This is a genomic window from Acidimicrobiales bacterium (assembly GCA_025455885.1).
Taxonomy (GTDB): domain Bacteria; phylum Actinomycetota; class Acidimicrobiia; order Acidimicrobiales; family Acidimicrobilacustridaceae; genus Rhabdothermincola_A.
In genome coordinates, this window is sequence record JALOLR010000015.1 from 56,774 (window position 1) to 113,665 (window position 56,892).

Below are 56,892 nucleotides of genomic sequence, written 5' to 3' on the forward strand. Positions count from 1 at the left end.
GACCACCGAGGTCATGCACGTGCCGGTGAAGGTGGCGGCGGCGACGACGACGTTCACGGTGGGGATCACCTCCGCGGTGGCGCTGCTCGTCTACGCCTCGCAGGGTCGGATCGTCGCCAGCGACGCGGCGCTCGTGGCGGGCGCGGCCCTTGTCGGGGGCTCGCTCGGCGCGCGGCTGCAGTCGGTCCTCTCGCCTCCTGCGGTGCGCATGGCGCTGTCGGTCCTCCTGGTCGTCGTGGGTGTCGTGCTGATCGTGCGCCGGTGAACGACGTGAGCGCCATGGTGCGCGTCCTTCGGGTTGCCCTGGTGCTGGCCTTCGTGTTCGCCCTGGGCGGGGCGTTCGTGCCCGGCCGCCTCGGTACCGCGAGCAGCGTGGCCTGCCTCACCGTGCTCATCGGCGTCCCGGTCGTGCGGGTGGGGTGGTTGACCGCCGTCTGGGTGCGGATGGGCGATCGGCGTTCGGCGACGCTCGGGGCCGTGCTGTTGGGCGTGCTCCTGGTCGGCGGTGTGGTGGCGCTGCTCTGAGTCAGGCGGCGGTGGCCGTCACCTGCATCGCGCCGTCGGCGTCGCGCAGGGTGAGGGTGGTGCCCGAGACCTCGAAGGTGGTCGATGCCACGAGCGCGGCGAGGTACTGCGCCTCGAGCTCGCTCACCGCCGGCTCGCACCCGATGAGGGTGGTGGCCAGGTCGTTCGCCACCGTGATGGTGTCGTCGGCGGTGGTGTAGGTGCCGCTGAAGGAGTTGCAGCCGCCGTTGCCGCTGATGGTGCCGTCGGCGCCGAAGGCAAGGGTGAGCTCGGGCGTCCCCGGGGTGCCGACGAGGGCCTCCTGCCCGTTGTTCACCCCGGTGACCACCCACGAGGTGCCGGCGAGGTCGTCGCTCTGCGCGGCGAAGGTGAACAGGGCGGCGCCGTCGGCGTCGCGCAGCTCGAGTTGCTCGCCGGTCACGGCGAAGGCGGTCACGAGGGGGAGGCCGGCGACCAGCGCGGCCTCCTGGGCCTCGGGGGCGGGGTCGGCGCAGGCCCGCAGCGTCATCGGCCCGGGCGTGATCGTCAGCTCGTCGCCCGAGGTCGTGTAGGAGCCACCCAACACGTTGCAGCCGGTGGTGGCGCTGAACGATCCGTCGTCGACGAACTTCATGGTCGCCGCGGCACCGGGCGCCGCCGGGGTGTCGCCGGACGGCCCGGCGTAGCTCTCGAGGACCCACCCTCCGACGAGGGTCACGGTGCCGCCGTCCGGGACGGTCGTGGTGGTGGCGCCGGAGCCCGAGTCGTCGTCGGTGCCACAGGCGGCGAGCAGGAGGGCGATGGCGAGGCCGAGCACGACCAGACCACGCCGGGGGGAGGAGGAGACGGCCATGGCGGAGAACTTAGGCGGCCGACGGTCACGGCAGCGAGCGGTCGTCCCGGCCGAGGTCACCGGCGAGTCGGATGACCTCGTCCTCGGCCGGGGGGCGCAGCGGGAGCCTGGTGACCTTGCGGACCGACAGCGCCGACATGGTGCCGCCGACGGCGACGCCGACGACCGGGAGGAGGGCCCGGGCGAAGCGTCGCCCCGTCCGCTTCAGGAGCGCGCCGCCCAGCCATCGGGCGGCGTCGCGGGCCACGTGGTTGCTGGCCCTCCGGCCCATGGCGTCGCCGTACCCGGCGGCCTCGGCGAGGTCGGTGATGACGAGCCCGGTGTCGGGGGACCGGCGGGCCTGGCGGTACTGCTGCACCCGGGCGGAGGCGGCGACGTAGGTCTCGAGCACCTCGCCGGCGATGGCGGCGACGATGGCCGTGGTGGTGGCGGCGCCCATCGTGCCGTAGGCAGCCACCTCCTGGGCGGCTGCGGCGGCCGCCCCGCCTGCCCCGCCGGCGGCGATGTGGCGCCAGTCGGCGTCACCGGCCAGCGGCTTCTGCACGGCGGCGACGATGACGACGCGCTGGGCTTGCAGGAACCGGTTCCCCACACGGTCCAGGACCCGGTCGACCCGGTCACGGCTGAACGCCGTGCGGCGCTTCAGGCCGGTCACCTCGTCGTAGACGTCGGCCACGATCCCGTCCCAGAGCTGCGCGAGCTCCTGGCGCACCTCCGGAGGAAGGGCGTCGTTGCGCAACCGCCGGGGGGCCGCCGACTCGAATCGCAGGCGGTCGGCGAGGGCGGGCGGGAGGTCCGACAGCTCGACGTGGCGGGCCGGGTGGTGGGTCGGCGTGGTGGCCAGGGCCCGTTCGGGCGGGTCGGGCGGCGGGGGGAGGTCGCTCACGGACGGGGCGCGCCGCTCAGGCGGAGGCGCGGTCCTTGGCCACCTCGTCGAGGGACTCGTACTCCTCACCGGTGTCGACCCAGTCCTCGAACTGGGTGACGCCCAGCGTGTCGAACCGGGCCCGGAGCCATCCGTCGTTGGCGTCGAGCAGGCCCAGCTTCTTGCAGTTCGGCACGATCTTGGAGAAGAGCAGCTGTTGGAACGGGTCCTCGTTCTTGAGCTTCGGGTCGTCCTGGCGGAACACCCGGATCGCGTCGGCCGCCGGCACGCCGAGGCGCTCCCACACCTCCTGGAGCAGGAAGCGGTCCCGCATCCGCACGGCCGCCTCGAAGGCGAACTCCTGGCGGTCCAGCAGCTCGGCGTCGCTCAGCTCCGCGTAGTACTCCTTCAGCGACAGCACCCCGAAGGCCACGTGGCGGGCCTCGTCGCTCATGACGTAGCGGAGCAGCTGCTTGAGCAGCGGGTCGCTGGTCATCTGCATCGCCAGTCCGAACGACGCCAGGGCCAGGCCCTCCACCATGATCTGCATGCCGAGGTAGGTCATGTCCCACCGGCTGTCGGCGATGATGTCGTCGAGGAGCATCTTCAGGTGGTGGTTGACCGGGTAGTGCCCGTCGAGCTTCGTGTCGAGGTACTTCGCGAAGACCTCGACGTGGCGGGCCTCGTCCATCACCTGGGTCGACGCGTAGTACTTGGCGTCGATCCACGGGACGGTCTCGACGATCTTGGCGGTGCAGACCAGCGCACCCTGCTCGCCGTGGAGGAACTGGCTGAGGCTCCACTGCTGGCGGTGGATCCCGAACTGGATCCAGTCGTCGTCGGTCCACCGGCTGAGTGCGGTGGTGCCGAGGTCGATGCCGAGGGCCTCGAGGCCGGCCACGCTGGGGGTGAGGGGGTTCTCGCGGGCCAGGCGTTCGGGGTCCACGTCGATCGTCCAGTCGAGATCGGTCTCGGCGTTCCACTGCGACGTCTTGGCCTTCTCGTAGAGCCTGGCCAGCGGTTCCCGGCTGCGCTCGTAGTCCCAGGTGAAGATGGTGTCGGCGTTGTCGGTGACGGTGTGGATGGCCGCATCGACGTCGGTGTTGCTGAGCGCCAGGATGGCGTCGAGGTCGTCGACCTCGTCCCTCCCGAGGATCTCGGCGTTCGATCGGCCCATGGCGGTGGCTCCCTCGGCTGGGCGACCCGCACTCAGGGGCCGCGTGTGACGGCCGTCATGCTAGGCCCGGGACGTCCTCGTCCCGGGATCGGTCGGCAGCGTGGTCGTGGCGCCGCCGACCGACCGTGGCCAACGTCACGAGCCAGATCACGAACACCAGCGAGACCACGAAGAAGCTCGGTGGCAGGTTGAACATGGTGGACAGCACCAGGCCCCCGACGACCCCGAACAGGGCGATGCCGGTGCCCAGCGCCGCGGCCATGGCCGGGCGTGCCGTGAAGCGCAGCGCGGTGGCGGCCGGGGTGACCACGAGCGCGAACAGCAGCAGCGTGCCGACGACCTGGACGGCCATGGTGATCACGAGGGCCAGCAGGATCAGGAAGGCCACGCCCAGGCTCCGCACGGGCACCCGGCGGGCCTCGGCGACCCGTTCGTTCACCGACGCGAACGTCAGGGGCCGGGCGATGACGGCCAGCACGACCACGATGCCGGTGGTGATGAGGCCGAACGTCACCAGCTCGTCGTCGGAGATGGCGAGGAGGTTGCCGAACAGGACGTTGGTGACGGTGTTGGCGCTCTTGGTGGCGAGGGAGTTGAACAGCACGCCGAGGCCCGTGGCGAAGGCGAGGATCGAGCCGGTCGACACCTCGCGGTCGGTCAGGCGCTTGCCGAGCAGGCCGATGGCCAGCGCCCCGCCGATGGTGAAGACGGCCAGGCCGAGGGTGACGGGGACGCCGATCAGGACGGCGCCGGTGGCGCCGGGGAAGCCGATGTGGGCCAGGGCGTGGGCGGCGAAGGCGTGCTGGCGCACGATCACGAAGTAGCCGAGGAGCCCGGCGGCGACGGCGACGATGCAACCGCCGATGAGGGCGTTGCGCATGAAGTCGGACTGCAGCACGTCCCACCAGTCGGGCTGGAAGGCGACCTCGGCCAGCACCGTCACGGCGCGCTGCGGGTGAAGAGGTCGCCGGTGGCGGTGCGGACCACCCGGACCTGTGTGCCGTACAGGTGGGTGAGCAGCTCCTCGTCGACGACGTCACCGACCGCCCCGTAGTGGGCGTGCCCGTCGAGGAGGTAGATGGCGCCGTCGAGGACCGACAGCAGCGGGTTGAGGTCGTGGGCGACGATGACGATGGTCACCCCGCGCTCGATCCGGAGACGGGACAGGACGTCGACGATCTCGCGCTGGTTGCGCAGGTCGAGGTTGGCGAGCGGCTCGTCGAGCAGCAGGATCTCGGGGTCGCCGACGAGCGCCTGGGCGATCGCCACCCGCTGGCGCTGGCCCCCGGACAGCTCGGACATGCGCCGGTCGGCGAACCCGCCGGCGCCGACGGCGTCGAGCGTGGCGGTGATGCGGGCGCGGTCGGTCGGGGAGAGCCGGCCGAGACCCCAGCGCCGACCGGCCAGGCCCAGAGCGACGAGGTCCCGGGCTCGCACGGCCTCGCCGATGGTGGCCGAGTCGTTCTGGGGCACGTAGCCGATGCGGTCCTCGCCTCGTCGGGGGGGACGGCCGAAGATCTCGATGTGCCCTCTCGCCACCGGGACGAGGCCGAGGAGGGCCTCGAGGAGCGTGGTCTTCCCCGAGCCGTTGGGACCGATGGCGGCGACGATCGATCGCGCCCTGATGGCCATCGTGCCGCGCGACCAGATCATCTTCCCGCCGCGCGCCACCGCCACGTCGTCGAGGACGATCGGGTCGGTGGGGCTCGCGGTGCCCGGGGATGCGGCGCCGCCGGGGCCGCGCCCGTCAGCCAAGCGCCGTCCGCAGCGCCTGGAGCTGGGTCACCTGCCACTCGACGAAGGAGTCGACGCCCGGGGGCACCGTCTCGGTGACGTCGACGACGGGGACCTGGGACTCGGTCGCGACGCTCCGGAGCTGCTCGGGCACGGACCCCTCGGTCTGGGTGTTGTAGATCAGCACCGCCATCGACCCGTCGCGCAGGGCCTGCTGGAACTCGGCCACGTCGCCCGGAGCGGGATCCGACTCGTTGGCGGCGGCGTTCCGGTAGCCCTGCGGGGTGGCGTTCACGAGGCCCAGGGCGTCGGCCATATAGTCGAAGACGGATTCGGTCGACCCGAACGAGGTCCCCGTGGCGGCGGTCCTGATGGCGTCGATCTCCGCGAAGTAGGGCTCGAGGGCGGCGTCCCAGTCGGTGGCCCGGTCGGCGAAGTACGCCGCCGCCGCCGGCTCGAGGGCGGAGAGCTCGGCGGTGACCGCCTGGGAGACCTGGGTGACGAAGTCGGGGCCGTACCAGATGTGGGGGTTGTCGCCTTCGTCGACGCCGACGACCTCGCCGGCGTCGACGAGGGCCGGCTGTGGCGACAGGGCCTCGACGGCATCCGAGGCCCAGTGGTCGTAGTCGGCGCCGTTCACGACCACCAGCCTGGCATCGGAGAACTCGGCCGTGTCGGCGGCGGTCGGCTCGTAGTCGTGCGGGTCGGCCGACGAGCCCTGGATGATGGTGGTGACCTCGGTGCAGGTGCCGCCGAGCTGCTCGACGATGTCGCCCCACTGGTCGACCGAGACGACGACCGGGATGGGGGCGACGGGGCACGGGGCCTCGGCGGCCGTGGTGGGCGGCGCAGTGGTCGGAGCCGGGGCGGCGGTGGTCGGTGCGGAGGCCTGGTCGGTGTCGCCGTCGCTCCCGCATGCTGCCAGGGTGAGCACGGCGACGACCGTCAGGGGGACGAGGGCGGTGGGGCGGCGCATGCCACGACCCTAGAACGGGAGTGATTCTCGATACAAGTTGGATTGGGAGTGATTCCCGGGATATGTCGTCGCTAGGGTCTGGTCATGCGCACCGACCTCCACGAGATCACCGCCCAGCGCCTGCGGCTGGAGGGACAGCGCTACACGAGGAACCGCCAGGCCATCGTCGACATCCTCGGCGATGCCGATCGCCCGTTGGCGCTCGCCGAGGTGCTCTCCCACGACGACGGGCTGGCACAGAGCTCGGTGTACCGCAACCTGGCCGTGCTCGAGCAGGCCGGCGTCGTGCGCCGGGTGGTGGCCACCGATGAGTTCGCCCGCTACGAACTGGCCGAGGACCTGACCGAGCACCACCACCACCTGCTCTGCTCGGGATGTGGCGCGGTCGAGGACTTCGTCCTGCCGGGTCGCGTGGAGCGGGCGGTCGAGACCGCCCTGGCGAGCGTGGCCGAGGAGGTCGGATTCGAGGGCGTCCACCACCGCCTCGATCTCGTCGGCCTGTGCGCCCGCTGCCGCACCGCCGACTGACACCGGCGCCGGCACCCACTTCGATCCGGCGCCCGCTGCTCCGGGCAGGGTGCTTCGCGAAGGAAGGGTTGACCTCTCCCCGGATCCATGCAAGCATTGCAATGTGACATCAAGTACGGCCCGCTTCGACACGACCGCAGAGCTGCTGCGGGCGTTGGCCAACCCCCTGCGGGTCGCCATCGTCACCGAGCTCGCGGCGGGGGAGCGCTGCGTCCACGAGCTCGTCGACGCGATCGGTGTCACCCAGCCCCTCGTCTCGCAACATCTCCGGGTCCTGCGCACCGCACACGTGATCGTGGGCACCCCGCGAGGTCGAGAGGTCGCCTACCGACTGACGGACGGCCACATCGCCCACATCGTGGCCGACGCCGTCGCCCACGCCGGTGAGCAAGGGCCGACACGCACACCGGCAACCCCGTCCACGACACGACCCCGAGAGGAAGCCCGATGACGGCCACCGACCACGCCACCCATGCCACCCACGACCACACCCACGGTCCCGACTGCGGTCACGTCGCCGTCCAGCACGGCGACCACGTCGACTACCTCCACGACGGCCACGCCCACCACGACCACGAGGGCCACTGGGACGAGTGCGACCCGGCGACACTGCACGTCCTGCACGCCGCGCACGACCACACCCACGGTCCCGACTGCGGCCACGAGGCGGTGCCGCACGGCGACCACGTCGACTACCTCCACGACGGCCACCGCCACGCCGCCCACGACGGCCACTACGACGAGCACTGAGACCCGCCACCCGAGTGGCCGACCGTCGGCCGTGGCCCCACCCGGCCGACGGAAACGCGCCCGCCAGCCCGAGGACTGTGACGCCGTGACCTATTGCATCGCCATGCGCCTCGACGAGGGCCTGTTGTTCTGCTCCGACACGCGCACCAACGCCGGCGTCGACAACGTCAGCACGTACCGCAAGCTCCACGTCTTCCAGCCCGACGCCGACCGGCTGTTCGTCCTGCAGTCCGCCGGCAACCTCGCCTCCACCCAGCAGGTGCTCGACCGGATCGAACAGGACCTCGCCGGCCCGGAGCCCCGGGGGCTGGCCACCGTCTCCCACCTCTTCGAGGCGGCGCTCTACGTCGGTCGGATCAGCGCCGAGGTGGCCGACCAGCACCGCGCCGCCCTCGACCGGGTGGGCGCCGACGGCACGTCGAGCTTCATCGTGGGTGGCCAGGTGGCCGGCGATCGCCCGGACATCCTGCTCGTGTACCCCGAGGGCAACTACATCCGGGCCTCCGACGACCGGCCCTTCCTCCAGATCGGCGAGACCAAGTACGGCAAGCTCCACCTCGACCTCGCCGTGCTCTCCCGCGCCGACATGGCCGGAGCCACGAAGATCGCTCTCTCCTCCATGCTCAGCACGGCGAGGGCCAACCTCTCGGTCGGCCCCCCCTACGACCTCGCCCAGTACCGCAACGGGTCCTTCACGCTCGAGCAGGGCCGGCTCTCCGCCGACTCCGAGGTGCTGCGAGAGATGCAGCGCACCTGGGTCGAGTACCTCGTGGCGGGGGTCGACCTGCTCCCCGAGGTGTCGTTGGCCGATCTCCCCGACTGACCCCACCGAGCGGGGTGCTCAGGGGGTCGGCGACGTCGGGAACCGCACCACGAACCGGGCGCCGCCCAGCACCGGGTCGTCGTCGACGGCGACGGAACCCCTGTGGCGGGCGGTGATGCCCGCCACGATCGCCAACCCCAGTCCGGCCCCGGCGTCGTCGGCGCTGCGGGCGTCGTCCAGGCGGGTGAACCGCTCGAAGATGCGGCGGCGGTCCGCCTCCGGGATCCCCGGCCCGTCGTCGGCGACCGCGAGCGTGACCACGCCGTCGCGCTCGGACAACGTGAAGCTCACCCGCCCGACCGCGTGCCGCGCCGCGTTGGATGCCAGGTTCTCGACGAGGCGGCGGAGCGCGTCGGCGTCCCCGGTCACCTGACCGGCCGACACCGCCGTGGTGTCGATCGCGAGGCCGGTGGTCCGGCGCAGGACGTCGGCCTGGGTCAACACGACGTCGTCGAGGTCGACGGGATGCGGGTCCCGGATCCCCTCCGCGTCCTGTGAGGCGAGCTCCAGCAGCTGCTCCACGAGGGCCTGCAGCCGCACGATCGCGGCGAGCGTCGCCGCGTCGTGGGCCTCGACGTCGTCGCCGGCGACCGACCGGGTCTCGACGAGTGCCCTGACCGCCGCCACGGGGCTGCGCAGCTCGTGGCTGGCGTCGGCCACGAGCTGGCGCTCCCGGTGGGAGGCGGCTTCGAGCCGGCCGAGCATGTCGTTCATCGTGACCGCCAATCGGGCGACCTCGTCGCCGGTGGCCGGCTCCGGGACCCGCTGCGCCAGGTTCCGGTCCGAGATCTCCGACACCGTCTCGCGCATCGCGTCGATGGGCCGGAACGCCCGACCGACCCCGACCCACACCACGACGGCGACACCGCCGGTGATCAGCGGGACGAGGACGAACAGCGCGCGACGGACGGCCTGGAGCGACTGGAGGAGCTCGGCCTCCGAACGGGCCACGACCAGCCACCGGCCCTGCTCGCCCACGGGCGTCGCCCTCACCCGCAGCTCGCCCAGGTCGGGGTCGTCGACGGATCGGCTCACCACGCCCTCGTCGGCGCGGCTCGGAACGGCCAGCACGGGTCGCTCGCCGGTCGGGTCGGCGCCCGAGCTGCTGCTCGACACCGTGCCGTCGGGCTCGACGACCTGCACCACGAGGTCCGGTCGCCGCTCCAGCTGGGGCGCGGCGCGGCGCAGGGTGAGGGCGACCAGGACGTCGGTCTCGGCGGCGAGGCGCCGGTCCAGCTCGCCGACCAGGTTCGCCCGGAGCACGCCGAGCAGGGCGACCGCCGTCACGGCGAGGACCGCCCCGACGGCGACGGTGGCGACGAGGGTGATGCGCCATCGGATCGGGAGCCGGGCGCGAGCGGCGGTCACGGCCGCATCCGGTACCCGATGCCCCGCACCGTCTCGATCGGGTCGTCGCGGCCCCCGCCCTGCAGCTTGCGCCGCAGCCGTCCCACGTAGACCTCGACGATGTTCGGGTCACCCGTGAAGTCCTCGCCCCACACGTTGTCGATGACCTGGGCCTTCGACACGGTGGTACCGCCGCGCGACATCAGGAAGGTCAGCACGTCCATCTCCCGCGCCGTGAGCTCGACCTCCGCCTCCCCGAACCAGCAGCGGTGGGTGGACGGGTCGACGCGCAGCGCCCCGAACGTGAACGGGGCGCCGCCCTCCGATCGGGGCCGGCGCAGCAGCGCCTTCACACGGGCCACCAACACGATCATCGAGAACGGCTTCGTCAGGTAGTCGTCGGCGCCGGTCTCGAGGCCCTCGGCGATGTCGTACTCGCCGGTCTTGGCGGTGAGCATCAGGATCGGGGTCCAGATCCCCTCGGCGCGCAGGGCGGCACAGACCCGGTAGCCGTTCATGCGCGGCACCATGATGTCGAGGACGACGAGGTCGTAGGAGCCCGAGAGCGCCGCCGACCAGCCGTCGAGGCCGTCCGCGGCGACGTCCACGGCCAGGCCCTCGGCCTCGAGCGCGCGACGGACGCCGAGAGCGACGCCGGCGTCGTCCTCGACGACCAGGACCCTCATCGGCGGTCCGCCCCGGAGAGCGGCGACGCCGGAGCCGGTTGCATGGCGTCGAGTATCCCCGCGCCGACCCGGTCGGTGTCGGACGCCCACCACCTCGTCGTCAGGCTGGCGTCAGGGTGGTGGGCGACGGTTCGGTCGTTCCCGACAGACCACGGAGGTCCCCCCATGTCCCTTTCCAAGCCCCTCGTCGCCCTGGGTCTCGCCGGAGCCGTCGTCCTCGGCAGCGCCGGCCTCGCTGTCGCCCAGGAGCCCTCGGGCGACGGTGGCGCCACGTTCACCGTCGAGGTGCGCTGCGCCGACGCCCAGGTTCGGCTCGACCAGATGGAGGCCCGCCTCGTCACGGTCGACGAGCGCCTCGCTGCCGCCACCGTCCGTCGCGACGAGCTCGCCGCCGACGGCCGCGAGCGCATCGCCGACGCCCTGACGGTGCGCATCGACGCCGTCAACGAGCGCCTGCCCGAGGCCCGGGCCCGGGTCGAGCGCCTCTCCGGCCTGCTCGCGGAGAAGTGCCCGGCGGCCTGATCGCCGGCGGGCCGCGCGGGACCCACGGTATCGAATTCATGTTCGATACCGTGGGTCCTCATGGCCCCTGACGCCACGATCCTGCACGCCGACCTCGACGCGTTCTACGCCTCGGTCGAGCAGCTCCTCGACCCGGCCCTCCGGGGCCGACCGGTGGCCGTCGGGGGTGGCGTCGTGCTGGCCGCCTCCTACGAGGCGAAGGCCTGGGGGGTGCAGGGTGGCATGCCCGGGTGGCGGGCCCGGCGGCTCTGTCCCGACCTCGTCGTCGTGGGGGGTCACTTCCCGGAGTACCGGCGCCTCGGTGACGCCGTCGTCGAGGTGCTGCGCAGCTACACGCCCGCCATCGAGCGCATCTCGATCGACGAGGCGTTCCTCGACGTGACCGGCTCGGTGCACCTCTTCGGCCCTCCGATCCGCATCGCCGAGGACATCCGACGGCGGGTGCGCACCGAGGTCGGCCTGCCCATCTCGGTGGGGGCGGCCACGACCAAGCACCTGGCGAAGGTGGCGTCCCAGGTGGCCAAGCCCGACGGGACGGTGGTGGTGCCGGCAGGGCGCGAACGGGCCTTCCTCGACCCGCTGCCCGTCGGGCTGCTGTGGGGCGTCGGCCCGGTCACCCGCGAGCGGCTGGCGTCGCGGGGCATCGCCACCGTCGGGGATCTCGCCCGTCACGAACCCGGCGCCCTCGCACACCTGCTCGGCACCGCCGCAGGAACCACGCTCCACGCGTTGGCCCACAACACCGACCCCCGGCGGGTGGAGGGCCGGCGTCGTGCCCGGTCGGTGGGTGCCCAGTCCGCCCTCGGTCGCCGCACCGCCACCGACGACCTGGTGCGCACCACGCTCGGCTTCCTCGCCGACCGGGTCGCCACGAGGCTGCGGGCCAAGGGCCTTGCGGGGCGCACGGTGACGGTTCGCGTCCGCTTCCCGGGACTGCGGTCGGTCACCCGCTCGCGCACCCTCGATCGGCCGATCGCCACGACCCGCACCGTCGCCGAGGTCGCCGGAGGGCTCGTGGCGTCGGCGCTCGGCGACGGCGCTCGCGAGATCACCCTCCTGGCCGTGTCGGTGTCGGGGCTCGCGCCCGAGACGGACCGCCAGCTCGAGCTCCCTCTCGGCCTCGCCAGCGAGCGGCTCCGTCCCGGTTCGGCGTCGGGGGTGGCCCGCTCGCCCGGTTCGGGCGGGAGGCGCTCGGCTACGCCCGCGTCGCGTTGCGATCGCGGGTCGGTGTGCCCGACGCCTTCAGGGAGCTGGCCGAGGCCGAGTGAGCCGGGAAGGTTTCGCGAGCTCGACGGGTTCGACCAGTCGCGTCCACCTCCTGGGAGATCCGGAATGCCCCAGCCCGAGCCCGTCCCGCAGTCCGCCGTCGATGCCTTCGACGATCTCGCCGCCGACCGGGTGGTCGTGTTCTGGCGGCGAGGGTGCGGCTTCTGCATGATGCTGCGGCGGGGCCTCCGCAAGACCGGCGTGACCACCGTCGAGGTCGACATCTGGGAGGACCCGGCCGCGGCGGCCTACGTCCGTCGCCATGCCCGGGGCAACGAGACCGTCCCGACCGTCGCGGTGGGCGGCGAGGTGATGGTCAACCCCTCGGCTCAGCAGGTCGTGGCCGCGGCCCGGGTCGCGGGCGTCGGCTGACGCCGCCGCACCACCCGCCCGGTCGACCGGGCACGCACCCGGCCCGGCGTGTGCCGCCGACGGTACGACGTAGGGTTCCGGGACGATCGCGAGGACCCGTCCGGCACCGCGCCGCGACCCACCCGACGGTGGACCAGGGTCCTCGCCCACCCCGGGGGAGACAACGATGGCAACGAAGGTCGGTCAGTACTGCATCTGGGTGAGCGACCTCGAGCGCTCGGTCCGCTTCTACGAGGACATCATCGGGCTCAAGGTGCAGTCCCGCACCGAGATCCCCGGGGTGAACGAGGCCGTCCTCGCCGCGGACGACGGCGGCGGCCGCCTCCAGCTCGCCCACGCCTGGGAGGAGCCGAAGCCCGTCGAGCACGGCAACGCGCTCTGGAAGATCTACATGATCGTGGACGACGCGATGGGCGTCCACGACGCGGCCGTCGCCGCCGGCTTCACCTCGACGATGGTCCCGGAGCGTCTCGAGCGCTGGCCGGTCATCGTCGGGTTCATCGAGGACCCCGACGGCTACAGCATCGAGCTCATGCAGTACGTGGACCCGGCATGAAGGTCTCCTGCGGCGTCGTGCCGTCGTTGGCCTGCGTCGAGCAGACCGTGCTGGCCGAGGAGCTCGGCTACGACCGGGCCTGGCTCTACGACTCCCCGGCGATCTACCTCGACATCTGGGCGTCGCTCGGCCGGATCGCCGAGCGGACCGAGCGGATCGGCCTCGGGACGGCGGTGCTCGTTCCGAGCCTCCGGTCGGTGATCGCCACCGCCTCGGCCATCGCCACGATCGAGGCCGCCGCGCCGGGTCGCCTGGCGTGCGCCTTCGGCACGGGGGCCACGGCCCGCTGGACGCTCGGCAAGGACGCTCTCACGTTGGCCGAGACCGGCGACTACCTCCGCCAGCTCCGCGGGCTGCTCGCCGGGGAGGTCGTGGAGGTCGACGGCGAGGCCGTCCAGATGTGCCAGCTCCCGGCGTTCGGCCCGCCTCGGCCCGTCGAGGTGCCGCTGCTCCTCAGCGCGCTCGGTCCCAAGGGCCAGGCGCTCACCCGCGAGCTGGCCGACGGCATCATGACCGTCGGGTTCGGGATGGGGGGCTTCGACTGGAGCGCCCAGCTGGTGGTCGGCACCGTGCTCGAGCCGGGTGAGGCCCTCACCTCCGAGCGGGTGAAGGCCTCGGCCGGACCCTGGTACGCCATCCTCGCCCACGGGGCGTGGGAGTCGGGTCCCGAGAACGTCGACGTCTTCCCGGGCGGCGCCGAGTGGAGGGCGGCGCTCGAGGCCCTGCGCCCCGAGGGCGAGCGCCACCTCGCCGTCCACGAGGGCCACGCCACCACCGTCACCGACCTCGACCGCATCCTGGTCGACGCCGCCGGCGAGGGTGTCGTGGGCCTCGGCTGGGTGGCCGAACCCGAGGCGATGCGAGCCAAGATCGCCGAGGCCGAGGCCGCCGGCACCACCGAGATCATCTTCGCCCCCAGCGGTCCCGACGTGGAGCGGGAACTGCGGTCGTTCGCGGAGGTGGCCGGGCTGTGAGCGACGTGGAGGCCAACAAGCTGGTCGTTCAACGGTTCTGGGACGCCCTCGCCGAACGCGACTGGGAGGGCATGAAGGCGCTGCTCACCGACGACGCGCACTACACCGACGTCGGCGTCCCCGGCCCCGGCGGCACCGGACCCGAGGGGGTCGTCGCCCGCGTCCGCATCGGGCTCGAGCCCCTCTCGGGCTACGAGCACCTGCCCGGCACCAACATGATCGCCGAGGGCGACCTGGTGATGACCGAGCACACCGAGCGCTGGATCTTCCACACCGGCGAGGTCATCGACCACTCCTTCGTGTCGGTCACCGAGCTGCGCGACGGCCGCATCGCCCGGTGGCACGACTACTCGAACATCCCCAACATCACCGACAACGCCCCGCAGTGGTGGCTGGAGCACATCATCAACGCCTCGACCTCGGGCTGAGGGCGCCGGGCGTCCGACCGGGCCACCCCGCTCGCCCGGCTCACACCCTGCCGGCCGCGATCGCGGCGAGCGCCGTGGTCACGGCGCCGGCCGGGGGCTCGGTCGCCGCCGAGGCGTAGGTCACCTGCACGTACCGGTCGCCGACCCTCATCCCCACGAGCGAGCCGTCAGGCGTCGCGAACGCCTCGTCCGCCCCTTCCACCTCGGCGTCGGAGGGCTCGGCGTCGCCGACCCGGATCGACTGGCGGTTCTCCTCGAACGAGCTCCCGTCGGTCCCGGTGAGGAACACCTGGACCAGCCCGCTCGGCGTGGCGGAGGTCCAACGGCACGCCGGTTCCGCCGGGTCCGCCGCCGGCTGCTGGGTCCACACGACGCCGGTGGCCTGCTCGAGGTCCGCGGTCGTCAGCACGGCGCACGGGTCGGAGCCCTGCTCCCCGGCGTCGTCGGAACCGGAGCACCCGGCGCCCACCAGCACCGTCACGGCCAACGTCGCCGCGATCACCCACCTCGTCACAGGTCGTCCTTCCCTTCGTGCGGCCTCGTTCGTGGGCCGGAACCTAGAGACCGGAGGTGACCGGGAGGGGAACGGAGGGTGACCAGTTCGATGATCGGGACCCTGCCGGTAGTGTCGACCCGGTGGGGGACGGTGAGCGATCGGGCGCGCAGCCCCGGCGGGCCGAATGGGTGCTGGCCGCCAACCGGGGCGAGATCCCGTTCGTGGCCGAGGCCGCCGAGCGGCCGCTGCGCCGGGACGACCTCCTGGACGACGCCCGCGCCGGCCTGGGGCTCGACCGGGGTGCGGGCGTGGGGGCCCTCGACGGCGACGACGCCTTCCTCGAGCCGCTCGACGTCGTGCTCGACGCCCTCGAGACCGAAGCCGCGCTGTCGCCGGTGGGCCGGTGGATGACCCGGCGGTTCCTGGTGCGCCTGCTCACGGTCCGGTTCCAGCTCGTCGCCTACGTCGCCGCCGACCCCGGGGTGCGCGACGAGGTGATCACCGCGCCCGTCGTCGTCACCGGTCCGCCTCGTTCGGGCACCACGGTCCTCTACGAGCTCCTGGCGCTCGACCCCGCCCTGCGGGCCCCCGAGGGGTGGGAGCTGCTGCGCCCGGTCCCGCCGCCCCGGGCCGATGCCTTCCCCGATCCGGGGCGCCTCGCCCTCGCCGACAGCGAGCTGCGGATGATGGGGTCGGTGGTGTCCGGCCTCGACGCCATCCACGTGTACGCCGGCAGGATGCCGAAGGAGTGCCTGTCGGCGATGTCGTTGGCGTTCCTCTCCGAGGAGTTCACCGCCCGCTACCGGGTGCCCAGCTACGTCGAGCACCTCTTCGCGGCCGACTGGCGACCCGCCTACGAGATGCACCGCCTCGTCCTCCAGGTGCTGCAGCGCCGGATGCCCGGCACCCGGTGGGTGCTCAAGTCCCCGGTGCACCTCCACGCTCTCGACGCCCTCCTCGCTGTGTACCCCGACGCCCGGGTGGCCGTCACCCATCGCGACCCGATGGCCGTGATCGGCTCGGTCACGAGCCTCGTGGCCAACCTGCGCTGGTCGTTCAGCGACCGTGTCGACCTCCCCGAGCTGGCCGCCTACCACGTCGACCTCTACGGCCGGTCCCTCGATCGCCTCGTCGACGCACGTCGCTCGGGGGTGCTGCCCGCCGACCGGTCGGTCCACGGTCGCTACGAGGACTTCGCCACGGACCCGCTCGCCACGGTCGTCGCGGTGCGCGCCGGGTTGGGCCTCGCCACCGGCCCCGACCTGGCGGAGGCCATGGCCGACCACCTGCGAGCCCGACCCCAGGGCGCCCACGGCGTGCACCGCTACGACCTCGACGGACTCGATCTCGACCTCGACGCCACCCGGGCCCGCTTCGCCCGCTACGAGGAGCACTTCGCGGTGGGGTCGGTCCATCCACGATGAGCACCCCCCCGCCCCGGCCGCCCTCGACGGCGGCGCTCGCCGCGGCCCTGGGTGACGCCCTTCCGCCGGCCGACGAGGTGCGCGCCGAGGAGCTCGACCTCGTGGCGCGGACGCGGGCGCTCGTCGAGGCCGTCGTCCTCACCGACGTCGCCCCTGAGGTGCGGGCCGAGGTGGCGGAGCGGATCGCCGAGGCGACGGCGATGCTGTCGACCCGCCGGCGCGCCGAGCCGTTGTACCTCGTGCGCCACGACGACGGTCGCCTCGAGAGCCTCCTACAGGCCGGGTCCGGCCGCCTGAACCCCCAGGCCCCACCGCTCGTCTGGATCGACCGCCCGACCGAACCGCCCGCCGGCGCCGAACCGGTCCCGGCCACCGTGCGGGCGCGCTGCACCTACACCGCCGCCCACGCCGGCTCCCCGGGGCGGGTCCACGGTGGTGTGCTGGCCCTCACCCTCGACGAGGTGCTGGGCAACGCGGTGACGGCCTCGGGCGCCTCGGGGCTCACCGTCGCGTTGTCGGTGCGCTTCCGCGGGCCGACGCCCGTCGACCGGCCGGTCGACATCGTCGCCCGCTTCGCCGGACGCGACGGCCGGAAGAGCCGGGCGACGGGTGAGGTGGTCGTCGACGGGGTGACCACCGTCGAGGCCGACGCCCTGTTCGTCGCCGTGGCCACCCCCACGCTCGACGGCGAGGCGGCGTCGTGACCGACGGCGTCGAGGGTCGGGTGGTGGTCGTCACCGGCGCGACCCGCGGCATCGGTCGGGGCCTCGCCCGTTACCTCGGGGCGCACGGGGCGCGCCTCGTCGTCACGGGCCGCCGCGCCGACCGTCTCGACCGGCTCTCCGCCGAGCTCGACGACCTCGGCGTCGAGCACCTGGCCGACGTCCTCGACGTGGCCGACCGTGAGGGCGCGGTGGCGCTCGCCGCTCGGGCCGTGGAGCGCTTCGGTCGGATCGACGGGCTGGTGGCCAACGCCCAGACGTTCCGCTCGGTGATGCCGCTCGAGGAGGTCGCCCCGTCCGACATCGACCTGCTCTACGACACCGGACCGAAGGGCACGCTGTGGTCGATGCAGGCGGTCTTCCCCCACATGCGCGACCGGGGGTGGGGCCGGATCGTGACGATGGGATCGAACGGCGGCCTGCTCGGTGCCGCGGGGTACGGACCCTATGCGTCGTCGAAGGAGGCGATCCGGGGGCTCACCCGGGTGGCGGCCCGGGAATGGGGACGCCACGGCATCGTCGTGAACTGCGTCTGCCCGGTCTCGGCCGGACATCGGGCGCCTCCCGCCGACGACCCGGAGCGGGCGGCCATCTGGGCGGCCACGTTCGCCTCCCAGCCGATCGCGCGTGACGGCGACGCCGAGCTCGACATCGCCCCGGTCGTGGCCTTCCTGCTCTCCGACGCCAGCCGCTACGTGACGGGCCAGACCGTGATGGCCGACGGCGGGGCCATCATGTTGCACTGATCGGCGTGTCGGACTGATCGGCGTGTCGGACCGACCGGCGTGTCGCACCGGCCGGTCACCGAGGTCAGATCGGCCGGCTCCCCGCCGCCCGGATGTTGCTGCGCACGCAGATGCCGCTGATGTTCGACGACTCGTCGGAGGCCAGCCACACCACGGTGGCCGCCACCTCCTCGGGGCGGCTCAGGCGTTGCAGGTTCAGGCCTCGGGTGTGCTCGGCCACCCCACCGGGCTGTTGCTCGAGGTGGGCCAGCAGCGGCGCCGTCGCTGTCGGTCCGGGGGTGACCGCGTTGGCCCGGATCCCGTGGGGGCCGTACTCCTGGGCCACCGTCTCCATGAGGTTGACGACGCCGGCCTTCGCGGCCGCGTAGCCGCCGAGGCCGTACTGCCCGCCGATCCCCGCCCCCGACGACATGCTGACGATCGAGCCTCGCCCGGCGCGCAGCATGTGGGGCAGCACCGCTCGGGTGGCGAAGAACACGGTGTCGAGTGTGAGGCGCTGTTGGAAGCGCCAGTCGTCGTCGGAGAGGTCGCCGATCAGCCCCCAGCGCGAGACCCCCACGTTGTTGGAGAGCACGTCGACCCGCCCGTGGCGGTCGACCGCGTCGGCCACCCAGCCGTCGACGAACCCCGGGTCGGCGGCGTCACCCGGCGCGGCGTCCACCGTCGCGCCACCCTCCCGGAGCTCGGCGACCACGGCGTCGAGATCGCCCGTCGCGACGTCGTTCAGCGACAGCACGGCCCCCTCGGCGGCCATCCGCCGGGCCACTGCTCGTCCGATGCCGTTGGCCGCCGCGCTGACGAGCGCCACTTTCGCGTCGAGGCGGCCGGTCACGTGCGGAACCGCCAGGCGAGGTGCCGGCGTCGTGCGGCGAGGACGGCGTCCCGCGTGGCGCGGTCGACGGTGGCCGTGCCCGTCGGCAGGACGGACTCGAGCTCGTCGCACGGCACCACCCGGGTGGCGGGGGTCGGCGCGGCGTCGGCCCAGAAGCAGCGGAAGTGCAGGAGGCCCACTCGGCGGCCACCGGCGTCGAGCCAGTTCGCCACCCCCGGATCGGTGTGGGCCACCACGATCCGCACCCGGTCGTCGGCGTCCACGACCAGCTGGGTGTGGTTGAGCGAGGTCTGGCGCTCGGTGATGTCGAGCAGCTCGAACCACGCCATCTCGTAGAGCTGGAACGCCCAGTAGCGGGCGTCGGGGCGGGGCACCTCGACGACCAGCGCGTCGTCGGGGCCGAGGTCCCAGAAGCAGAACCCGTAGCGCGCCGCGTCGAGGCCCTTGGCGAGCCCGAAGACCGGGGCGAAGGTGTTGTCCTCGGCGTCGGCACGGTGTTCCCGCAGGTACCGGTTCCAGTAGTCGAGGGACACCTCGACGCCGTGGACGCCCGCCGACAGCCGCTCGTCCACGACGGCGGTGCTGAGGCGACCCCCGGCGGGCAGCGCATCGTTGTCGAGGCACTCGATGACGAACGTCGCCGGCTCGCGCGCCCGCCAGTCGAAGTAGTACTCGCGGATCGACACGGTCACCGCGCCGTCGGGGAGCGGGACGGGCCCGGCCCCGCCGACCTCGATGTCGATCGGGTCGTCGGGCCCGAGCCCGAGCTCGGTGGCGGTGACCTCCACGAGGGTGCCCCAGGTGGCCTCGTGCATGAACCCGGCCCGCACGGCCAGCACGAACTCCTCGCAGCCGTGCATGTGCCCGGTGATCCGGTACCGGCGGCCCGGCTCGACTCGGGCATGGCGGTACACGTTGTCGGCGTTCGGACCGCCCCACTGGGTGACGAGGTCGTTCTGGCGCTGGAAGGCCGGTCGCCGGGGGTCGGCGTGGAAGACCGACCACCCGAGCCAGCACAGGGCCTGCTCGGCGACGTGGGCGAGCCCGTCGGCGCGGTCGGCGTCGCCGGGCGGGAACTCGTCGCCGGTGAGGCGCGCCGTCACCTTGCCCAGGCGCTCCCACGGCCCCGACCCCCCGTCGCCCTCCATGCGCGCCGACCCTAGCGTCGGGCACCGGACGCCCCGCGGTGACGAACTCGTGACCTTCGACCCTGGTGCTCGGAACGACGGCTCCGGGCAGTTAGCGTGTGGGGGTGCTCGGAGACGACCCCGCCGCCGTGCCCGCGTCGTCCGGGGCGTCGTCGCTCGGTCTCCCCCCGTCCATCGAGGCGTGCCTCTTCGACCTCGACGGCGTCCTGACCCGAACCGCCGACGTCCACGCCGCGGCGTGGAAGAAGATGTTCGACGCGTACCTGGTCGAGCGGGGCGCACGCGAGGGGCGGCAGTTCGAGCCCTTCACCCTCCCGTCGGACTACACCGCCCACGTCGACGGCAAGCTTCGCCAGGACGGCGTGCGCGACTTCCTCGCCTCGCGGGGCATCGAGCTGCCCGACGGGACGCCCAGCGATCCGCCCGACGCCGAGACGGTCAACGGCCTCGGCAACCGCAAGAACGTGCTGGTGCTCGACCTGATCCACAGCGACGGCGTGGCCACCTACGAGCGCTCGGTCGCCTTCGTCCGCGCCGCCGAGGAAGCCGGTCTGCGGCGAGCGGTCGTCTCGGCCAGCCGCAACTGCCAGGAGGTGCTGCGCGCCGCCGGCATCGAGGACCTCTTCGAGATCCGCATCGACGGCAACGTGGCCGCCGAGCGCCACCTGCCCGGCAAGCCCGCCCCCGACATGTTCCTCGCCGCGGCGGCTGACCTCGGCGTCGACCGCACCGCGTCGGTCGTGTTCGAGGACGCCGTCTCCGGTGTGGCCGCCGGGCGGGCGGGCGGTTTCGGGTTCGTGGTCGGGGTGGACCGGGTGGGCCACGCCGACGCGCTCCGCGCCAACGGCGCCGACATCGTGGTCGACGACCTGGGCGACCTCCTGGAGGACCGATGATCAACGGCGACTTCTTCGAGGTCGAGCCCTGGTCGCTCACCGAGCGGACGCTGCACCAGGACCACCTCCCCGAGACCGAGTCGCTCTTCGCGCTCTCCAACGGCCACATCGGCATGCGGGGCAACCTCGACGAGGGGGAGCCCAACGGGACACCGGGGTCCTACCTCAACGGCTTCTTCGAGTCGCGGCCCCTCCCCTATGCCGAGGCGGGCTACGGCTACCCCGAGGAGGGCCAGACCCTCATCGACGTGACCAACGGCAAGCTCATCCGCCTGCTGGTCGACGACGAGCCCCTCGACGTGCGCCACGGGTGGCTCGACCACCACTGCCGCAGCCTCAACTTCCGTGACGGGACGCTCGACCGCGACCTCGAGTGGCGTTCCCCGGCCGGGAAGGTCGTCCGCGTCCGCTCCACCCGGTTGGTGTCGTTCGTGCACCGGGCGGTGGCCGCCATCCGCTACGAGGTCACCGCCGTCGACGAGCCGTTGCGCATCGTCGCCCAGTCGACCCTCGTCGCCAACGAGCCCACCGACGGCGAGAACGGCGACCCGCGGGCCGCGGCCGCGCTCCGGGCCCCGCTGGTGGCGGAGTTCAACACCGCCCAGGGGCTGGAGGCGGCGCTCGGGCACCACACCCGCTCGAGCGGGCTGCGCGTGGCGGCGGGCATCGCCCACACCGTCGAGGGCCCCGATGGCACGGTCACCGACGCCGAGAGCGAGGCCGACCTGGCCAGGGTCACCGTCAGCACCGAGCTGGCCGCCGGCGAGACGCTCACCCTCGTGAAGTTCGTGGCCTACGGATGGTCGAGCCAACGGGCCATGCCGGCGCTGCGCGACCAGGTCGACGCAGCGCTCGAGTCCGCCAAGCGCAGCGGCTGGGACGGGCTCTGCGCCAGCCAGCGGCAGTACCTCGACGACTTCTGGGCCCGCGCCGACGTCGAGATCGAGGGTGACGACGAGCTGCAACAGGCCGTGCGCTTCGCCCTGTTCCATGTGCTGCAGGCCGCCGCTCGCGCCGAGCGTCGGGCCATCCCGGCCAAGGGCCTCTCCGGGCGGGGCTACGACGGCCACAGCTTCTGGGACATGGAGGCCTACGTGCTGCGGGTCCTCAGCTACACCGCCCCGCACATGGCCCGCGACGCGCTGCTGTGGCGCCACGCCACCATCCCCCAGGCCAAGGCCAGGGCCGAGGTCCTGCACCTCGAGGGGGCCACCTTCCCGTGGCGGACGATCCGGGGCGAGGAGTGCTCCGGCTACTGGCCGGCCGGCACGGCGGCCGCCCACCTGAACGCCGGCGTGGCCGACGCCGCCCGCCGCTACATCTACACCACCGGCGACGTCGCCTTCGAGGAGACCGAGGGCTTCGACCTGTTCGCCGAGACCGCCCGCTTCTGGCTGTCCCTCGGCCACACCGACGCCGAGGGCGGGTTCCGCATCGACGGGGTGACCGGCCCCGACGAGTACACGGCCCTGGTCGACAACAACGTGTTCACCAACCTCATGGCGGCCCGCAACCTGCGCTGTGCGGCCGACGTGGCCCGGCGCTACCCGCACCGCGCCCGTGACCACGGCATCGGCGACGACGAGATCGCGTCGTGGGTCCGGGCGGCCGACACGATGGTCATCCCGTTCGACGACGAGCTCGGGGTCACGCCGGCCTCGAAGGGGTTCACCCGGTACCGGCGCTGGGACTTCGAGAAGACGCCCCACGACCAGTACCCCCTGCTGATGCACTTCCCCTACTACCTCCTCTACTCGAGCCAGGTCGTCAAGCAGGCCGACCTGGTGTTCGCCCTCTACACCTGCGGCGACTCGTTCAGCTTCGAGCAGAAGCGACGGGACTTCGCGTACTACGAGGCCATCACGGTGCGCGACTCGTCGCTGTCGGCGTGCATCCAGGCGATCGTGGCCGCCGAGGTCGGGCAGATGGAGCTGGCCTACGACTACTTCCGCGAGACGGCGTTCGTCGACCTGCGCGACCTCGCCGGGAACACCAGCGACGGCCTGCACCTCGCCGCTCTCGCCGGGTGCTGGTTGGTGCCGGTGGCCGGTTTCGGAGGGATGCGCGACCACAGTGAGATGCTGCACTTCTCCCCGTACCTCCCCGATTCCATCACCCGGTTGTCGTTCCGCCTCGTCTACCGGGACCGCTGCCTCAAGGTGACCATGGCCGACGGCGAGGTGACCTACGAGGTGCTCTCCGGCGAGCCGATCACCATCGGCCACGACGGGGTGGAGATCACCGTCGCCGTCGACGCGCCCGTGACCTGTGACTGGGACGGCCAGCGCGAACCGCCGACGGTGGTGCCGCCCCCCGGTCGTGAACCGCTGCGACGAGGTGTGGGGGCCGACAGCGACGCCCCGGTGCACCGCCCGGCGTAGTCAGGCCCGGTCGGCGCGCTCCAGGAAGCGGGCGTGGCGCACGAGATGGCCCAGGGCCCGCACCGCCCGGTTCGCCGAGGCGTAGCAGAGCCGGCCGTGGGCCCGCACCGCGGCCGGACCGGCGTTGTCGGGGTCGGCCACCGCCAGCTCGGTGGCGGTGAGGACGGGGGTGCCGGTGCGGTCGGACACCTCGGCGGCGGCCGCCGCGAAGCGGGCGTCCTGCGTCTCGTGGTACGCCACGATCCGCTCCAGGCCGTGGTCGGGGTAGAAGCCGCCGCGCCGCATCAATTTGGCCTGGTTGGCCTGGATGCCGAGGCCCAGGTGGATGATCGAGTGGACGTCGGGGTGCGACGCCAGCAGCTCGAGCACCTCCGGGATGGTGTCGCGGGTCTCGCCGCCGGCCAGGTCGACCGGGTTGGCCCGGCTCCAGCGGGGAGGGAGGCGGGTGTCGATCTCGGCCCGCAGGTCGTCGGGGAGGGCCATCAGGTGCAGCGACCGGTCCCTGGCGATCGCGTCGGCGGCCACCACGCCCCATCCCCCGGCCGTGGTCATCACCACCACGTTGGGACCGGCCGGCAACGGTTGCGTGGCGAAGGTGGCGGCCGCTTCGAAGGCCTCCTCCGGCGCGGCGGCGCGGGTGACCCCGAACTGCCGGCAGGCGCCGTCGAACACCCGGTCGTTCGACGCCAGGGCGCCGGTGTGGCTGGCGGCCGCCTCGGCACCGTCCTCCGTCGCGCCGCCCTTCACCACCACGACCGGCATCCTCGGGGTGACGGTGGCCATCCGCTCGAAGAAGGCCCGGCCGTCCGGCAGGCTCTCGACGTAGGCCAGCCCGACGGTGGTGGCGGGGTCGTCGGCGTAGAAGCCGACGAAGTCGGCCACGCCCACCGCGGCGGCGTTGCCGGCCGAGACGGCCCGCGAGACGCCGACCCCTGACGCCGTCGCCCAGTTCATGAAGCTCGACACCAGGTTGCCGGACTGGCTGGCGATGCCGATCGAGCCGGGCGGGGGGTACGGGGCCACGATCTGGGCGCACAGCGACACCGGGGTGGACACCAGTCCCTGCCCGTTGGGACCGGCGACCAGCATCCCGAGCTCGGCGGCGACGGCGGTGAGCTCGTCCTGGGCGGCGCGGCCTTCCGGCCCGGCCTCGGCGTAGCCACCCGACGCCACGAACGCCGCCCGGACGCCCTTGGCGGCGCAGGCCCGGAGCAGTTCGACGTTGGCCGACGCCGGGGTGCACACCACCACCAGGTCGACGGTGCCCGGCTCGAGCTCGTCGGCGGAGCGCAGCAGCTCGACGCCGAGCACCTCGCCGCCCTGGGGGTTGATGGCCGTCACCGTGCCGGCGTAGCCGCTGGCCAGGATGTTGTGGAGGGCCACGAAGCCGAACTTGCCGGGATGGCTCGACGCCCCCGCCACCACCACGCCGCGGGGCTCGAACAGGGCCCGGTAGCCGTCGTCCGGGGCGGTCATGCGTCGACCTCCACCAGCGCGTCGACGGCGATCGGGACGCCGGCGCAGACCTTCAGGGGGTTCACGTCGATCGACGCGATGTCCGGCCGTTCGATGGCACAGGCCGACAGGGCCAGGAGGGCGTCGGCGAGCCGGTCGCGGTCGACCTCCGGCTCGCCGCGGAACGGGCCGAGCAGCGCCTGGGCCCGGAGGTCGTCGATGAGGTCCTCAGCGTCGGCGCGGCGCAGCGGTGCGAGCCGGAAGGCCACGTCCCCCAGGGCCTCGGCGGCGATCCCGCCGATCCCCAACATGACAGCGTGGCCGAGCTGGGGGTCGCGGACGACGCCGGCGATCAGCTCCCGGTGGCCCTCGAGGTGGCGGGCGACGAGGAGGCTCACCGGGCCGTCGTCGGGGGTGGCCTGCGACAACAGCGCGGCGGCGGCCTCGCGCACCTGCTCGGCGGCGCGGAGGTTCAGCCGGACCAGGCCCCGCTCGGTCTTGTGGGCGATCCGCTCCCCGTTGAGCTTGACCACCACGGGGAGGCCGAGCTCGATCGCGGCGTCCACCGCCGCGTCGGGGGTGGCGACGACCCGTTCGGCGGCCACCTCGAGCCCGTAGGAGGCCAGGAGCTCCTTGGAGTCGGACTCCGCCATCGTCGTCGTGCCCATCGTCGCCTCCGTCTCGCGTCCGGCGGTGACGCTAGGTGCTCGGGGCCCCGTCGGTGGTCAGCGGGGCGAGCCGTCGAGGTCGTGGACGGCGAGACCCCACTCGGCGATGTTGTCGAGGCTGACGGTCGTGCGCCCGGTGACGTCCGCGTCGCAGTCGCACAGCACGACGGTCCCCTCCACCATCTCCTCCATCGACTCGATCTGGTCCGGGCGCAGGGTCGATCCGACGAGGGCCGCTGCTCCCTCGCTGAGGACCGCGGCCCTGGGCTCGACCGTGTTGACCCGTATGCCCGTGCCGTACAGCTCGGCGGCGAGGCCGTTGCTGATCCGGTTGAGCGCAGCCTTCGACGCGCCGTACGCCGCCGTGCGCGGTCCCGCCGGGCCCACGTCGAACGGGGGGCCCTCCCAGTGCCGGGCGCTCCCGCTCGACAGGTTCACGATCCACCCCTCGCCGGCGTCGACCATCGCCGGCACGGCGGCCAGGGCGAGGTCGAGCGGAGCGTTCACGTTGACTTCGAACATGATGTTCCGGCGCTTCACCGAGAACCCGGTCAGCGGGGCCTGGATCGACGCGGCGGCGTTGTTGACGAGGATCTCGACCGGCCCGCCCAGCACCTCGGCCGCCTCGGGGATCACCCGCAGGCGGTCCTCGGGATCGGTGAGGTCGGCCACGACGATCCCCACGGTGGTGCCGTAGCGGGCCAGGCGATCGGCGGTCTCGGTGAGGCTGCCGGCGAGGGTCTCGTGGTGGTCGAGGGTGCGCGCGGTGAGGACCACGTCAGCGCCCTCGGCGGCCAACCGCTCGGCGATGGCCGCCCCGATGCCGCGGCTCGATCCGGTGACCACCGCCCGGCGACCCCGGAAGCGATCGGGCATCAGATCAGCCCCTTCTCGGCGAGGAACGCCTCGGTGGTCTCGCCGATGTAGTTGCAGTCGTCGTCGTCCAGCGAGTGGTTGTTGGGCAGGATGAGCCCCCACTCCATGACCCGGTCGGCGTTGGGCAGCCCGCCCAGGGGCACCCGGAACTCCCTGCCCCGCAGCATCGGCTGGCGGGTCACGTTGCCCGTCCACACCATGCGGGTGTCGATGCCGTTGCGCTCCATCCACTGTTGGTACTCCGACCGGTCGATGCCCGAGGCGGCGTCGATGATGATCGGGAACATGTGCCAGCCCGTCTCCACGCCGTCGGTGAGGCGGGGGAGGGTGAACAGCTCCGGCCAGCGGGCGAAGTGGGAGCTGGTGATGGCGAAGCTGCGTTGCCGGCGAGCCAGGTTGTCGGAGAGCTTGTCGAGCTGCACCAGGCCGAACGCAGCGGAGAGCTCCGACGGCTCGAAGTTCCAGCCGTTCTCGTCGAAGATGAACAGGTTGTCGTACTCCAGCCCGTCGTCGATGGCGCTGAAGAAGCGGTCGACCTTGCCCTTCTGGGAGCCGAAGAGCTGCAGTTCCGAGCGCCGGCCCCAGCGGCGGAACAGCAGGGCCTTGTCGGCCATGGCGTCGTCGTCGAAGCACACCATGCCCCCCGTGCCGGCGGCGGTGATGATGTGGGAGAGGGCGAAGCTGGTGAGCGAGATGTCGGCGCGGGCGCCCGTCGGCGTGCCCCGGAGGGTCTGGCCGAGGGCGTCGCAGGAGTCCTCGACCACGACGAGGTCGTGGCGGTCGGCGATGGTGCGGATGACGTCCCAGTCGGGGGCGTTGCCGATGAGGTTCGGGGCGAGGATGGCCTTCGTCCTAGGGGTCACCATCGCCTCGATGGCCTCGACGTCGATCTGGAAGGTGTCGGGGGTGACGTCGACGAAGGCGGGCACGACGCCGCGGCGCACCATCGGGGCGATGTCGGTGGAGAACGTGACGGCGCTGGTGACGATCTCGTCGCCGGGCTCGAGGTCGAGCACCTCCACGGCGAGGTAGAGGGCCGAGCTGCCCGAGTTGCACATGACACCGCGTCGCTTGGCGAACAGCTCGGCCACCCGCCGCTCCATGGCCTTGACGTTCTTGCCGATGCGCAGCGCGGTGGGCCCGCCGCGCAGGACCTCGACGACGGCCTCGATCTCGCGCTCGTCGTGCACGGACCCGGCGTACTCGATGCGGCGTTCGGACTGGATGCGGCTCACGGTTGCTCCTGGCTGGGGGTGGTTGCGGATCGGGGTGGTTGCGGGGCGTTGGCGGGGACGGAGTCGGTGGCGTCGTCGGGTCCGCCCTCAGGACCGCAGCGGCGCGAAGAAGGCCCGGACCTCCTCGACGAACAGGTCGGGGACCTCCATCGCCGCGAAGTGCCCGCCCCGGGGCTGCTCGGTCCAGCGCACCACGTTGTAGGACGACTCGACCCAGCTCCGGGGCATCCGGGTGATCTCGCCGGCGAAGTCGGTGATGCCCGTGGGCACCCCGACGAAGCCACTCGGCATGGCTTCCCGTCCGGCGAGGCGCATCTCCCGGTACAGCCTGGTCGACGACGTGGCGGTGGCGGTGGCCCAGTAGGCGGTCACGTTGGTGAGGAGCTGGTCCTTGGTGAAGGACCGTTCGACGTCGCCGTCGCAGTCGCTCCACGTCCGGAACTTCTCGACGATCCAGGCCGCCAGCCCGGCCGGAGAGTCCTCGAGCCCGTAGCCCAGGCTCTGGGGCTTCGTGCCCTGGATCTCCTGGTAGCCGGCCTCGTCACGGCGCCACCGGGCCATCGCCGCCAGGGTCTCCTGGTCGGCGTCGGAGAGCGGCGCGGGGTCGTCCTTCGGCGGGCGGGCCACGACGAAGTTGAGGTGGAGGCCGACCACCTGCTCCGGGGCGAGATCGGCCACGTTGGCGGTCACGATCGATCCCCAGTCGCCCCCCTGCGCGCCGTAGCGGTCGTGGCCGAGAGCGGCCATGATCTCGACGAAGGCGCCGGCGATGCGACGGGGGTGCCACCCGGCTTCGTGGGTCGGCCCGGAGAACGTGTAGCCGGGCAACGACGGTGCGACCACGTGGAAGGCGTCGGCCGCGTCGCCGCCGTGGGCGACCGGGTCGGTGAGGGGGCCGAGCACGTCGAGGAACTCCACGATCGAACCGGGCCACCCGTGCACGAGGAGCAGCGGGAGGGCGTCCGGTTCGGGGGACCGGGCGTGGACGAAGTGGATGTTCTGGTCGTCGATCGTGGTCGTGAACTGCTCGAAGGCGTTGATCCGCGCCTCCTGGGCCCGCCAGTCGAAGCCGTCGATCCAGTAGGTCACCAGTTCGCGCAGGTAGTCGAGGTCGGTGCCCGCATCCCAGCCCGAACCGGTGATGGTGTTCGGGAAGCGGGTGCGCCGGAGCCGGTCGCGGAGGTCGTGGAGGTCGGCGTCGGCGACGTCGACCCGGTAGGGCGTGAAGGTCGTCACGCCGGCGATGCTAGGGGTCGGGCGGCGTCGGCGATCCGGCGTGGCAAGGTGGCCCCCGGGGCGGGCCTGCCGGAGCACGCCGATCAGGAGGTGAGCAGATGGGGACGGTCATCGAGGTCTTCGCCGACGTGGGGTGCCCGTTCACCCATGTCGGGCTGCGCCGCTTCGTCGAGCACCGTGCCGCGACGGGCCACGACGACGTCCGGCTCCTCGTCAGGTCGTGGCCCCTCGAGGTCGTCAACGGAGAACCCCTCGACGCCCACTTCATCGCCGAGGAGGTGGACGACATCCGCCGCCAGGTGGCGCCGGCGCTGTTCGTCGGGTTCCGGGAGGAGAGCTTTCCGGCGACGTCGCTGCCGGCGATGGCCCTCGCCGCGGCTGCCTACCGGTCCGGTCTCGAGGCCGGCGAGCAGGTGAGCCTCCGGCTGCGCGACCTGCTCTTCGAGGAGGGTGTCGACATCGGCCGACCCGGAGGTGCTCGGCGAGGTCGGCGTGGAGGTGGGCCTGGGGCCCGACGACGTCGATCCGGACTCGGTGCGCGCCGACCACGCGGAGGGTGTGGAGCGCGGGGTGATCGGATCGCCGCACTTCTTCACCCCGGCCGGCGGGTTCTTCTGCCCTTCGCTCGACGTCAGCCGCGACGACCGCGGCCACCTGCGCATCCTCGCCGACCCCGAGGGCTTCGAGGCCTTCCTCGACGGCTGCTTCACCACCGACTGAGCGGCGGCCTCAGGACGAGCCGGTGGTGCGCTGCCGGTATCGCGCCATGAACTCCTGCACGTCGGGCGCGTGGTTGAGCAGGTTCTGGTTGCGGATCTCGAGGGCGAGGGCACTCGCCAGGCTGGGGGCCTCGGTGTTGTGCCAGAGCACCTCCTTGGTGGTGCGCAGGCCCGTGCTCGTGTACCCGGCCATCCGGCGGGCGTAGTCGAGGGCCAGCTCGTCGAGCTCGTCGTCGGCCACCACCCTCGACACGAGGCCCATCTGCAGCGCCTCCGCGGCGTCGATGTCACGTCCGGTGAGGATCAGGTCGAACGCCCGGGCGTTGCCGATGAGTCGCGGCAACAGGTACGTGATGCCGATGTCGGTGCCGGAGAGACCGGTGCGGATGAACGCCGAGCAGAACCGGGCGGAGCTCGACGCGACCCGGATGTCCGCCGCGCAGGCCAGAGCCAGGCCTCCGCCGAAGGCGGGCCCGTTGACGGCGGCCACGATCACCTGGGGCAGGTCGCGCATGTGCACCGTGAGGTTCGACATGAACGTCTGGGCGTCGACCCCGCTGTGGACGTGGCGGTGCTCGCCGGGCGCGGGAGGCGAGCCGAAGTCCTTGAGGTCGAGTCCTGCGCAGAAGCCCCGGCCGGCACCGGTGAGGATCACGACCTTGGCGTCCACGTCGGCCGCGACCGTGTCGAGGGCGTCGTGCAGGTCGGCGACGAGCGGGAAGTCGATGGCGTTCAACCGTTCCGGGCGGTTGAGGCGGATCATGGTGATGTGGGGCTCCACGGGGAGCACCTCGACGTCGGGCACAGCTCCGCTCCTCGGTGGTCTCGGCGGTGCCGGCTGGCACGCGGCGGTCAAACCCTCGCACGTCCGAGAGGCCCGCGGGCGTGGCAGGATCGACCCGACGTCGCCTCGCGGGCGGCGGGGAGGGGGACCACGATGATCGGGTCGATCGAGGGCGCGGTGGCGGTCGTGACGGGGGCGGCCAGCGGTATCGGCTTCGCCCTCGCCGAGCGCTTCGCCGCCGACGGGGCGTCGGTGGTGCTCGCCGATCTCGACGAGGCGCGGCTCCGGCGGATGACCGGCACGCTCGCGGACGGCGGTGCCGACGTGCACGCCGTGGTCACCGACGTGACCGACCCGGCCTCGGTCGACGCCCTGGCCGCGGCCACGCTCGAACGGTTCGGACGCGTCGAGATCGTCTGCAACAACGCCGGCGCGCTGGCCATGGGCCCCAGCTGGGAGCTGACCCTCGAGGACTGGCACCGCGTGATGGACGTGAACTTCTGGGGCGTGGTGCACGGCATCCGGGCCTTCGTCCCGGTGCTCGTCGAGGCGGGCCGACCGGCCCACATCGTGAACACGTCGTCGATGGCCGGCGTGGCGGCGCTGCCGTCGCTGGGCCCCTACGTGGCTTCGAAGCAAGCCGTGTTCGGGGTCTCCGAGGCCCTGTCCCACGAGCTCGCCGCGGTGGGGGCACCGGTGGGGGTGAGCGTGCTGTGCCCGGGGTACGTGCCCAGCCGTCTCGGGCTGCCCGCCGACGCCGAGGCGGCCGAGCCGGCACCGGGGCAGCCCGGCGCGTCGGACGTGGCGGCACGGGTGGCGGAGGCGATCCTCGACGGACGCTTCTACGTCTTCACCCACGAGGGCTCCACCCGCTACGTCGAGGAGCGGGCCGCGGCGATCGTCGACGGCCGCACGGCCTACGTCGTCGGCCTGCCCTCGACCTGAGGGCTTCGGTAGGGTCCCGGTCGGCGCCGAGCGCGCCAGGGGGTGGGCGATGACGGTCGTCGGGGTGGTCACCGGGGCGTCGAGCGGCATGGGCGCGGCGTGCGTCGAGGTGCTGCGCGAGCGGTGCGACGTGGTGCTGCGGGCCGACCGGGAGGCACCCCGGGCCGACACGGTCGGGTCCGGGGACGTGGTCGCCCGCGTCGACATCGCCGACCGCTCCGACGTGGAGGCCCTCGCGGAGCGGGCGGCTGGGCTGGGTGAGGTGCACCACCTGGTGCACGCCGCCGGCATCTCCCCGACGATGGCCGACGCCGGGCGGGTGTTCGACGTGGACCTCCACGGATCGGCGTTGCTCGTCGAGGCGTTCGGGCCGGTGATGGCCGAGGGCGGGTCGGCGGTGCTGTTCTCGTCGATGGCCGCGCACCTCGTGGCGCCGGCGGTCGACGACGCGTCCCGGGTCGTTCTGGCCGACCCGCTGGCCGACGATGCTCGTGAGCGCTTCCTGGCCCTGCTCGGCGAGGGCCAGGATCCCGGCTTCGCCTACGGCCTGGCGAAGTACGGCGTATTGGATCTCGTCCGCCGCCGCGCCGCCGACTGGGCGTCGCGGGGAGCGCGCCTCAACTCGGTGTCGCCGGGCTCGATCGACACCCCGATGGGCCGCGCCGAGCTCGAGGGGCAGCCGGCCATGCGGGCGATGCTCGAGCAGACACCGTTCCCCCGGTTGGGCAGGCCGGAGGAGGTCGCAGGGGTGGTGGCCTTCCTGCTCTCGCCGGTGGCGTCGTTCGTGACCGGCACCGACGTCCTCGTCGACGGGGGGCTCGTGGCCACCGTGCGCTCGGCCTGAGCGCGTCCCGGGTCCGCCCGTGGACGGTCCGGCGGGTGGTCGTGGTCACTGGTGGCGCATGACGGCCTCGAGCTCCGTGGCGAGGTCGAGCGGCGGGGGCGGACCGACGTCGATCCGTACGCCGGCCAGCGACGACGGTGCCGGGAACGGCGGCTCGTAGTCGTCGGTGACCGGGAAGGGTCGGCCGTAGCCGACGGTGAGGAACGCACCGTCGGGGGCGATGGCGGAGGGGAAGGCGATCGGCAGCACCGCCTCGGCGCTGGTCACCGGTCCGGCACCGTCGCCGGCGGTGAGGGTGAGGTCGAAACCTCCTACGGCGCGCGGGGTGGCGTCGACGGCCAGCAGTCGCGCTCCGGTGGGGATCGGTGACGAGATGCCGTGCTCGCGGCCGTCGAAGGCCAGCACCCAGCGGACCTCTCCGCCGGTGAGGTACCAGGCCCACCCCGCCAGCCGATCCCCCTGCTCGCACAGCACGCCGGCGTCGGCGGCGGAGAGGGCCTCGTCGAAGGTGGCCGTCATCCGGAACCCGCCCATGAGGAGCGGCCCGTTCGACTCGTGGACCTTGTCGCCGGGGACGAACCGGTGGGTGCCCCGGAAGTTCATCCACGGCAGGTGGAGCTGCCCGATCCGGTTGTCGCGGCTGTCGTCGAGGGGGAGCACCTGGTTGCGTTCGGCGGCGTCGTGCCACGCCGCGACGAGCTCGGCGAGCTTCTCGGGGTGCTCGGCGGCGAGGTCGTGGCGCTCGTTCGGGTCGACGGCGCTGTGGAACAGCTGCCACTCGTCCCCGGCGAAGTCGTCGCTGCCGGGGATGGCGTCGCGCTCCGCGGCGGTGAGCTGGTTCACGTGGTTCGTGACGGCCTTCCAACCGTCGACGTACATCGCTCGGCTGCCCCAGCACTCGTAGTACTGCGAGCGGCGGGGGTCGGGGGCCCGGGCGTCGTCGAGCACGCTGGTCACGGCCACGCCGTCGAGGCTCATCTGGGGCACGCCACGGAGCTCGGCGGGGGGCACGACGCCCACCAGGTCGAGCAGGGTCGTCGGCACGTCGACGGCGTGGACGTACTGGTGACGCACCCCGCCCGGGTCGCCGATGCGGCCGGGGAAGGACACGATCATCGGGTCGCGCACCCCGCCCTCGAACGTGTAGCGCTTCCACCGCCGGAACGGCGTGTTGCCGGCCAGCGCCCATCCCCACGGGTAGTGCCCGCTCGAACGGAACCCACCGAGGTCGTCGAGGTGCTCGAGCTCCCGGTCGAGATCGTCGGGGAGGTCCGAGATGTAGTGGCGCAGCTGGTTCCACGAGCCGTTCGGCCCGCCCTCGGCCGAGCAGCCGTTGTCGGACACGAGCACGACGACGGTGTTCTCGGCCAGGCCGGAGCGATCGAGGTGGTCGAGCACGCGGCCGATGTGGTGGTCGGTGTGGCTGAGGAAGCCGGCGAAGACCTCCATCATCCGGGCGTAGAGGCGTCGCCGCGCGGGGTCGATGTCGGCCCACGCCTCGATCCACTCGGGGCGGTCGGGGAGCTCGGTGTCCTCGGCGACGACGCCGAGCGCCTTCTGGCGGGCCAGGGTCTCGGAGCGCCAGACGTCCCAGCCGTCGTCGAAACGGCCGCGGTAGCGCTCGATCCACTCGGGGGGTGCCTGGTGGGGGGCGTGCGGCGAGCCGGTGGCGTACCAGAGGAGGAACGGGCGATCCGGGTCGTGCAGTCGGAGGTCGCGCAACCGCGCGATGGCCTCGTCGGCGAGATCGGCGTCGAGGTGGTAGCCCTCGTCGGGCGTGGCCGGTGGTTCGACGTGGTGGTGGTCACGGATCAGGTTGGGTGTCCACTGGTTGGTCTCGCCGTTGAGGAACCCGTAGTAGCGGTCGAACCCGAGGCCCGACGGCCACATGTCGTAGGGCCCGGTCGCCCGCCGGTCCCGTGGGACGAGGTGCCACTTGCCGATGGCGGTCGTGGCGTAGCCCTCGGCGCGCAGGACCTCGGCGATCGTGCCGGCGCCGTCGGGGAACACGCCCGTGTAGCCGGGGTAGTTGACCGGGAGGTCGGGGAGCATCCCCATCCCGACGCGGTGGTGGTTGCGCCCGGTGAGCAGGCACGCCCGGGTGGGGGAGCACACGGCGGTGGTGTGGAAGTTCGTGAAGCGCAGCCCCCGCGACGCGAGCCGGTCGATGTTGGGGGTGTCGATGTTCGAGCCGTAGCAGCCGAGCTGCGCGAACCCGAGGTCGTCGAGGACGATGACGACGACGTTCGGCGCGCCTCGCCGGTACGGGGCCGGCGCGGCCGGCGCCGAGCTGTCCTTCAGCGCCAGCTCGATGCGTCGCTCGGTCATCGTCCCCCCGTCCGTCGCGCCCTGTGGCGTGTCGTGCGCCGCCTTCGTCCCCGCAACGTACGCCAGCCGGATCGCCGCGGACGGCTCCCGACGGGTGGTCCGCGCACCGTGTGCGATGGGAGGTGTCGGACTGCGGTCCGTCGACCCCGAGGTCGAGCGGCCCGAGGTCGGACCCCGGCGGGGGCCCTGCGAGCCGGGCTACCTTTCTGACAGTGGTGTCACACCCGCCGGCCGACGGCGGGAGCTCGGGGGAAGGTGGATGACGGTGGGCTCCGATGGCGTGGACCGTGACCCGGAGGCCGTCCGGGCCCGGTACCTGGCCGAGCGGGACAAGCGGCTGGTGCCGGGACGGTCGGACATCCGCGACCTGGCCACCGACGCGACCTTCGCCGCCTTCCGCGACGACCCGTTCACCCCTCACGTCGACCGTGACCCGGTCACCGACGACGTCGACGTCGTCATCGTCGGCGGCGGGATCGCCGGGCTCGTGGCCGGGGCCCGACTCCGGGAGAAGGGCATCGGCAGGATCCGCATCATCGACCAGGCCGGTGGCGTGGGCGGCACCTGGTACTGGAACCGCTACCCGGGGGTGATGTGCGACGTCGAGTCGTACATCTACCTCCCGCTGCTCGAGGAGCTCGGCTACGTCCCGACCGAGCGCTACGCCTCAGGGGGCGAGATCCTCCGCCATCTCGAGGCGGTCGCCGAGCGCTACGACCTCGTGGCCGACGCCCTCTTCCACACCGGGGTGACCCGGGCGGAGTGGGACGAGTCGGCCGGCCGGTGGCGGGTCCGCACCGACCGCGGCGACGAGGTGACGTGCCGGTACTACGTGCTCGCTGTCGGCATCCTCAACCTGTTGAAGCTCCCGGCCATCGAGGGCATGGAGCGCTTCGCCGGGCCGTCGTTCCACACCGCCCGCTGGGACTACCGGGTCACCGGGGGCGGACCGGACGAGCCGCTCACGGAGCTGCGCGACCGGGTGGTCGGTCTCGTCGGCACGGGCGCCACCGGCATCCAGTGCGCCAAGGCGCTGGCCGCCGCTGCGAAGCACCTCTACGTGTTCCAGCGCACCCCGTCGGCCATCGGCGTCCGGGGCAATCGCCCGACCCCGCCCGACTTCGCCGACACCCTCGAGCCTGGCTGGCAACAGGCCCGGATGGACAACTTCCAGGCGATCATGCTCGGCCGCGCCGTCGACCGGGATCTCGTGGACGACGGTTGGACCCACCACTACGCCGCACCCCAGCGCCTCCCCCGGCCGCCCGAGGTGAGCGTCGAGGAGTTCGTCCGGCGCGCCGAGGAGCTGGACCTCGAGATCATGGAGGAGCACCGCCGCCGCGTGGAGGAGGTGATCGCCGACCCTGCCGTCGCCGAGGCCGTGAAGCCCTGGTACCGCTACATCTGCAAGCGGCCGTGCTTCCACGACGAGTACCTCGACGTGCTCAACGAGGCCAACGTGACCCTCGTCGACTGCCCCGGTGGCTTCGACCGCATCACCGAGGCCGGGCCCGTGGTCGACGGGCACCAGTTCGACGTCGACCTCCTCGTGTACGGCACCGGCTTCGAGGCCGAGGTCACCCCGGTGTTCCGCCGGGCCGGCCACGAGGTCGTCGGCCGTGGTGGGGTGACCCTCGCCCGGAAGTGGGGCGAGGGCGGGGCCAGCCTCTTCGGGATGATGAGCCGGGGCTTCCCGAACCTGTTCATCATGCCGGCCCCCGGCCAGCAGGCCGTGGTCACCGTCAACTACACCCAGCTCGCCGTGCTCGGCGCGGCGTTCGTGGCCGAGGTGGTGGCCACGCTCGACCGGCGCGAAGTGACCGCCTTCGACGTGAGCGCCGACGCCGAGGCCGACTGGGTCGCCGGCATCGTCGGCTCCTTCGTCGACGCCAGCGCCGTGATGTCGGCGTGCACGCCGTCGCGGATCAACAACGAGGGCCACCCCGAGGCCATGAACCCCCGCAACGGCAACTTCGGTCGCGGTCTCGGTGACTACTTCGCCTACCGCGAGCTCCTCGAGCGCTGGCTGGCCGACGGCGACCTCGCCGGCCTCGAGCTCGACACCGCGGCCGTGGCGCCGTGACGCCTGGCCGCCCGCTCGTGGCGACCGCCCGGCGGGACGGGGAGGACCACGGTGGCCGGTGACCGACCGCGGGTCGTGGTCGTCACCGGCGGGGGTGCCGGCATCGGCGCGGCGGTCGCCGAGGAGCTGGGTCGGCGGGGCGACCACGTCGTCACGCTCGACCCGTTGATGTCGCTCGACGGCACCGAGGCCCTCCCGCCGCCGGAGGAGACCACCGCCGGGCGCATCGTCGCCTCCGGCGGATCGGCCCGGGCGTCGTCGGCGTCGGTCACCGACGGGGCGGCGGTGGCCGAGCTCTTCGCCGGGCTGCTCGCGGAGTTCGGCCGGCTCGACGCGGTGGTCAACGTGGCCGGCATCAGCCGGCCCACGTCGTTCGCCGGTGGCGCGGACCAGGACTGGGCCGACGTGCTCTCCGTGCACCTCGGCGGCCACCTCAACGTGCTCTCGGCGGCGCTGCCGATCATGGCCGAGGCGGGGCACGGCCGCGTGCTGGGGGTGACGTCCGGGTCCGGGTGGCGGATGGCCGACACCGGCGCGTACGGCTGCGCCAAGCGGGCCGTGGCCTCGCTCACCTGGCAGCTCGGTCCGCAGGTCCCGCCGGGTGTCGTGGTGAACGCAATGTCACCGATCGCCATGACCCGGATGGTGACCGCCGCCCTCGGCCGACGCGCCCCGGCGCAGGGTTCGTCGGGGCCGGCCCCCTCGGGGGGGATCGCGATGGCGTCGATGCCCGACCCCGACCGGCTCGGGCCGACCGCCGCCTACCTCCTCGACGACGCCTCGGCCTGGACCCGGGGTCGGGTGGTCTTCGCCGGGGGCTCGGAGGTCGCGATCGTCGACGGGCCCCGGCTGGTCGAGGCGGTACGCACCGCCGACGTGGCCGACGTCGGTGCCGTGCTCGACGCCGTCACCCGCGACGCCCTCGGTCCGGCCGAAGCCGCCCAGGCCAGCACCGGTGGGAGCGCACCCCGGTTCGCCGGGCTCTTCGACGGGTCGGCGGCGCGTGAGGGGGCGTCCGGGCCGGGTCGCTCGTGCGTCGTCGTCGACGGCGACCGGGCGCTGGCCGGGTCGGTGACGGCGGCGCTGGCCGCCCGGGGGGTGACCGCGCACGTGGTCCGCGCCCCGGAGCCCGGGGCCGGGTTCGCCGGTGCGGCGGCGTCGCTGGCCTCCGTCGTCGAGGCCGCCGGTCCGATCGACGCGGTGGCCGTCCTCCCCGTCGTGTCCCGGCCGGCGGGCGCGACGGGGGAGGGGTGGGAGACCACGTTGGCCGAGCACGCCGGACTCGTCGGGGACATCCGTTCCGACGCCGGGTGGGCCCGCGCCGTGGCCGACCTCGCCGCGACGACCGGGCGGTCGGTGCGACTGGTCACCCTCGTCGACGCCTGCACCGCCGGGGGGCGCAGCCGGGCGCAGGCGGCGGCGCAGCTGTCCCGGGCCGCCTCGGGGGCCACCGCCGGGCGTGTCGCCGCCGTCGCGGTGGCTGTCGAGACCCCCGTCCCCGGCGCCGAGCCGACGCTTGCCGAGGTCATCGCCCACCTGGTCGGTGACCCCGACGCGGGGGCGTTGTCGGGTGCCGAGCTGGTGGTCGGCCCGGGCTGGTTCGGACTGCGCAGCCATCCCCGCCCCGGGGGCAGCGTCACCTTCGGGGGTCCCGCCGTCCCGGAGTGGCTCGACGGGGCCCTGCGCGAGATCGCCGGTGCGGCCCCGGCCGGGACGGGAGCGTGATGCGATGAGCCCGACGACCCGGCCGCCGCGCATCGTCGACGCGCACGTCCACCTGTGGGACCCGGCGCGCGCCGACTGGTACCCCTACCTCTCCGGGGGGCTCGAGCTCGGCATGGGCGACACCTCCGGCATGGCCCGCCGCTTCGACGTGACCACCTACCTGGCCGAGTCCGCGGGATGGAACGTCGAGAAGATCGTCAACGTCGCCGCCGCGACCGGCGTGCAGTCCGTCGACGAGACCCTCGAGCTCGACGCCCGGGCCGAGGTCGATGGCCACCCCGACGCCCTCATCGGCGGCGTCGTCGCCACCGCGACGGTGGCCGAGGCGGTGGCGCTGATCGACCGGCAGATGGCGGCGCCCCGCTTCCGGGGCGTGCGTCCCATGGGGCAGGCCGCCGACCCGGTGCCCGACGCCGGGGTCCTCGAGGCGTTGCGCGACCGGGGCCTGGTGTTCGAGCTGATGGCCCACCCCGACCAGCTCCGGGCGGCCGCCGACGCCCTGGCCGTGGTCGACGACCTCGTCGTGGTCGTCGAGCACGCCGGCTGGCCCCGGTCCGACGCTGCCGACGAACGCGCCCTCTGGGCGACGGGCATGGCGGCGCTGGCCGACCTGGGGGAGCGCGTGGTGTGCAAGCTCTCCGGGCTGGCGATGCCCCTCGGCTCGATGCGCGCCGAGGTCCTCCGACCGTGGATCGAGCCCACCGTCGAGCTGTTCGGTCCCGGCCGCTGCCTGTTCGCCGGCAACTTCCCCGTGGACGGCCTCCACGGCACCTTCGACGAGCTCTACACCGCCTTCGCCGAGATCACCTCGGGGCTCGACGAGGGGTCACGCGACCAGCTCTTCGCCGGGACCGCCGAGCGGGTCTACCGGATCTGACCCGGAACGGCCTCGCGACCGGGACCGGCCCGACCGGCACCGGCCCGACCCGGCCCCACGGCCCGCCTTGCCAGCGGCGCCCGACGAATCTAACATGAGCGTCACTCACACGACGACGGTCGCCGACCCCGACGAAGGATGTGCCAGGTGTCCCGAAAGCTCGACTTCCCGGTCTTCGATGCCGACAACCACATGTACGAGACGACCGAGGCGTTCACGCGGTATCTCCCGCCCGAGTACGACGGCCTCATCAAGTACGTGCAGGTCAACGGGCGCACCAAGATCGCCGTCAAGAACAAGATCAGCGACTACATCCCGAACCCGACCTTCAACAAGGTGGCGCCCCCCGGGGCCCAGGAGCTCGAGTTCCGCCTGAAGAACCCCTCGTCCAAGACCAAGGCCGGCGACATCGAACCGGCGCCGCCGCCCAAGTACATCGTGGCGCCCGACGCCTACTTCTCGCCCGAGCCGCGGGTGCAGCTGATGGACGAGTTGAGCATCGACCGGGCGCTGATGTGGCCGACCCTGGCCAGCCTCCTCGAGGAGCGGATGGCCGACGACGCCGAGGCCACCCACGTCGTGGTGCACGCCCTCAACCGGTGGATGGCCGAGGAGTGGACCTTCAACTTCGACGACCGCATCTTCGCCACGCCGGTCATCGCCATGAACATCGTCGACGAGGCCATCCGCGAGCTCGAGTGGGTGCTCGAGCACGGTGCCAAGGTCGTGCTCATCCGTCCCGCGCCCGTGCCCGACCGCAACGGTCGTCGGCGTTCGTTCGCCCTCCCCGAGTACGACCCGTTCTGGGAGCGGGTCCAGAAGGCCGGGATCCTCGTCGGCATGCACGCCTCCGACGACGGTCAGCAGCGGTACCAGAACGAGTGGACCGGAGCCTCCGGCGACGAGTTCCTCCCCTTCGCCAACCAGGCCACCCCGTTCGACCTGATCCTTCGGGCCGACTACCGCGGCATCAGCGACGTGGTCACCTCGATCATCGGCCACGGTCTGGCCATCCGCTTCCCCGACATCCGCTTCATGCCGGTCGAGAACGGCAGCTCGTGGGTGCGCCCGCTGGTGAAGCGCATGGAGAAGGTCTACGAGCGCTCGCCCAAGGCCTTCGAGGAGGATCCGATCGAGACCCTCAAGCGGGCGATCGCCATCCACCCGTTCCACGAGGAGGACCCGAAGGGCCTCATCGAGCTGGTGGGGGTCGACAACGTGGTCTTCGGGTCCGACTACCCGCACCCCGAAGGCCTCTTCGACCCCGTCACCTGGGTCGACGAGCTCGACGGGCTGCCCCAGGACGACCAGGCCAAGATCATGGGTGGGAACCTCGCCCGGCTCATGAAGGTGGCCGCCTGAGCCACGTCTGACGCCGCGGCGTCGTCGGCCCGGCCCTTCGGGGTCGGGCCATACTCCCCCCATCTCGATCCGTACGGGGGGCTGGGCCGATGGCCAACGACAAGGTCTACATCCACGAGTTCATCGACATCATCGGCCACAACCGGGCCAACTACATGCACCACATGACCGCCAACTGGTCGCCGATCGGCCAGGCGGAGCGCAACCAGCTCTGCTACGGCGTCTGGGGCACGGTCGGATCGACGGGACGTTGGCCGGAGGTCGTGAACCTGTGGGAGGAGGACGGCTTCGACGGCCTGGCTGCCTCCTTCCGGCACGAGTTCGGGCACCCCACGCTGCAGGACCCGGCCCTGGCCGACTGGTGGGCGCGGGCCGCCTCGTTCCGCCGCGGTGGCGTGGACCGCATCCTGGTCCCGGCGCCCTGGACCGCCACGATCGACGAGCTCTGCGCGGCGAGCGTCCGCGGCGAGCTGTACGCCCACGAGGTCGTGAAGGTCCCGCAGGGCACCGCCTCGGAGCTGCTCGAGCGGGTGCGCCACGACGCCGCGCCCGTCCACGAACCGTTCGGGTGGCAGCTCGTCGGCGCCTGGACGACGGCCATGTGCAACGACGCCGAGGCGATCCTGTTGTGGGCCGTGCCCTCCTGGGAGGCCTGGGCCGAGTACGAGGCCGCCCAGCACGACGACCCTGCGCTGGTCGCATGGCGGGCCACGGCGATCGGGCTCTCCTCGTCGTGGCGCCGGACCCTCCTCGTCGATGCACCCCTCTCGCCGCTGCGCACCGGACGCCAGCCACGCGAGAGCGACCGGGACAGCTACCGCCTGCCCGACTGAGCACCGGGTACCGGACGAACGTCCCTGGTCCGTGCGGGCGGATGGGCTCAGGCGAGCGCGGCGCCGATCGCCGTCGCCACGACGACGAGCAGCCCGCCGATCGTCTGGCCGATCCCGACGACCGTCACCGGCATCTCCCTCCCGTCGGTGGCCCACTGGACGACGACGAGGACGAGGACGGCTGCGGCGCCGACCAGGAACCCGCGATCGAGGGCGACCGCGGCCAGCGCCGCCAGCGCGGCCACGCCGTCGGCGAGGACCAGGGTGGAGCGCGCCGCCGAACGGTGGTGCAGTCGGGCGATGCGGGCGCGGACGTGGGGGATCGAGGAGATGCTCCGGGCGGCGAGGACGAGCCAGACCCCGAGCGCGACCGCTGCGGAGCCGTCGCCGGCGAGGACGATCACGGCGGCGGCGGCGCTGACCCCGACCGCCCCGGCGAGCTCGGGGACGAGACGGCGGCCACGCGACCGCATGTCGAACCACAGCTCCAGGACGACGAGCGGCGCGGCAACGGCGAGCGGCCACCAGATCCGGGGACCGGCGAGCACGGTCGCCGCGGCGACCACGGCGACGAGGACGGCGCCCTCGACGGCCACGACGCGGCGGGCCACCCGGGTGCGGTCACGGTGACGGTGACGGTGCCGGTCGACGAGCACGACCTTCAGCGGCGTGCGCACGACGAAGGCCAGCACCGTGGCGACACCCACCATCACGCCCGCCACGCTGGGCGCCACCAGGAGCCCGAGCAGGACCGGCTCGCCGGACAACCCCCACCCCCCGTGCTCGGTGGGGACGGCCACGGCGCGCAGCACGGAGCGCGTGGCGGGCGCCTCGCCGTCGTGCACAGCCGGTCCGCGCGCCGCGGTGGTCACCGTGGGCTCCGCCGCCGAACCATCGCCGGGGAGGCGACGGACGAGCCCACGGTCGAGAGCGCGGTGGCGGCCAGCTCGTCGAGCAGCTGTGTGCGGGCCCGGGACCAGGGCACGTGCAGGGCGCACTGGCCTCCGCCGGCGCACGGACGGTCCTCCAGGACGCAGCGGGTGACCTCGGTCTCCCCTTCGACTGCCTCGATGACGTCGAGCACCGAGACGTCGTCGAGGCTGACGGCGAGGCGGTAGCCGCCGGTGGGTCCCGGCTCGGACCGGACCCAGCCGGCGTCGACCAGCGGGGTCATGGCCTGGGCGAGGAAGCCTGCGGAGGCGTCGAGCTCGGCGGCGAGCTGGGCGCCCTTGCGTCGTTCGCCGGCGCCGGCCAGGGCCAGCAGCGCCCGGGTCGCCAGGTCGGCCCGTCGAGTGATCTCCAGTCGCACAGCCAGAGACTATTGGATCGGCGCCCCGTCGCCCACCGCACGGCCCACCGCACGGCCCACCGCATGGCCGGGCCGTCACCCGGTCGCAGTGGAGGCCGTACAGTCCGACGTGTTCGTGGGGGACCTCGCGCCGATCCGGGCGCGGCCCTGACCCGTCCGCCAGGAGACGAACCGACGATGAAGCAGATCATGTTGCACGGCGCCGACGACTGGCGCCTCGACGACGTCCCCGAACCCGTCCCCGGCCCCCGCGACGCGCTGGTGCGCATCGCCGCATGCGGCATCTGCGGCACCGACGTGTCCTACATCCACATGGGGATGACCCCCGGCCACCCGATCCCGCTGGGGCACGAGATGGCCGGGGTGGTCGAGTGGGTGGGCGACGACGTCGTGGACGTGGCGGTCGGCGACCGCGTCGTCGTGTGCCCGTCGGACGCCGGTGACGGCCCGATGGGGACCGGCGGCCCCCAGGGGGGCCTCACCCCGCTGCTGCACGTGCCGGACGCCGCGAGCGGGCGCCGCCTCTTCGCGGTGCCCGACGACATGGCGCTCACGACCGCAGCCCTCGCCGAGCCGCTCGCTGTGGGCATGCAGGCCGTCAACCAGTCCGAGGCCCGGCCCGGGGAGAAGGTCGTCGTGTTCGGCTGCGGGCCCATCGGCCTCATGGCGTTGGCCACGCTCGCCGACCGGGGGGTCGACGACGTCGTGGCCGTCGACCTCAGCCCGGCCCGCCTCGAGCTGGCCCGCACGGTCGGTGCCGCCCACGTGCTCGATCCGGGCGTGGTCGACGTGTGGGAGGAGCTGAAGCGCATCCACGGCACGACCCCGTTCATGTTCGGGCCCACGCCGGCCACCGACGTGTACATCGAGGCGTCGGGGGCCGACCGGGTGATCGGCGACGTGCTCCAGCACGGGCGGGTCGACGGTCGACTGGTGGTCGTGGCGCTGCACTACCGCCCCGTGCCCACCAACTACGTGAACGTCCTGATGAAGCAGTTCACCATCCGAGGGTCGATGGAGTACCCGGAGCGCTTCGAGGACGCCATCGAACTGCTCGAACGGCGGGACCTGTCCGGCCTCGTCACCCACACGCTCGGTCTCGAGGAGTTCGGCGCCGGCCTCGCCGTCCTGGAGGGGTCGAAGGACTGCGGCAAAGTGATGATCACCATGGGGGACCACCGATGACCAACGCGGTGCGCTTCGACTTCACCGGGGCCTCCGTGCTGGTCACGGGCGGGACGAGCGGGATCGGCCACGCCGTGGCCGCCGCGTTCGCCGACGCCGGGGCCACGGTCACCGTCACCGGCACGCGGCCCTCGGCCGACGACTACGACACCGACCTCTCCGCCTTCACCTTCCGTCGCCTGGAGATGCGCGATGCCGCGGCCGTCGACGAGCTGGCGTCGTCGTTCGACGTGCTCGACGTGCTCGTCAACAATGCCGGGGCCAACTTCCCCGACGGCCTCGACGAGTGGTCGCCGGAGGGCTTCTCGGCGTCGCTGGCCATGAACGTCGAGGGCGCCCAGCGGCTCACCGTGCGATCCCGGGAGGCGCTGGCCCGCAGCACCATGGGCGGGGGAGCGTCCGTGGTGAACCTGGTGTCGATGATGTCGTACCGGGCGACGACCATCGTGCCCGGCTACTCGTCGTCGAAGGCAGCGCTGCTGGCCCTGACCCGGAACCTGGCCCTGCACTGGGTCGACGACGGCATCCGGGTGAACGCCGTCGCCCCCGGCCTCATCGACACGCCCATGACCGCCCCGATGAAGCCGTTCCCGGAGATGCTCGACGGGGAGCTGGCCAAGCAGGCCATGCGCCGCATGGGCACACCGGAGGAGGTCGCCGCCGTCGTGTTGTTCCTGTGCACGGAGCCGTCGGCGTTCACCACCGGCACGGCCTTCGCCGTCGACGGCGGCTACCTGGCGTTGTGAGGAGGACGCCGTGACCGAGATCCGCATCGACGACCTGGCCGAACCGGTGCTCAACGACGTCCAACGGATGGGCCTCGAGTACGGCGAGACCGTGCGCACCGAGCTCAGCGTCGACGCCGTGTGCGAGGCGGCCGTCGCCGCCACCGGCCTCGACGACTTCGGCCCCGACGACTTCCGCGAGCGCCTCGACGTGCAGCTCTCGGAGATGGACGCCGACCCCGAGCGCACCGGCCTGGGTCGTCTGCTCATGTTCGGCGACTGCGCCCGTTATGCGGCGAATCGTCTTCGTATCCACGACCTGCTTCGACGCCAACCCGAGATCCTCGATGTCGAGATCGTCAAGCCGGTGATCGTGGTCGGGCTGCCCCGCTCGGGCACCACCAACCTGGTGAACCTCCTGGCCTCGGACTCGCGCTTCCGGTCGATGCCGCTGTGGGAGAGCTACGAGCCCGTGCCCGACCCCCGCGAGTCGGTCGGCCCCGACGGGGTCGATCCGCGCTGGACCCGCTGCCAGCAGGCCTGGGAGGCCATGCAGGCCGGGGCGCCGTTCATCGCCGCCATGCACCCCATGGAGCCGGACCACGTGCACGAGGAGAACGAGCTCATGGCCCCGGACTTCTCGAACTACAACATCGAATGGGTGGCTCGGACGCCACGCTGGCGCGACCACTACCTGGCCCACGACCAGACGCCGCACTACGCCTACATGAAGACGGTGCTGCAGATCCTCCAGTGGTACCGGCCCCGGGAGCGCTGGGTGCTGAAGTCGCCCCAGCATCTGGAGAACATCGGTCCACTCATGGCGACGTTCCCCGATGCCACCATCGTGGTCACCCACCGCGACCCGGTGGCGGTGGTGCAGTCGACCATCACCATGCTGACGTACGGCGCCCGCACCGCCTACCGGTCGACCAACCCGGAGTGGTACCGCGACTACTGGACCGATCGCATCGGTCGGCTCCTCGACTCGTCGCTCCGGGATCGGCATCTGTTTCCTGAGCAGCGAACGGTGGACGTGTTCTTCCACGAGTACATGGCCGACGAGATGGGCACCCTCCAGCGGATCTACGACGCGGCCGGCATCGAGCTCACCGACACCGCCCGCGGTGAGATCGGGGCCTACCAGGCCGCCCACCCCCGCGAGAAGGGGGGTCGTGTCGTCTACGACCTGCGCGGCGACTTCTCCACCACCCCCGAGGAGGTGCGCTCCCACTTCGGGGCCTACCTCGACGCCTTCCCGAACGTACGGATCGAGGTCCTGTGAACATCTCCGAACAGGTCGATCACCTGATCGACACCCGCCCGGGCCGCGAGCTGCTGACCCCGGTCTACGACGACCCCGCCCATCCGATCGTCGACGGACTCGTCTACCGGTCGGGGGGCAACACCGCGGCCTACATGGTGTTGACCGACACGGGACGGGTGATCGTGAACACGGGCATGGGCTACGAGGCGCCCCATCACAAGCGGGTGTTCGACGCCGTGCGTCCCGGTCCGACCCACCACATCATCACCACCCAGGCCCACGTCGACCACGTGGGCGGCGTCGACCTGTTCAAGGAGCCGGGCACCACCTACGTCGCCCAGGCCAACAACCCGGCCTGTCAGCGCGACGACAAGCGCATCCAGGGGCTGCGCATGCGCACCGCCGGCATCTGGTTCGACATGCTCGGCACGGAGGCGCGGCGCATCCACGAGGAGAACCCCGGGGTGTCGATGACCCAGGCCGAGCCGGAGCCCGACATCCTCTTCGACGACCGTCTGGTGTTGAACGTCGACGGCCTGCGCATCGAGCTCTACGCCGCGGTGGGCGAGACCGTCGACTGCTGCATCGTGTGGTTGCCCGAGCACCGGATCGCGCTGGTCTCCAACCTGTTCGGCCCGCTGTTCCCGCACTTCCCGAACGTCAACACCATCCGCGGCGACCGCTACCGGTTCGTGGAGCCCCAGGCGGCCACCAACCGACTGGTGCGCGAGTTGCGCCCCGAGATGCTGGTCACCGGTCGCTACGAGCCGATCGTCGGCGCCGACCTCATCGAGGCGTCCCTCGAACGGCTGGACAAGGCCGTCGACTACGTGCACACCAGGGCGCTGGAGGGGTTCAACGCCGGGGTGGACGTGTGGACGCTCATGAGGGAGATCGAGCTGCCCCCGGAGCTGCGGGTGGGCCAGGGCTACGGCAAGGTGTCGTGGGCGGTGCGCACCTTCTGGGAGGAGTACGTCGGCTGGTTCAAGCTGGCGTCGACCACCGAGCTGTACCCCGATCCCGCTCCCGCGGCGTTCGCCGAGCTGGTCGATGCGCTGGGAACCGGGACCGTGCTCGACCGGGCCGAGGCCGCGTTGGCGCGCGGCGACGCCGTCGTCGCCATCCGCCTCGGTGAGGCGGTCGAGGCCGTCGCTCCCCACGACCTCCGGTTGGCGACGCTGATGGCGACAGCGCACCGCGACCTGTTGGACCGAGGTGGCGCCGTCAGCTTCTGGGAGGAAGGCTGGCTGCGGACCCAGGCCGAACGCTGGGAGTCCAGCTGACCGGGGTGGGCGCCGACCCGCGTGACCCGCGGTGACCTCCGGCCCTTCCGGGAGCGTGGCGGGCGTGTGATGAGTGAGGGTGCCGAGAAGGGGAGACCCACATGAGACCGACGATGTTCGACCGGGCGATGCTCGCCGCGACGCTGGTGCTGTGCGCCGTCGGGGTCGCCGGCGCGGTGGATGAGGGCGAATCCGACCTGGCCGCGGTGTTCGGCGCCGTCGCGGCCATCGGGGCGGTGCTGTTGATCCGCACCTTCGTGGGTCGGGTGCCGGTGGCGTTGCGGGCCGACCTCGTGCGGTGGATGGCGGCGCGGGCGGTGGTGGCCGGTGAGCGCACCGAGGACGTCGCCGACCGTGCGGTGGCGGCGTACCGGGACGGCCTGACCGGCGAGGACCATGACCGCGAACCCACCCGGGCCTGACGCCGCCGACGCCGCAGGCACCGGCCGCGACACCGCGGCGGTGGTCCTCGACGGCCGCGTCGACCCGGACCTGCTGGGCGGGAAGGGCGCCGCGCTCGACCGTCTGGTCGGTTGGGGCTTCCCGGTGCCCACCACGGGCGCGGTCACGATCGCGACGTATCGCCGCTTCGTCGCCCACACCGCGCTCGCAGCGTTGATGGACTCCCTCCGCGCCGGCGCCGACGTGTCGGCGGAGCAGATCGACTCGACGTTCGAGGCCGTGCCGTTCGACCCGCGGGACGCCGCCGCCATCGTCGCCATGGCCCGACGCGTCGGCGACGGGGCCCCGCTCGCCGTTCGGTCCTCGGCGACGGTCGAGGACCTCGAGCGGTCCTCGTTCGCGGGGCAGTACCACTCGGTGCTCGACGTCGAGGCCGGCGACGCCGACGAGGTCCTCGACGCGGTGAAGGCGGTCTTCGCGTCGCTCTGGCACCCCGCCCCGCGGGCCTACCGGCGGAGCTTCGGGATCGGTGACGAGGCCGCGGCCATGGCTGCGGTGGTGATGAGGATGGTCCCCGCGGTGCGGGCGGGGGTGGTGTTCACCGTCGACCCCGGCGACTACCCCTCGAAGGCGAGGGTCGAGGCGGTCCAGGGGCTGGCCGAGTCGCTGGTGTCCGGGCGCCGCACCCCGGCGGCCGCGGTCCTGCCCCGGTCCGGGCCCCGTGAGGGCGTCGCACCCGAGGTGGAGGAGGCCCTCGACCTCGCGCTGGCGGTGGAGGCTCGCGCCGGCTGCGCCCAGGACGTGGAGTGGGCCTGGGACGGCGAGCGGGTCTGGCTCGTGCAGGCCCGCCCCATCACCGTCACCGGATCCGCCGACGGTGACGGCTTCGACGACCCGCCCGACCTGATCGAACGGTTGGACCTGACCACCGCCGGCATCGGGGAGATGCTCCCGGGCGTCCTGTCGCCGCTGCTGTGGACCGTCGACTCCCACCTGGTCGAGGAGTCCCTCCGGCGCCTGCTCGACGACCTCGGTCTGCTCCCTCCCGACCTGGCCGACGGCGGTGCCCTCCTTCGGCGGGTGCGGGGGAGGGCGGCCATGGACTTCGCCCGACTCCAGGGCATGGCCGGCACCCTTTCGGGCTCGGTGGCCGGCGACCTCGAGGCGCAGTACTTCGGTGCGCGGGCCTCGTCCGTACCGGTCGCCGCGGGCCCGGCACGTCCCCGTCGGCGGCTGCGGTCGCTCCTCCACGACCTGCGGGTCCTGCAGGCCCGCTCCCGGTACGCCGCCGAGGCGGTGACGATCGTCGAGGCCATCGGCGCCGTCCTCGCCGGGCGACCCGATCTCGGAGACTTCGACGGCCGCGGCCTGCTGGCCTACCACCTCCGGCTCCTCGACCTGGCGGGACGGGGCATGACCGCGGAGCTCGGGGTGGCCACCGACGCCACCGCCACCCACCGCCGGCTGGAGACGATGCTCGGACGGTACTTCGACGGGTCCGAGGCGCAGCGGGCCACCGATCGGATGGTGGCGTGGGGCGGGGTCGGCGCCCCCGTCGACGACGAGGCCAGCGCGGCGGTCTTCGCCGGGCCCACCTGGGCCGAGCTCGGCCGCCGGCCCCCGGGCCCCCGGGCCCCCGGGCCTCCCGGAGCGCAGGAGCTCCCGCTCACCGACGTGCGGGCGGTGGTGGAGGGATCGGAGCGCTGGAACGACGGGGCCGCCCTGTCGCGTTTCCGCCTCCGGGCCATGCGTCGCCTGGCGGCCGACGCCGCCGACCGGCTGGCCCGCCGGGAGCAGGCCAAGGCCGCGCTCCTCGCCCTCGGCGGCGAGGTGCGCCGGGTCCACCTCGAGATCGGTCGTCGGCTCGTCGGATCGGGCGCACTCGACGATCCCGGCGAGGTCGACCTCCTGACGGTTCCGGAGTTGCGCCGGGCCCTGCTCGCGGGGACCGCCGTGCCTCCCGACGTCGTGCGCCGGCGGAGCCGTTGGCGGACCCGCTACGAACAGGAGGGCCCGCTGCCGGCCCGGTTCACGGGGCGGCCCACCCGGGAGGCCGACGTCGCACCCGTCGGCCGGCAGGTCGAGGGGTGGGCGGCCAGCGCAGGACGGTTCCGCGGCCGCGTCCAGGTGGTCACCTCACCCGACGAGGAGCTGGCACCGGACGCGGTCCTGGTGGCCGAGGCGACGGACCCGTCCTGGTCGCCGCTGTTCGTGCGGGCCGGGGCCCTCGTGCTCGACCGGGGCGGTCCGCTCTCCCACGCCGCCATCCTGGCCCGCGAGCTGGGGCTCCCCGCCGTGTTGAACGTGCCGGGGGCCACCTCGCTGCTGGCCGGGCACGAGGTCACCGTCGACGGGGACCTCGGGATCGTGGTCGTGCACGACGTGGAGGCGACGTCGTGACCACTGCGCCGACCCGTCGCGCCGACCGGCGCCTCGAGATGGCCGGCGTGCTCGGCCTCGATCGGCTGCAGCTGTTCGTCCCCGCCCTCATGACCGTCGGCCTGGTGGTCTGGATCCTGGGCGAGGCCAACGAGATCGCCCGCTCGCGGGCCAAGGCGACGAGGGTGCGGCGAGCCCGGATCGCGGCCGCCTCCATCGTCGACGAGACGCTGGGCCGACCCCCCAGCGGCACCCTGGGGCTCCGGCCCCGGCCGGTGTACGTGATGATCGCCGCGACCTCGATCGCCGCCGCGTTGTACGTCCTGATCGGGTCGATCGGGAACTTCACCAGGTCCGGCGGGTACGTCGAGGGCGAGGCGTGGCTGTTGGCCCTGGCCGCAGTGGCGTCGCTGCTCGGCGTCGGGTTCGGGGTCACTGCGCTCGTCGTCGCCGTCACCTGGCCGCAACCGCCCCCCTGGGCCCGGGGTGTCCTGCTCCGCTCCCCGCTCGGCTCCACCTCGCTGCCCGAGGACCGCTCGGCCCGACCGCACTGGACCACGACGGCGTTCGTGGTCTGGAGCGCGGCGGTGATGGCGGCCACCACCGCCTTCGTGGCCTGGTCGCCCGAGAACGCGGAGCGGTTCAACGAACGGGTGGCCGGGTGGGTGGACTCGCTGGGGGTGCTCGACTCGGTGGCCTTCCTGGTGCCGGCGGGGGAGGACTGGATCGCCCTCGGCCTGGCCGCGGTGACGGTCCTGCTCGCCTACCGGTGTCGGGTCGTGGTCGTGAACTACGTGGCGTCGATCCTCGTCGGGGCCCTGGTGGTGGTGGCCCTGCGCCCGCTCGTGGCCCAGGCCCACCAGGCCCGCGCGTCGGCGTTCGGGTCGGTGGACACCTACCCCAGCCTCCCGATGTTCCTGGTCGTCGTGTTCGCCGGGCTGGCGCCCCTGGCCCTGGCGGTGCTCTTCGAGCGCACCTGGATCATCCTGCCGCTCCGCGTCGGCCTCGGCACCCTGGCCGTCGCCGCCGGGCTCCACCGGATCGACGACGGCACCCTCGCCACCGACATCGTCGGCGGGGCGCTCCTGGGGCTGGTCGCGGTCGGGGCGACCCAGTGGTTGGTGAGCCGGGAGACCTCCCACACCCACTGCAACGGGTGTCCGTGGTCGGCCGCGCCCTACCACGGCCCGATCCTGGGCGCGATCCCCATCCATCCCGACGCCCACGACGCGCTCAGCTTCGCGGCCCGGGTCACCGCGTTCGCGGCGACGATCGGGCTGGGGCTGATGGCCCTGCGGATCGAGCTGCCCGCGGACACCTCCGACTACGGGCTCGGGGTCCCGGTGCAACAGAACGTGCAGTACGCCCTCACCGCGCTGATGTCGGTGGGGGCGCTGCTGGCCTGGCGGTGGGAGGGGGTGGGCGCGCTGCTCATCGCGGTGGCGGCGGCGGGGGCCGGGATCTTCGCCGCCCTCCAGTACGTCCCCGGGGTCGCCCTGGCCCTCACCCTGGCGCTGATGGTCCCGGCGGTGCTGCTGTGGCTGAGCTGGCAGCACCGGCGGAGCCCCCGGGAGATCGTGGGCCTCGCGGTGCTGGCGACGGTGCTGATCGGTGGGTCGTGGGCGGGGGCCAACACCGTGCACGAGCACTTCTTCGGCCCCACCCACGAGGAGAGCGTGGCGCCGGACATCCCGGTCGACCGCGTCGAGTGGGTGTGGTCCGGGGCGCTGTCCCCCACCGGCGTCACCGTCACGGCCCGCATCGTGGAGGGCGCCACCTCGGCGCGCCTGGAGGTGGACCCGGGCGGAGGGCCGGTGGTCGCCAGCGAGTCGGTGACGCCCGACGAGTACCGCATGGTGAGCCTGCGCGTCGACGGCCTGCGCCCGGGGGCCGAGCACCGTTACCGGGTGGTCGTGGACGGCGAACCCGACCGGGGGCGGGGGTTCGGGGAGTTCTCGACCCCGGTGGACGGCGCTCTCTCGTTCACGGTGACGGCGTCGGCGTGCGCCCGGACCGGCTCCAACGTGGCGGTCTTCGACACCATCCGGGCCATCGACCCGCTGTTCCACCTGGCCCTCGGTGACCTGCACTACGGCAACATCGACAGCACCGACCCGGAGGAGTTCGTCGACGCCTACGGAGTGGCTCTGTCCACCCCGGCCCAGTCGGCCCTGGCCCGCCAGGCGCCGGTGGCCTACGTCTGGGACGACCACGACTACGGCCCGAACGATGCCGACGCCTCCTTCGTCGGTCGGGCCGCGTCACGTGAGGCCTACCGGGTCTCGGTGCCCCATTACCCGGTCACCGACGGCGACACCCCCATCAACCAGGCGTTCACGATCGGCAGGGTCCGCTTCGTCATGACCGATCAGCGCTCGGAGCGCACGGCCGACACGATGCTGGGCGCAGCCCAGAAGGCCTGGCTGCTCGACGAGCTCCGGACGGCGAGCAGGACCCACGCGGTGGTGGTGTGGGTGAACTCGGTGCCGTGGATCGGCCCGGCGAAGCCGGGATCGGACAACTGGACCGGTCAGCCGGCCGAGCGGACCGAGATCGCCGAGGCCATCGCCGTGGAGGGGATCGACAACCTGGTGATGCTGAGCGGGGACGCCCACATGTTGGCCGTCGACGACGGCTCCAACAGCGACTACTCGACCACCGGCGGTGCCGGGTTCCCGGTGTTCCACACCGCCGCCCTCGACCGGCCCGGGAACGTCAAGGGCGGGCCCTACAGCGAGGGGGCCTTCCCGGGCTTCGGCCAGTTCGGGGTGCTGGAGTTCGTCGACGACGGGGGGCCGGCGGTCACCGTGCGGCTCTCGGGCCGCAACTGGCTCGACGAGACGTTGGTGGCCTACGAGAGGACCTTCGCGACGCCGGTCTCCTGACGGGCTGCGAGCCCCCGGCCCGGTGCGCCGGTGGGCGGTGGAAGCCGCTGCCTCGGCCGGATGTCCGGCGCCCGCACCGGGTGCGGGAGGTCAGGCCCGGTGCTGGTAGCCGCGGACGGTGCGACGGCTGGACCAACGGTCCCGCAACGCCAGGCCGGCGGCGATCAGCACACCGCCGACGACCACGCCCATCCACCCGTGGCCGGTCTCGAGGTCCCAGTTCGCCCGGTCGTCTCCGGCGATGAGGATGCCCACGCCGACGCACACGAGCAGAACGCCGACCACGAGCTTCGATGCCCGGTCGGCGGCGGCTCCGGCGGCGAGGGCGATCAGCCCGAAGATCGTCGTGGCGATGGCGATGGTGGGTGTGAACGCCATCCCGGCCACGTCGACGGCTGCGGAGTCGATGCCGTCGGCCCAGTCGATCCGTATGAGGGCCACGAGTCCGACGACGGTCGCCACGCCACCCGCGATCGCGGCGGTCAGCCGCGCCGCGGTGTCGGTGGCGTCGGCGGTGTGGGTGGTGTCGTGCTCTTCGACGTCGGCGGAGCTCTCCGTCGTGCGGTCCGCTCGACTGATGCGGTCGGTCTGGGTTGCCCTGTTGATCTCGGCCATGACGTCCTCCTGGTTCGCGGAGCCGGGCCCTCACGTACCCCCGTGACGGGGCGATCAGTACGGCGGGGTGAGCGCCCGAGGGGGCGGGCTCGACCATCGGTCGGGCTAGCGTGCCGCCGAACCGAACGAGGAGTCCCACGATGTGGCCAGCTCTCCCGACCGAGGCGTGGATCCCGACCCGCGACACGCTCCAGCTCTACCTGCAGGTGATCGGCAAGGTGCGCCTGGCCAACGAGCCGCTGGCGAACCACTGGTGGAACGTCCCGCTGTACCTGACCGCCCGCGGGATGACCACGTCGCCGATGCCGCACCCGACCGGGCCGACGTTCCAGATCGACCTCGACCTCGTCGCCCACGAGCTCGAGATCACGACCACCGAAGGTGATCGGGCCGGGCTGGCGCTCGAGGACCGCACCGTGGCCGACTTCCACGAGCGGTTGATGGCGCTGCTCGGCGATGTCGGTGTGGCCACCGACATCTGGCCGGTGCCCGTGGAGATCCCCGGGGCGATCCCCTTCCCCGACGATCGTGAGCACGCGCGCTACGACCCGGCGGCGGTGCACCGGTTCTGGCTCGCCCTCGTCGAGATGGAGCGGGTGTTCAAGGTGTTCCGCAGTCGGTTCGTGGGCAAGGCGAGCCCGATCCACTTCTTCTGGGGGGCGCTCGACCTCGCCTACACACGCTTCTCGGGGCGGACCGCACCTCCGCACCCGGGCGGGGCGCCGAACTGCGGACCGCACGTCATGCTCGAGGCGTACTCCCACGAGGTGTCGAGCTGCGGCTACTGGCCCGGCGGCCCCGCCGAGGAGGGCGTGTTCTACGCGTACGCCTACCCGGAGCCGCCCGGCTACCGGAAGCGAACGATCGGGCCGTCGGAGGCTAGGTGGGACGACGAGCTCGTCGAGTTCGTGCTGCCCTACGAGGTCGTGCGCACCGCCGCGGATCCCGATGCCGTGCTGCTCGAGTTCCTGCAGTCCACCTACGAGGCGGCGGCGACGACCGCCGGGTGGGACCGCGCCGCGTTGGAGCGCTGACGCGACCCCCTGCGCCTGCGAGCGCTCGGCGGGACTCGAACCCCGACCGTTCTCGGCAGCCTGACCGATGTCGACCCATGCGTTCACCCCAGGGGCCAACTGCAGGACCGCATCGACCGCGATTTCGCAGCCGGGGAGTACCCAACGTCTAGCGGTCGACGTCGATCCAGATGCGCCAGTCGGCAGGAAACCCGGAGAGCTCGCAGACATCCTGCTGCTTCTCTGCGAGACAGCGCTGAAGGTCCTCGATCGTCACGCTGCCCGGTTGGGCCTCCCACTGTGGAAGCTTCACATCGTTCACCACCCCGATGGCACAGGCCACCAAGGCGACGGAAGCAGCGGTCCTTGCAGCAGCCAGAGGCGAGGTGGCCGCAGCTCTGAAAAGTATCAACAGCAGCACGAGGGTCACCCCTGCGAAGTAGCGCTCCTGGTACGGGAAACCCATCTGCGACGCCTCGATCTCAACCCAGCTCACCGAGAAGAAGGCTGCGCCGGCCAGCACCGAGGCGCCGAGCAGCCACCACGGTGAGGGGCCCCGCCAATCGGTCGCTGCGACGACAACGCTCGTTGCGAGGAACAGGATCCCGACGACGATGAAGTAGGGCCTGGCGTCCGAGCTCCAGTGGCTCACAACGGTCTCCTGCCCGAGCACTGTTGCTGCGCCGACGAGCCGGTTGACGATGTAGGGAGCCGTGGTCACCAGGTCGCTCAGCTGACGGGGCCCGTTGTCGCGGCCGGAAGCGACAAGCACCCAGACGGCTATCGCCGAGCTGACAACCACGATGCCGAGACGCACGAACGCAACGCGCTCCCGGAACCGGAAGCACCCCCAGAGCGCAGTGGGGATGACGAAGAGCGCCCCGAACCCCGACAGACCCATCACGAGGAGGAAGGCGAACTCTGCGACGTTGGACCATCGTCGAGTGGTCGGTCTCGATGCGACGATGACGAGAGCCGGAACGATCCACCACCAGTGCAGGTACGCCAGCGTCCCCTGGATCGAGGCGGTGCTCGGAGCCACGACGAGGACGAGGACGAGAGCGGCTCGCCAACGCCAAGGCCCGAGCAGAGGACCGCATCGCTCACCGAGCAAGAACATGAGTGGCAGGACGGCGAGGAGGCATGCCGCCAGGTAGTAACTCCTCGGCTGCAACGGGAGCGGAAGGACCGATGTCAGGAGTGACACAGCCCGCTGTCCCACGTAGATGCCGCCGTTGAAGATCTCGAAGGGCCGAAACCCCTCGTTGATCTGTTCACCGAAGAAGATCGGGCCGTCCTCGAGTACGAAGACGGGGCGCAACAGGAGGGAGACCCGCCTGGCGAGGAGGACCGCCACGGCCACGACGAAGACCGCGGGGTTGCGCCAGCGGCGCAGGGTCTCGGGATCGAACCGGTAGGGCTTGGGTGCGTCGGTCAGGGCTTGGCTTGTCGCCGTGCTGATCCCATCGGCCCGGGAAGGTGTAGGTGAAGCACCCGACTTGGGGGTGGGTGCTGCCTGCCGCGGCGCGGCTGGCCGACGGGGGCCGGGATGGCCGCTCGGTGGTGGGGGCAAGCTCATGGACCCGTCTCTCGCTGCCTCGAGGCGCAAGTATTGCCGCCGTCGGTGGGGACATGAGTCCTCGACGGCGACGGGCCCCTCAGCCAGAGGCGAGGGCCGGTGCAGCCAAGCTGCAACCCGGCCCCGAGAACCGTCATATCCCGAGATCTCGGGGGAGGCACCCCGCGGAGGCGACGCGGTCGGGGGCACTCGTGCTCGTCGCCGATGGAGCTCGGATGGAATCCCCAGAACGCCGAGAGGGTGACACCTCGAGGCATCACCCTCTCCACCAGCACTTGTCCGGCGCGCTCGGAGGGACTCGAACCCCCAACCTTCTGATCCGTGGGCAGATGCGCTACGTCCACCGCCGTCCGCCTGCGCCCACAACCGTATGGCGAATCGGTCAGGGTTCTCCAGTGTCGTCCACGGCAGTTCGCTGGTGGCCGGGTGGTCTGGCTGCACCTTTGGCTGCACCAGACGACTCTCCGATCCGGGCGACGAGGAGGGCGTCACAGCGTTGTAGTTGTCGTTCGGTCGGGTTGGGTCCCCCAGCAGCGAACACGTGGCAGAAGTGTTCGGTACAGTTGAGTGCGCGATGAGCGAACATTCAGGCCGTCGAGGTCGACCGAGCCGCGAGGTGCCGTCGCCGGCCCGGCGCGCCTTGTGCCGCTTGCCGCTCTGGCCAACGACGAGATCGCGGCACCGGCGCTGCGCACTGCGGCCAATCGCGGGCGGTTGCAGGCGGTGCGGGGTGCAGATGGAGAGTGGCGCAGCTCCAGGAACTGGGTCGACGAGTACCTCGCCAGCCGCTACCGGCGAGCTTGAGGGTGCTCGCTGCACAGTCCGTCATCGGCTGGCGATGTCCCAGGCTCTGACCAGACTGGCGGCATGACGACCGACACCGAACTCGTCTACGGTGAGCAACGGCACGACCTTCTCATGGCGTTCATGGCGTTTGGAGACTCGATGATCCTGCGGCCCGGCGGCATGGCCGAGTTCGCGGTGAGCAGAGAGACCGTGAACGATCCATTGCTTCGTGCTGTGATGCGGGCTGAGGCGGACCTGATTCGAGAATCAGCTGACCTCGTCGGGGCCTCCGACGTTCGGCTCCGGAACGACGTCGAGCGGTTTGCCGACGCCCTCACGCTCGTTCTGCAGGCGCTCGGAGTTCGTGCTCACGCCTACCTGAGGTACTGAATCACTGGTCGTGAGGGAGTCGCCGAGCGTCGGAGCTGGGTGCCCCAGTCGCAGGTGAACCTCTACCAGCAAACAGCTAGCGCGCTCGGAGGGACTCG

Annotated in this window: 56 protein-coding genes (1 of these 56 running past the window's edge); 33 read left to right on the forward strand and 23 right to left on the reverse strand. The window is 72.5% G+C overall.

From position 1 onward, the window contains the following. On the forward strand, positions 1-265 hold the 3' portion of the coding sequence (locus MUE36_12745; protein MCU0311796.1) for a sulfite exporter TauE/SafE family protein. The gene continues 554 nt to the left of window position 1, outside the view; the window shows 265 of its 819 coding nt (coding positions 555-819); its start codon lies beyond the left edge, outside the window; the stop codon is at positions 263-265. Continuing rightward, positions 262-525 carry a hypothetical protein gene (locus MUE36_12750; GenBank protein MCU0311797.1) on the forward strand — a complete coding sequence of 88 codons (264 nt, stop codon included), beginning with the start codon at positions 262-264 and terminating at the stop codon, positions 523-525. Before MUE36_12745 ends, MUE36_12750 begins: the two co-directional genes overlap by 4 nt. Before the next feature lies 1 nt (position 526). On the opposite strand, the gene MUE36_12755 is transcribed toward MUE36_12750, so the two are convergent. Genes MUE36_12755 through MUE36_12780 form a run of 6 tightly spaced genes read right to left on the reverse strand, consistent with a single transcriptional unit; the run spans position 527 to position 6,109 of the window. Continuing rightward, entirely contained in the window at positions 527-1,357 is an 831-nt protein-coding gene (locus MUE36_12755) for an META domain-containing protein (protein ID MCU0311798.1), read from the reverse strand. Positions 1,358-1,382: 25 nt separating this feature from the next. Beyond that, positions 1,383-2,243, reverse strand: coding sequence for a hypothetical protein (locus MUE36_12760; GenBank protein ID MCU0311799.1), 861 nt, complete (start codon positions 2,241-2,243; stop codon positions 1,383-1,385). Positions 2,244-2,259: 16 nt separating this feature from the next. Beyond that, positions 2,260-3,399 (reverse strand): ferritin-like domain-containing protein, encoded by a 1,140-nt coding sequence (locus MUE36_12765; GenBank protein MCU0311800.1) that lies wholly within the window; start codon positions 3,397-3,399, stop codon positions 2,260-2,262. Between the two features lie 55 nt (positions 3,400-3,454). Beyond that, positions 3,455-4,342: a metal ABC transporter permease gene (locus MUE36_12770; GenBank protein MCU0311801.1), complete on the reverse strand. Its 888-nt coding sequence runs from the start codon at positions 4,340-4,342 to the stop codon at positions 3,455-3,457. Further along, complete coding sequence (locus tag MUE36_12775) at positions 4,339-5,154, reverse strand: ABC transporter ATP-binding protein (GenBank protein ID MCU0311802.1); 816 nt, start codon at positions 5,152-5,154, stop codon at positions 4,339-4,341. Before MUE36_12775 ends, MUE36_12770 begins: the two co-directional genes overlap by 4 nt. Further along, positions 5,147-6,109 carry a zinc ABC transporter substrate-binding protein gene (locus tag MUE36_12780; protein ID MCU0311803.1) on the reverse strand — a complete coding sequence of 321 codons (963 nt, stop codon included), beginning with the start codon at positions 6,107-6,109 and terminating at the stop codon, positions 5,147-5,149. Before MUE36_12780 ends, MUE36_12775 begins: the two co-directional genes overlap by 8 nt. 84 nt (positions 6,110-6,193) lie before the next feature. On the opposite strand from MUE36_12780, the gene MUE36_12785 reads away from it, so the two are divergent. The 4 genes from MUE36_12785 to MUE36_12800 all read left to right on the forward strand — a co-directional run bounded on the left by MUE36_12785 (position 6,194) and on the right by MUE36_12800 (position 8,210). Beyond that, positions 6,194-6,637, forward strand: a complete 444-nt coding sequence (locus tag MUE36_12785; GenBank protein MCU0311804.1) for a transcriptional repressor — start codon at positions 6,194-6,196, stop codon at positions 6,635-6,637. Between the two features lie 103 nt (positions 6,638-6,740). Beyond that, complete coding sequence (locus tag MUE36_12790) at positions 6,741-7,088, forward strand: metalloregulator ArsR/SmtB family transcription factor (protein ID MCU0311805.1); 348 nt, start codon at positions 6,741-6,743, stop codon at positions 7,086-7,088. Next, positions 7,085-7,387 (forward strand): hypothetical protein, encoded by a 303-nt coding sequence (locus MUE36_12795; protein MCU0311806.1) that lies wholly within the window; start codon positions 7,085-7,087, stop codon positions 7,385-7,387. The genes MUE36_12790 and MUE36_12795 overlap by 4 nt, the downstream gene beginning before the upstream one ends. Positions 7,388-7,472: 85 nt before the next feature. After that, positions 7,473-8,210 carry a hypothetical protein gene (locus MUE36_12800; GenBank protein ID MCU0311807.1) on the forward strand — a complete coding sequence of 246 codons (738 nt, stop codon included), beginning with the start codon at positions 7,473-7,475 and terminating at the stop codon, positions 8,208-8,210. 18 nt (positions 8,211-8,228) lie between these two features. Here the strand turns inward: MUE36_12800 and MUE36_12805 are convergent, their stop codons facing one another. After that, the gene (locus tag MUE36_12805; GenBank protein ID MCU0311808.1) at positions 8,229-9,578 is read right to left on the reverse strand and encodes a HAMP domain-containing histidine kinase; all 1,350 of its coding nucleotides are present in this window, start codon (positions 9,576-9,578) and stop codon (positions 8,229-8,231) included. Continuing rightward, positions 9,575-10,243 carry a response regulator transcription factor gene (locus MUE36_12810; protein ID MCU0311809.1) on the reverse strand — a complete coding sequence of 223 codons (669 nt, stop codon included), beginning with the start codon at positions 10,241-10,243 and terminating at the stop codon, positions 9,575-9,577. Before MUE36_12810 ends, MUE36_12805 begins: the two co-directional genes overlap by 4 nt. A gap of 165 nt (positions 10,244-10,408) precedes the next feature. Between MUE36_12810 and MUE36_12815 the strand changes: the two genes are divergently transcribed. From MUE36_12815 to MUE36_12835, 5 genes are all read left to right on the forward strand, one after another. Further along, positions 10,409-10,765, forward strand: a complete 357-nt coding sequence (locus MUE36_12815; protein ID MCU0311810.1) for a hypothetical protein — start codon at positions 10,409-10,411, stop codon at positions 10,763-10,765. 60 nt (positions 10,766-10,825) lie between these two features. Next, a complete protein-coding gene (gene dinB / locus MUE36_12820; GenBank protein MCU0311811.1) occupies positions 10,826-12,403 on the forward strand; it encodes a DNA polymerase IV in 1,578 nt (525 codons plus the stop codon). 166 nt (positions 12,404-12,569) lie between these two features. Beyond that, entirely contained in the window at positions 12,570-12,959 is a 390-nt protein-coding gene (locus MUE36_12825; protein MCU0311812.1) for a VOC family protein, read from the forward strand. Further along, positions 12,956-13,933 carry an LLM class flavin-dependent oxidoreductase gene (locus MUE36_12830; GenBank protein ID MCU0311813.1) on the forward strand — a complete coding sequence of 326 codons (978 nt, stop codon included), beginning with the start codon at positions 12,956-12,958 and terminating at the stop codon, positions 13,931-13,933. The genes MUE36_12825 and MUE36_12830 overlap by 4 nt, the downstream gene beginning before the upstream one ends. After that, positions 13,930-14,361 (forward strand): nuclear transport factor 2 family protein, encoded by a 432-nt coding sequence (locus MUE36_12835; protein MCU0311814.1) that lies wholly within the window; start codon positions 13,930-13,932, stop codon positions 14,359-14,361. The genes MUE36_12830 and MUE36_12835 overlap by 4 nt, the downstream gene beginning before the upstream one ends. 40 nt (positions 14,362-14,401) lie before the next feature. Here MUE36_12835 and MUE36_12840 read toward each other — a convergent pair whose 3' ends face one another. Then, on the reverse strand, positions 14,402-14,875 hold the full coding sequence (locus tag MUE36_12840) for a DUF3558 domain-containing protein (GenBank protein ID MCU0311815.1): 474 nt from the start codon (positions 14,873-14,875) through the stop codon (positions 14,402-14,404). Positions 14,876-14,997: 122 nt separating this feature from the next. Between MUE36_12840 and MUE36_12845 the strand changes: the two genes are divergently transcribed. From MUE36_12845 to MUE36_12855, 3 genes are read left to right on the forward strand one after another with little or no spacing between them, the layout of a single operon-like run. Further along, the gene (locus MUE36_12845) at positions 14,998-16,281 is read left to right on the forward strand and encodes a sulfotransferase (GenBank protein ID MCU0311816.1); all 1,284 of its coding nucleotides are present in this window, start codon (positions 14,998-15,000) and stop codon (positions 16,279-16,281) included. Continuing rightward, on the forward strand, positions 16,278-16,985 hold the full coding sequence (locus MUE36_12850; protein MCU0311817.1) for a PaaI family thioesterase: 708 nt from the start codon (positions 16,278-16,280) through the stop codon (positions 16,983-16,985). Before MUE36_12845 ends, MUE36_12850 begins: the two co-directional genes overlap by 4 nt. Further along, positions 16,982-17,749 (forward strand): SDR family oxidoreductase, encoded by a 768-nt coding sequence (locus tag MUE36_12855; GenBank protein ID MCU0311818.1) that lies wholly within the window; start codon positions 16,982-16,984, stop codon positions 17,747-17,749. Before MUE36_12850 ends, MUE36_12855 begins: the two co-directional genes overlap by 4 nt. A 64-nt stretch (positions 17,750-17,813) precedes the next feature. Here MUE36_12855 and MUE36_12860 read toward each other — a convergent pair whose 3' ends face one another. Beyond that, positions 17,814-18,581 carry an SDR family oxidoreductase gene (locus tag MUE36_12860; GenBank protein MCU0311819.1) on the reverse strand — a complete coding sequence of 256 codons (768 nt, stop codon included), beginning with the start codon at positions 18,579-18,581 and terminating at the stop codon, positions 17,814-17,816. Continuing rightward, positions 18,578-19,729, reverse strand: coding sequence for a DUF1254 domain-containing protein (locus tag MUE36_12865; protein ID MCU0311820.1), 1,152 nt, complete (start codon positions 19,727-19,729; stop codon positions 18,578-18,580). The genes MUE36_12860 and MUE36_12865 overlap by 4 nt, the downstream gene beginning before the upstream one ends. A gap of 104 nt (positions 19,730-19,833) precedes the next feature. Between MUE36_12865 and MUE36_12870 the strand changes: the two genes are divergently transcribed. Both MUE36_12870 and MUE36_12875 read left to right on the forward strand, forming a co-directional pair. Further along, complete coding sequence (locus MUE36_12870; GenBank protein ID MCU0311821.1) at positions 19,834-20,625, forward strand: beta-phosphoglucomutase family hydrolase; 792 nt, start codon at positions 19,834-19,836, stop codon at positions 20,623-20,625. Continuing rightward, a complete protein-coding gene (locus MUE36_12875; GenBank protein MCU0311822.1) occupies positions 20,622-23,006 on the forward strand; it encodes a glycoside hydrolase family 65 protein in 2,385 nt (794 codons plus the stop codon). Before MUE36_12870 ends, MUE36_12875 begins: the two co-directional genes overlap by 4 nt. Here the strand turns inward: MUE36_12875 and MUE36_12880 are convergent, their stop codons facing one another. The 6 genes from MUE36_12880 to MUE36_12905 form a co-directional block, all read right to left on the reverse strand. Beyond that, positions 23,007-24,482 (reverse strand): CoA-binding protein, encoded by a 1,476-nt coding sequence (locus tag MUE36_12880; GenBank protein ID MCU0311823.1) that lies wholly within the window; start codon positions 24,480-24,482, stop codon positions 23,007-23,009. It abuts the gene before it with no gap. Further along, on the reverse strand, positions 24,479-25,129 hold the full coding sequence (locus tag MUE36_12885; protein MCU0311824.1) for an acetate--CoA ligase family protein: 651 nt from the start codon (positions 25,127-25,129) through the stop codon (positions 24,479-24,481). The genes MUE36_12880 and MUE36_12885 overlap by 4 nt, the downstream gene beginning before the upstream one ends. 57 nt (positions 25,130-25,186) lie before the next feature. Beyond that, complete coding sequence (locus tag MUE36_12890) at positions 25,187-26,005, reverse strand: SDR family NAD(P)-dependent oxidoreductase (protein MCU0311825.1); 819 nt, start codon at positions 26,003-26,005, stop codon at positions 25,187-25,189. Next, positions 26,005-27,240 (reverse strand): DegT/DnrJ/EryC1/StrS family aminotransferase, encoded by a 1,236-nt coding sequence (locus MUE36_12895; protein ID MCU0311826.1) that lies wholly within the window; start codon positions 27,238-27,240, stop codon positions 26,005-26,007. Before MUE36_12895 ends, MUE36_12890 begins: the two co-directional genes overlap by 1 nt. Before the next feature lie 87 nt (positions 27,241-27,327). Next, on the reverse strand, positions 27,328-28,476 hold the full coding sequence (locus MUE36_12900; protein MCU0311827.1) for an epoxide hydrolase: 1,149 nt from the start codon (positions 28,474-28,476) through the stop codon (positions 27,328-27,330). Positions 28,477-28,559: 83 nt separating this feature from the next. Then, the gene (locus MUE36_12905) at positions 28,560-28,739 is read right to left on the reverse strand and encodes a hypothetical protein (GenBank protein ID MCU0311828.1); all 180 of its coding nucleotides are present in this window, start codon (positions 28,737-28,739) and stop codon (positions 28,560-28,562) included. A gap of 187 nt (positions 28,740-28,926) precedes the next feature. Between MUE36_12905 and MUE36_12910 the strand changes: the two genes are divergently transcribed. After that, a complete protein-coding gene (locus MUE36_12910) occupies positions 28,927-29,196 on the forward strand; it encodes a hypothetical protein (protein ID MCU0311829.1) in 270 nt (89 codons plus the stop codon). Between the two features lie 9 nt (positions 29,197-29,205). Here the strand turns inward: MUE36_12910 and MUE36_12915 are convergent, their stop codons facing one another. Further along, positions 29,206-30,000 carry an enoyl-CoA hydratase-related protein gene (locus tag MUE36_12915; protein MCU0311830.1) on the reverse strand — a complete coding sequence of 265 codons (795 nt, stop codon included), beginning with the start codon at positions 29,998-30,000 and terminating at the stop codon, positions 29,206-29,208. Between the two features lie 132 nt (positions 30,001-30,132). Between MUE36_12915 and MUE36_12920 the strand changes: the two genes are divergently transcribed. Together MUE36_12920 and MUE36_12925 are read left to right on the forward strand one after the other, a co-directional pair. Then, positions 30,133-30,924, forward strand: a complete 792-nt coding sequence (locus tag MUE36_12920) for an SDR family NAD(P)-dependent oxidoreductase (GenBank protein MCU0311831.1) — start codon at positions 30,133-30,135, stop codon at positions 30,922-30,924. Between the two features lie 49 nt (positions 30,925-30,973). Then, positions 30,974-31,768, forward strand: coding sequence for an SDR family oxidoreductase (locus MUE36_12925; protein MCU0311832.1), 795 nt, complete (start codon positions 30,974-30,976; stop codon positions 31,766-31,768). A 45-nt stretch (positions 31,769-31,813) separates the two neighbouring features. Here MUE36_12925 and MUE36_12930 read toward each other — a convergent pair whose 3' ends face one another. Beyond that, on the reverse strand, positions 31,814-34,096 hold the full coding sequence (locus MUE36_12930) for an arylsulfatase (protein ID MCU0311833.1): 2,283 nt from the start codon (positions 34,094-34,096) through the stop codon (positions 31,814-31,816). A gap of 265 nt (positions 34,097-34,361) precedes the next feature. Between MUE36_12930 and MUE36_12935 the strand changes: the two genes are divergently transcribed. From MUE36_12935 to MUE36_12955, 5 genes are all read left to right on the forward strand, one after another. Then, entirely contained in the window at positions 34,362-36,179 is a 1,818-nt protein-coding gene (locus MUE36_12935) for an NAD(P)/FAD-dependent oxidoreductase (protein ID MCU0311834.1), read from the forward strand. A gap of 51 nt (positions 36,180-36,230) precedes the next feature. Further along, complete coding sequence (locus tag MUE36_12940; GenBank protein MCU0311835.1) at positions 36,231-37,904, forward strand: SDR family NAD(P)-dependent oxidoreductase; 1,674 nt, start codon at positions 36,231-36,233, stop codon at positions 37,902-37,904. A gap of 4 nt (positions 37,905-37,908) precedes the next feature. Beyond that, entirely contained in the window at positions 37,909-38,781 is an 873-nt protein-coding gene (locus tag MUE36_12945; GenBank protein ID MCU0311836.1) for an amidohydrolase family protein, read from the forward strand. Positions 38,782-38,928: 147 nt separating this feature from the next. Further along, positions 38,929-40,143, forward strand: a complete 1,215-nt coding sequence (locus tag MUE36_12950) for an amidohydrolase (protein MCU0311837.1) — start codon at positions 38,929-38,931, stop codon at positions 40,141-40,143. An 89-nt stretch (positions 40,144-40,232) separates the two neighbouring features. Further along, the gene (locus MUE36_12955; GenBank protein ID MCU0311838.1) at positions 40,233-40,976 is read left to right on the forward strand and encodes a hypothetical protein; all 744 of its coding nucleotides are present in this window, start codon (positions 40,233-40,235) and stop codon (positions 40,974-40,976) included. 47 nt (positions 40,977-41,023) lie between these two features. Here MUE36_12955 and MUE36_12960 read toward each other — a convergent pair whose 3' ends face one another. Both MUE36_12960 and MUE36_12965 read right to left on the reverse strand, forming a co-directional pair. Then, positions 41,024-41,848, reverse strand: a complete 825-nt coding sequence (locus MUE36_12960) for a YwiC-like family protein (GenBank protein ID MCU0311839.1) — start codon at positions 41,846-41,848, stop codon at positions 41,024-41,026. Continuing rightward, positions 41,845-42,285 (reverse strand): Rrf2 family transcriptional regulator, encoded by a 441-nt coding sequence (locus MUE36_12965; GenBank protein MCU0311840.1) that lies wholly within the window; start codon positions 42,283-42,285, stop codon positions 41,845-41,847. Before MUE36_12965 ends, MUE36_12960 begins: the two co-directional genes overlap by 4 nt. A gap of 177 nt (positions 42,286-42,462) precedes the next feature. Between MUE36_12965 and MUE36_12970 the strand changes: the two genes are divergently transcribed. The 7 genes from MUE36_12970 to MUE36_13000 all read left to right on the forward strand — a co-directional run bounded on the left by MUE36_12970 (position 42,463) and on the right by MUE36_13000 (position 52,411). Beyond that, a complete protein-coding gene (locus tag MUE36_12970) occupies positions 42,463-43,470 on the forward strand; it encodes a zinc-binding dehydrogenase (GenBank protein MCU0311841.1) in 1,008 nt (335 codons plus the stop codon). After that, entirely contained in the window at positions 43,467-44,216 is a 750-nt protein-coding gene (locus MUE36_12975) for an SDR family oxidoreductase (protein ID MCU0311842.1), read from the forward strand. The genes MUE36_12970 and MUE36_12975 overlap by 4 nt, the downstream gene beginning before the upstream one ends. Positions 44,217-44,226: 10 nt before the next feature. Beyond that, positions 44,227-45,480, forward strand: coding sequence for a sulfotransferase (locus tag MUE36_12980; GenBank protein ID MCU0311843.1), 1,254 nt, complete (start codon positions 44,227-44,229; stop codon positions 45,478-45,480). Then, on the forward strand, positions 45,477-46,745 hold the full coding sequence (locus MUE36_12985; protein ID MCU0311844.1) for an MBL fold metallo-hydrolase: 1,269 nt from the start codon (positions 45,477-45,479) through the stop codon (positions 46,743-46,745). Before MUE36_12980 ends, MUE36_12985 begins: the two co-directional genes overlap by 4 nt. A gap of 101 nt (positions 46,746-46,846) precedes the next feature. Further along, the gene (locus MUE36_12990; protein ID MCU0311845.1) at positions 46,847-47,167 is read left to right on the forward strand and encodes a hypothetical protein; all 321 of its coding nucleotides are present in this window, start codon (positions 46,847-46,849) and stop codon (positions 47,165-47,167) included. Further along, complete coding sequence (locus MUE36_12995) at positions 47,142-49,547, forward strand: PEP-utilizing enzyme (protein MCU0311846.1); 2,406 nt, start codon at positions 47,142-47,144, stop codon at positions 49,545-49,547. Before MUE36_12990 ends, MUE36_12995 begins: the two co-directional genes overlap by 26 nt. Next, positions 49,544-52,411, forward strand: coding sequence for an alkaline phosphatase D family protein (locus tag MUE36_13000; protein MCU0311847.1), 2,868 nt, complete (start codon positions 49,544-49,546; stop codon positions 52,409-52,411). The genes MUE36_12995 and MUE36_13000 overlap by 4 nt, the downstream gene beginning before the upstream one ends. 90 nt (positions 52,412-52,501) lie before the next feature. Here the strand turns inward: MUE36_13000 and MUE36_13005 are convergent, their stop codons facing one another. After that, positions 52,502-53,026, reverse strand: coding sequence for a hypothetical protein (locus tag MUE36_13005; protein MCU0311848.1), 525 nt, complete (start codon positions 53,024-53,026; stop codon positions 52,502-52,504). A gap of 140 nt (positions 53,027-53,166) precedes the next feature. On the opposite strand from MUE36_13005, the gene MUE36_13010 reads away from it, so the two are divergent. Further along, positions 53,167-54,060 (forward strand): DUF5996 family protein, encoded by an 894-nt coding sequence (locus tag MUE36_13010; protein ID MCU0311849.1) that lies wholly within the window; start codon positions 53,167-53,169, stop codon positions 54,058-54,060. A gap of 148 nt (positions 54,061-54,208) precedes the next feature. On the opposite strand, the gene MUE36_13015 is transcribed toward MUE36_13010, so the two are convergent. Further along, complete coding sequence (locus MUE36_13015; GenBank protein MCU0311850.1) at positions 54,209-55,402, reverse strand: hypothetical protein; 1,194 nt, start codon at positions 55,400-55,402, stop codon at positions 54,209-54,211. Between the two features lie 1,083 nt (positions 55,403-56,485). Here MUE36_13015 and MUE36_13020 point away from each other — a divergent pair. Next, positions 56,486-56,794, forward strand: coding sequence for a hypothetical protein (locus MUE36_13020; GenBank protein ID MCU0311851.1), 309 nt, complete (start codon positions 56,486-56,488; stop codon positions 56,792-56,794). The last annotated feature ends 98 nt before the right edge of the window (positions 56,795-56,892 follow it).

What these genes read in the sequence shown, in the direction of transcription:
- MUE36_12815 (MCU0311810.1), top strand. Translation starts at nt 10,409, where the DNA reads ATGTCCCTTTCCAAGCCCCTCGTCGCCCTGGGTCTCGCCGGAGCCGTC.
- MUE36_12995 (MCU0311846.1), top strand. Translation starts at nt 47,142, where the DNA reads ATGACCGCGAACCCACCCGGGCCTGACGCCGCCGACGCCGCAGGCACC.
- MUE36_12975 (MCU0311842.1), top strand. Translation starts at nt 43,467, where the DNA reads ATGACCAACGCGGTGCGCTTCGACTTCACCGGGGCCTCCGTGCTGGTC.
- MUE36_13005 (MCU0311848.1), bottom strand. Translation starts at nt 53,026, where the DNA reads ATGGCCGAGATCAACAGGGCAACCCAGACCGACCGCATCAGTCGAGCG.
- MUE36_12780 (MCU0311803.1), bottom strand. Translation starts at nt 6,109, where the DNA reads ATGCGCCGCCCCACCGCCCTCGTCCCCCTGACGGTCGTCGCCGTGCTC.
- MUE36_12795 (MCU0311806.1), top strand. Translation starts at nt 7,085, where the DNA reads ATGACGGCCACCGACCACGCCACCCATGCCACCCACGACCACACCCAC.
- MUE36_12885 (MCU0311824.1), bottom strand. Translation starts at nt 25,129, where the DNA reads ATGGGCACGACGACGATGGCGGAGTCCGACTCCAAGGAGCTCCTGGCC.
- MUE36_12925 (MCU0311832.1), top strand. Translation starts at nt 30,974, where the DNA reads ATGACGGTCGTCGGGGTGGTCACCGGGGCGTCGAGCGGCATGGGCGCG.
- MUE36_12765 (MCU0311800.1), bottom strand. Translation starts at nt 3,399, where the DNA reads ATGGGCCGATCGAACGCCGAGATCCTCGGGAGGGACGAGGTCGACGAC.
- MUE36_12875 (MCU0311822.1), top strand. Translation starts at nt 20,622, where the DNA reads ATGATCAACGGCGACTTCTTCGAGGTCGAGCCCTGGTCGCTCACCGAG.
- MUE36_12825 (MCU0311812.1), top strand. Translation starts at nt 12,570, where the DNA reads ATGGCAACGAAGGTCGGTCAGTACTGCATCTGGGTGAGCGACCTCGAG.
- MUE36_12810 (MCU0311809.1), bottom strand. Translation starts at nt 10,243, where the DNA reads ATGAGGGTCCTGGTCGTCGAGGACGACGCCGGCGTCGCTCTCGGCGTC.
- MUE36_12865 (MCU0311820.1), bottom strand. Translation starts at nt 19,729, where the DNA reads ATGGAGGGCGACGGGGGGTCGGGGCCGTGGGAGCGCCTGGGCAAGGTG.
- MUE36_12830 (MCU0311813.1), top strand. Translation starts at nt 12,956, where the DNA reads ATGAAGGTCTCCTGCGGCGTCGTGCCGTCGTTGGCCTGCGTCGAGCAG.
- MUE36_12955 (MCU0311838.1), top strand. Translation starts at nt 40,233, where the DNA reads ATGGCCAACGACAAGGTCTACATCCACGAGTTCATCGACATCATCGGC.
- MUE36_12850 (MCU0311817.1), top strand. Translation starts at nt 16,278, where the DNA reads ATGAGCACCCCCCCGCCCCGGCCGCCCTCGACGGCGGCGCTCGCCGCG.
- MUE36_12890 (MCU0311825.1), bottom strand. Translation starts at nt 26,005, where the DNA reads ATGCCCGATCGCTTCCGGGGTCGCCGGGCGGTGGTCACCGGATCGAGC.
- MUE36_12970 (MCU0311841.1), top strand. Translation starts at nt 42,463, where the DNA reads ATGAAGCAGATCATGTTGCACGGCGCCGACGACTGGCGCCTCGACGAC.
- MUE36_12930 (MCU0311833.1), bottom strand. Translation starts at nt 34,096, where the DNA reads ATGACCGAGCGACGCATCGAGCTGGCGCTGAAGGACAGCTCGGCGCCG.
- MUE36_12990 (MCU0311845.1), top strand. Translation starts at nt 46,847, where the DNA reads ATGAGACCGACGATGTTCGACCGGGCGATGCTCGCCGCGACGCTGGTG.
- MUE36_12945 (MCU0311836.1), top strand. Translation starts at nt 37,909, where the DNA reads ATGAGCCCGACGACCCGGCCGCCGCGCATCGTCGACGCGCACGTCCAC.
- MUE36_13020 (MCU0311851.1), top strand. Translation starts at nt 56,486, where the DNA reads ATGACGACCGACACCGAACTCGTCTACGGTGAGCAACGGCACGACCTT.
- MUE36_12920 (MCU0311831.1), top strand. Translation starts at nt 30,133, where the DNA reads ATGATCGGGTCGATCGAGGGCGCGGTGGCGGTCGTGACGGGGGCGGCC.
- MUE36_12880 (MCU0311823.1), bottom strand. Translation starts at nt 24,482, where the DNA reads ATGACCGCCCCGGACGACGGCTACCGGGCCCTGTTCGAGCCCCGCGGC.
- MUE36_12755 (MCU0311798.1), bottom strand. Translation starts at nt 1,357, where the DNA reads ATGGCCGTCTCCTCCTCCCCCCGGCGTGGTCTGGTCGTGCTCGGCCTC.
- dinB (MCU0311811.1), top strand. Translation starts at nt 10,826, where the DNA reads ATGGCCCCTGACGCCACGATCCTGCACGCCGACCTCGACGCGTTCTAC.
- MUE36_12785 (MCU0311804.1), top strand. Translation starts at nt 6,194, where the DNA reads ATGCGCACCGACCTCCACGAGATCACCGCCCAGCGCCTGCGGCTGGAG.
- MUE36_13010 (MCU0311849.1), top strand. Translation starts at nt 53,167, where the DNA reads ATGTGGCCAGCTCTCCCGACCGAGGCGTGGATCCCGACCCGCGACACG.